Origin of the sequence: Amycolatopsis sp. NBC_01480 (assembly GCF_036227205.1) — a bacterium.
Taxonomy (GTDB): domain Bacteria; phylum Actinomycetota; class Actinomycetes; order Mycobacteriales; family Pseudonocardiaceae; genus Amycolatopsis.
Genome location: NZ_CP109442.1, coordinates 9999423 through 10057093 on the forward strand (window position 1 = coordinate 9999423; position 57671 = coordinate 10057093).

The window sequence follows — 57671 nt, forward strand, 5'->3', positions numbered from 1 at the left end:
CTCGGTGTCCACAATGGTCTGGGCGAAGCCGAGCATCGCCTGGCCCCGCGCGGTGAGGTCGACCGCGTGGGTATCGCGCGCGAACAGCAGCCCGCCCGCTTCGCCCTCCAGGCGCCGGATGTGCTGACTGATGGTGGGCTGGCCCACACCGAGCCGGCGCGCAGCGGCCGTGAAGCTGCGGGTTTCGGCCACCGCGAGGAAGGAGCGGCACAGACGGGGATCCAGCATGCGGTCCATCTTATCGGCGTTCACAATGACAGTCAGTACGGTCATCGGGGTTCCGAATGATCACTGCCGGCCGCACAATAACCTGTGAAGGGAGATCCATGACCACCGTGCTCGCCCCGTTGACCCGCCCCGTCGCCGCCCTCATGGCCAAGCTGCGGATCGACCCGTTCATCGCGGCCATCCTCGCCACCGTCGGCATCGCCTCGCTGCTGCCCGCCTCGGGCGGGACCGCGACCGGCTTCGGGATCGCGTCGAACATCGCCGTGGGACTGCTGTTCTTCCTCTACGGCGCGAGGCTCTCGAGCCAAGAGGCGCTCGACGGCCTCCGCCACTGGCGCCTGCACGTCACCGTCCTGGCCGCGACGTTCGTGCTCTTCCCGCTGCTCGGCCTCGCCACCTCCGTGCTCTCCCCCAGCCTGCTGACCAGCCCGCTCTACACCGGCGTGCTGTTCCTGTGCCTGTTGCCCTCGACCGTGCAGTCCTCGATCGCGTTCACCTCGATCGCGAAGGGCAACGTCGCCGCGGCCATCTGCAGCGCGTCGGTGTCGAACCTGCTCGGCATCGTGGTGACGCCGCTGCTGGTCGCGGTGCTGCTGTCGAGCGACGGCCCCGGGGTCAGCGGCTCGGCGGTGCTGAACATCGTGCTGCAGCTGCTGGTGCCGTTCATCGCCGGGCAGCTGGCGCGGCGCTGGATCGGCGCGTGGATCAAGCAGCACTCGGCGCCGCTGAAGCTGGTGGACCGCGGTTCGATCCTGCTGGTGGTCTACACCGCGTTCAGCGAGGGCATGACCGAGGGCATCTGGCACAAACTGGACATCGGCCCGTTGCTGGTGCTGCTCGGCGTCTGCGTGGTGCTGCTCGCCGTCGTGCTCACCGTGACCGGCACCGGCGCGAAGCTGCTCGGCTTCGACCGCGCCGACCGGATCACCATCCTGTTCTGCGGCTCGAAGAAGAGCCTGGCCAGCGGGCTGCCGATGGCCACCGTGCTGTTCGGGCACGCGCAGGTCGGCCTGATCGTGCTGCCGCTGATGCTGTTCCACCAGATCCAGCTGATCGTCTGCGCCGCGCTGGCCCGCCGGTACGCCCGGGAGGCCCCGGCCGACGAGCCAGGGCAGCTCGTCACGGCCTGACGCGGCGTTCGTCCACATCGGACGGGTCAGCCGCCGAGCGCCCGGTCCACGCGGCCGAGGAGGTCGTTCAGCGTAATGCGTTCCTCCGGTGACAGCAGGCAAAGCGCGTCCTCCTGCAGCTGGCGGCTGACCGCGGGGACCACGCCCTGCAGGCGTTCGCCCTTACGGGTCAACCAAACGCGCACCCGGCGGCCGTCGCGCTCGTCCGGATCACTGCGCACGAGGCCACTTGTCGTCATCCGCTGGACCGCGCGGGTGACCGTCGGTGCCTCCACGCCGATGCGCGTCGCGATTTGGCCTGGGGTCAGGCCGTCTCGCTCCCACAGGCAGCCCAGTACGAACTGCTGGCCGGCGTGCACGCCGTGCGCCCGCAAGCGCCGATCGGTCTCACTTTTGAGCCGGCGCGACACGGTCGCGATCCGGGTGAGGAACGCGTCGTCGGCTCGCATCGCGGCATGTTATCGGTTCTCGCGACCGGCAACGACCCGCCGAATGCCTGAAGCCAGCACATTCTTGTAGAAGGTCCGGTTGTAGAAGGTGCCTCAGCGCCGGGCCAGCGCGGTCGTCACCAGGATGTCCAGCAGCTCCGGGAAATCGACACCCGCGGCCGCCCACATCTGCGGGAACTGCGAGGCGGCGGTGAAGCCGGGGAAGGTGTTGACCTCGTTGACCACCGGCGTGCGGCCGTCGCGCAGGAAGAAGTCCACGCGGAGCAGGCCGCGGCAGCCGAGCGAGCGGAACGCGGCGAGCGCCTGCCGTTCGACGGCCTCGCGCAGCTCGTCGTCCAGCCGGGCGGGGATGTCGAAGATCGTGGTGGTGTCGGCGTACTTGGCTTCGTAGTCGAAAAACGCGTGGCCGCCGTCGATGCGGATCTCCAGCGCCGGGCCGGCTTCGAGGCGGCCGTCCGGGTGCTCCAGCACGGCGACGTCGACCTCGCGGCCGGGCACCGCGGCCTCCACGAGCACCTTGGTGTCGAAGTCCTTGGCCAGCTTGACCGCCTGCGCCAGCTCCTCCTCCGCGTCCACTTTGGAGATTCCGAGGCTGGAGCCGGTGCGGGCCGGCTTGACGAACATCGGGAAGCCGAGCCGCTCGATCTCTTCCGGGGTCAGGGTTTCGTCCCCGGCGCGCAGGACAACACCGTCGGCGACCTCCAGGCCGTCGGCGACGAGCAGCTTCTTGGTGAACTCCTTGTCCATGCCCGCCGCGCCCGCGAGGACGCCGTTGCCGACGTAGGGCACGCCGACCATTTCCAGCAGCGACTGCACCGTGCCGTCTTCGCCGAATTCACCGTGCAGCGCGGGGAAGACCACGTCGACGCCCTCGAACAGCCCGATGGCGTGCGCGAGCCCGCCCGGCTCGCCGTCGCCGCTCGCCCACTGCCCGTCCGGCGTGATCAGGATCGGGACGACGTCGTAGCGCTCGGGGTCGAGGTGGTCGATCACGGACCGGCCCGACTTGAGCGAGACTTCGTGCTCGCCACTGCGGCCGCCGTGCAGCACGGCGACGCGGATCCGGTTTGCGGTCAAGGCAAAGCTCCTTCGCTGCGGTGGTGATGACGCGGCACCCGTGGCCCGATGCCGGTGAGGATCTCGTGCGGGTTGGTGCCGGCCCAGCGCGCCCAGTCGACCGCCGTGGGCTCACCCTCGTCGCCCGGTCCGAAAAGGACGATCTCGTCGCCGACGTGCGCGGGCGTGTCGCCGACGTCCACCACGAACTGGTCCATCGCGATCCGCCCGACGACCGGGTGCCGCGCGCCGCGGAACCACACCTGCGCGCCGTGCGCCCCGGCCAGGCGCGGGACGCCGTCGGCGAACCCGAGCGGCACCAGGACCAGCGTGGTGGCCCGGCTGGTGACATGATCGTGGCCGTAGGAGACGCCGGTGCCGGCCGGCACCCGCTTGACCTGCACCGCGCGCGCCCGCAGGGTCATCGCCGGACGCAGCCCGGGGTGCGCGGGCTCGACGCCGTACAGGGCGATGCCGGCGCGGACCAGGTCGTACCGCGTGGCCGGGATGGTCAGCGCGGCGGCGGAATTGGCCAGGTGCCGCACCGTCGGGCGCAGACCCGCGCGATTCGCCCGTGCCAGCGCCAGTTCGAAGCGGCGCACCTGTTCCGGCACGGTCTCGGGTTCTTCGGCGGTGTGCAGGTGCGACCAGACGCCGCGGACGTGCACCGCGCCCGCGGTCTCGTAACGCCAGGCCTCGTCGACGAGCTCGCCCCACGAATCGGCGACGGCCCCGTTCCGCGAAAGGCCGGTGTCGATCTTGAGGTGCACGCGCGCGGGCGCGTCCCCCGTCGCGGCGACGATCGACCGCAGGTGCTCGACCGTGGAGACGCCCAGGTCGACGCCCTCGCCGATGGCCGTCGCGAAGTCCTCGTCCGGCAGGTGCAGCCAGCTGAGCACCGGCGCCGGCAGCCCGGCGTACCGGAGTTCCAGCGCCTCGTCGAGGGTCGTCACGCCGAGCCAGGCGGCCCCGCCCTCGAGCGCGGCCCGCGCGACCGGCAGCAGCCCGTGCCCGAAGCCGTCCGCCTTGACCACGGCCATCACCGGCGTCCCCGATGTCTCGCGGATCAGCCGCGTGTTGGCGGCCACGGCGTCCAGGTCGACGACCGCCGAGACGCGGTCTGTTCTGGTGAGTGCCCGGGTGCCCGGCATCCCCACCCCCTTCGGCTCGTCACGGAACGCGGTCGATCCTCTCCGCGCCGGGCCCGCGCCTACATCGGCCGAAGAGCTGGGCGAAATCGGCCGAACGGCTGACAACGCGACAGTGAGCAGGTTATCTGGCCACGCGGGGTGACGACGTGCTCCCCTTGCCCGGGAAAAGCGCAGGTCAGAGGCGTACGCGCGGCCGCGTCCCGAGTGTCGCGGTGCTCGATCGTTTCGGCTGCCGGAGGAGTTCCGTGCCCGAATTACCCGGCTGTCGCGATCCCTTCGAGCAGCGCGGCGAACTGCCAGCGCAGCCGTTCGCCGCCGGTGCCGGAGAACAGCTCGTCCCGCAGCAGGCCGATGTTCGGGTAGTCGGCCGCCGGGGCCTCCTCGATCGCCGTGACCAGCAAATAGGTCTCGCCGTCGGCCTCGGCGGATTCGGCGCGGGTGCCGTGCTCGGCCGCGCTCGCGGTGGCGTGCTGGAGCAGGACGTCGACGCCCCAGGCCGTTTGTCGGTGCCCGAAGCCGGCGGTGAGCAGCAGGCCCAGAATGCTGTCGATCAGCCGCAGGTAGTTCGGCCCCGAAGGCCAGAGCGCCAGCACGGACCGCGCGAGGCTGGGGTACTCCATCAGCAGGGTCGTGTAGTCGCAGAGCAGGTCGACCAGGACCGTGCGGGCCTCGGCCGGCCGCGTCTTGCCCGGCAGTTTCAGCCCGTCCAGCAACTCGTCGAGCAACGCGCCGTGCAACTCGGCCATGTTGGCCACGTACACGTACAACGAGGCCGGCCCGGTGTCCAGCTCGGTCGCCAGGCGGCGCATGGTGACCCGTTCCAGCCCGTCCTGCCGCATCACGCGCAAGGCCGCGGCCACCACGCTTTCGCGGCTCAGCAACGCTTTCGCCGGCCGGTCTCGGCGGCTGACGGGAACACGACGGGGACTCACGAGACGGCATCGTAACGAACATGTTCGGGCAATTCCAGGCCGCCGCCTTCCGAACGTGTTTGTGGCGAACATGTTCGTGTACTCTTCCGAGTCTGGGACGTTCTAAGGAGACGGATGAACTCTGTTGCTCGCCGGTGGAGCGCGTCGCCGGCGCTCGGCCCGGTCGAACTCTCGGTCGCCGACCTGGACCGCAGCTCGCGGCACTACCGCGCGTCGCTGGGCATGGAGCTGATCGCCCGCGAGGGCCCGCGCGCCCAGTTCGGCGTCGCCGGCCGGACCATGCTGGTGCTGACCGAAATCCCAGGCGCGAAGCCCGCGCCCGCCTCGAGCCCAGGCTTGAGCCACTTCGCCCTCGATGTGCCGACCCGCGCCGATCTCGCGCGGTTCGCCCGCCACCACACCGACGGCGACCTGCGCGACCACCTCGTCTCCGAGTCCTGCTACGTCCTCGATCCCGACGGCCACCGGATCGAGATCACCTGGGGCCGTCCCCGCGACGAATGGTCCTGGCAGAACGGACTCCCGCTCCTCGCCGCCGGCCCCCTGAGCCTGGACGACTTCACCGGCGACCCGTTCGACGGCCTCGCCCCCGCGACCACGCTCGGCCACGTCCAGCTGAAGGTCACCGACCGCGACCTCGCGGCGACCGAGCCGTTCTACTGCGATCTACTCGGCCTGGACGTGACGGCCCGGGTAGGCGATTCGTTCCTCGGCGTGGGCGTCTCCGATTTCCGCACTCTGCTCGTTTTCACCAGCCGTTTCAGCGTCGATGGGCCGGAGCCCGCACCACCGCGCAGCGCCGGCTTGATCGCGGTCAACCTCACCGTGCCCGACCAGGACGACCTGGATGCGCTCGCGCAACGGCTCGTCGCCGCGGGCCATCCCCACACCGCCACGCCGGGCACACTCACCGTCCAGGACCCGTCCGGCAACCTCCTCCGATTCTCGGCGGATTCCGGACCGACCGTGACTGCTTTCCTTCGCAGCATGGATTTCCTGCAGGACGGCGCGCTCGACCAATGGCTCGCACTGTTCGACGACGACGCTGTACTCGAGTTCCCGTTCGCACCCCCGGGCGCACCGTCGCGAGTGGAGGGAAAGGCGGCGCTCGCCGGCCACGTCAAGGCCCGCGCAGAGCGAATGCCGAGCCCGAAGGTCGAACAGCTGCACATCCACGTCACCGAAGACCCGTCGACGATCGTCGCGGAAATGACCATCCGTGGCGCCACGGACCGGACCCGCCGGGCCATCGCCGTCGTCACCGTCCACAACGGACTGATCACGCTTTACCGGGACTACTGGAATCCGCTGGATCTGGCGGCGCGCTAGTTCCACTAGTCCCGGGTGATGTGGTGATTGCGGCGGCGTACGCAACCAGCCCGATCGGGCTGATCTACGTACCCGCCTGCCATGCCGTCGTCTGGCGGGTCAGTAGCGCGCCGATGTCGCCGTCGGTGAGGTTGAAGTCCAGCGCGTGCAGACCGTCGAAATTGCTCTGCGGGGCGCCGATCAGCTGGTCCCCGCCGGTGATGTCCAGCCAGGAGACGGTGCCGGCGCTGTCCGTGGCGTACTTGCACTGGCCGGTCAGCGCGCCCCGGTAGCGGGCGAACCCGGTCGGGTAGTCCGGCACGGTCAGCGACTGGCCGAGCGAGTTGATGTGCCCGTACGGATTGAGCGCGTTGCCCTCGACCAGCGTGCGGGTGTACAGCACGGTGTCCAGCGGCGTCGGGCCGTTCGCGCCGGCCAGCAGCTCGGCGGGGTTCACACACAGCACCTGGTGGCCGGTGCCGTTCACCCGGACCAGGCCGGCGCTGGTGCCCGGGACCTGTCCGCCCGGCTTGTAGCTGGAGTAGGCCACCACGCAGCCGTACTGGTCGGCGCGCCGGCAGGCCGGTACGTGCTGGAAGGTCGACAGCTGGTCGGTACCGCCGCCGTCCGGCTTGCCGGCCGGGACGGTGATGTGACCGCCGGGCAGGATCGCCGACACGAGCCGGCGCTGTACGTCGGGATGGCCGTCGAAGTGCTTCTGGATCAGCGTGGCCACGTCGGAGGCACCCTGGGAGTGGCCGAACAGGACCACCCCGCGCCGCTGGTGGGTGACCGGGTCGATGTTGTCGTGGTCCCAGTAGTACTGCCACGCCCGGTCGACGTCACCGGCGCCGGTGGAGTAGTCCGGCGGCAGGTCGAGGATCAGGTCCAGGGCCAGTTCGGGCAGCGTGGCCTGGCGGTACTCCGGCACGAACAGCCGGCAGTGCGGCGCCAGCATGCCGATCTGGGCGATGGCCTGCGCGAACTCTTCGTCGGTCGGGGCCGGAGCGAGATTCGGGAGGTTGTCGACCGTCGGGTAGACGTAGAAGCAGTCCACCGGTGGCTGAGTCGCCGGCTCGGCGGCGGACCCGCCCGTGACGTCGGTCGTGGTCAGCGGCACCACATGCCCGTCGACCGGGTATTTCCCCTGCGCACAGGGGTCGGCGGCGGCGGCAGGGTGGCACATCCAGACGGGTGCCGGCAGCGCGTCGACGGGTGCGGCGAGGCCGGCGGTCAACGCGACGGCGGCGGCGAGGATTCCCCAGGACATGATGGAAGTGAATCAGCTGCTCCCCCGGGCGGCCCCCATCCCTCCCCCGAACGGACGGCACGAAACCGCCATTCGCCCGGGCCGCTGAGCGCGACTCGCCGGGTTTACCCGGTGCGACAGCCGCCGATGTCAGCGCCAGGGAGTGTCGCGGTCTCGGCCGGCGACGGATCGGCTGGCGCGGGTCCGGAGGTCTTGCGCCCACCAGAGCGGCGGCTGGTTCGGGCAGCAGCAGCGAGAAGACGGGCGAGGCAAGCAGCTTGGTGCACATCGCGGCCGGCATGCTCGCAAACCGGGAAGCCGGTCACCGGATTCCCCGGCGACCGAGGTGACGAGAATCCTGGGCCTGCTTCGAGTGTCCAAAGCAGACTTCGAGCAGGACGCCCGGCGCTCCCGGGAATGACGGCGTCCGAACTCGCGACGGCGGACCTGTGGGCCACCGGCGTCACCCCCCGGCGTGCATCCCGTCGCGTTTCTCCGCGCCCACGTCGAGCGCCTCGGCGCCCCTCGAGCGCGCTGCCCGCCGTCCCGGACGGCACGCGTATCAAGATCGGCGGCGCCGTGACGCACAAACAGCGCCCGGCCACCGATCACGGGATGGACGCGTTTCGACCGCCGTCCGCTGGGTACCCGGATCTTGCTCCGCTGATGGGGCGATGACGAAGGCAGGAGAACGATTCGATGATGGCGTTGCTGGGGATTCTGCTCGTGGTCTGGCTGGTGTGCGTGGTGGTCGGCATCGCCGTGAAGGGCTTGGTCTGGCTGCTGGTGGTCGGGATCGTGCTGTTCGTGGCGACGGCGGCGGTCGGGTTCGTCAAGCGCAAGGCCCTCGGGCGCCGGTGACGAAGTCGTGGTGATCACGCGAACGTTTCGTGTGCCCGGGAAATCACTGCGGCTTGTGCCGGCGTTCGGCGATGGCCTGTTGGCGTACGTTGTCGCTCTGCTTGCCCACCGCGGCGACCCGGTCGGCCAGATCGGTGTGCCCGATGAGGTAGCGGTGGGTGGCGGCCAGCGGTGCCAGCAGCGCGGCCGCGTCATCCTCGCCGAGGGCCTCGGCCAGATTCGCGGCGGCGCGCCGGCCCGCGGCCGGCATGCCCTCGGCGCCGCTGACGTGGGCGGCGAGCTGGCGTAGAACGGTGGCCTGACGGCGTGCCCACGCCGTGACAGCCCGGTCTCCCGCCCGCCGGTCACGTTGCGCGTCGACCCGGCCCTCCCCGGTGCTCTCCCCGGTTTCCGACGGGCGCAGGCGCAGGTAGCGGCGCTCCGCGGCCTGTCTGCTTGCGACCCCGAGCGCGGGGGCCAGCGCCGCCCAGCTCACCCGCTCGGCCCGTGCGGCCGTGATCAGTTCCGGCTCCCAGCGGTTCAGCTCCTCGCGCAACCCGTGCAGCGCGACCAGCGCGCTCAGGAGCGCACCCCCATCCGCCGTGCCGGCACGGGCGTCGTCGACCGCTTGCCGTAGCTCGTGCAGCTGGTTTTCCAGCTCACTGTCCATCAGGTCAACCTTTCGACGACTACCTGCTTGTCAACCAGTAGATGACATGTTAGAACCGGAGGGCGTGTTGACGAAACCCTTGTCACCGATCCAGGAGGTGGAACCGATGTTGATGCGCACCGGCCCGTTCCCCGATTTCGCGACCGGCCATCATCCCGCCGCCCTGGCGTTGCGCGCCTATCTGGCCGCTGTCACCGGCGAGCTGGGTATCGGGCTTGAATCCTGCACGGTGGACCACGCCAAGCCGCTGAGCGCCTACATCGCCCTGGACGGCCACCCGCACTACCCCGGACGGGACCTCGCGCTGTTGTGGGACGAGGAACGCGGCTGGGCGGCCGCCGTCGAAACCCACTCCGGGGAAGACCTCATCATCCTGCGCTACCTCGACTCCCCGGCGGTGGCCCCCTCGCCGCACAGCGTCGCGCGGTTCGCGCGCGCGGTGCTCGAGGACGACCACGCCTGCGGCCGTCCCGACCCCGTGACCATCCGCACCGCCGGCACCCCCGAGGCGATCGCCGAACTCCTCCGGCGAGAGCTGCCCTGAGCACGGAACCAGGTCGCCCGGTTCTGTCTCGCCGCTCCGCTCAGTGTGACGGTCATCGCCTCGGGAGTAGGTGGAAAGCCAAGGGGTACCCGGGATTGTCGACCAGATTCTCCCAGGAGGCCTCGATGTTGCTGCCCGATCCCCGGGGTGCGGTGAGCGCCGGGCTCATCGATCTGCTGCGCCGTGATCCGTCCACTGTGGAGTACCAGCCGGTTCCGGATACCGACGCCGAGGACCTTCAGCTGTCGTTGTGGGTCTGCTACGAGCTGTGCTACCGCGGGTTCGAGAGAGTCGATCCGGACTGGGACGGCGCTCCCGCACTGATGACGATCCGCCGCGTACTGGAAAACAGGTGGCTGGGCACATTGCGCGGGATCGCGGTCCCGGAGCGGGTCACTGATGTGCCACGAGCGCTGGCGGAGCTGGTGGCGGCCGATGAGGGGCCGCCGCTGGCGAAGTTCCTGCAGACGAAGGCGACCGCGGAGCAGTTCGCGGAATTCGTGGCGCACCGGTCGGTGTATCACCTGAAGGAAGCGGACCCGCACAGCTGGGCCATTCCGCGGCTGAGCGGTCGGGCCAAGGCCGCCCTGGTCGAGATCCAGGCCGACGAGTACGGCCAGGGAAAGCTGGAGCGGATGCACTCCGAACTGTTCCGCGCCACAATGCGTTCACTGGGACTGGACGACGCCTACGGGCACTACGTCGGGCAGGCACCGGCAACGACGCTGGCAGTGAGCAACCTGATGTCACTGTTCGGGCTCAACCGGCGGTGGCTCGGCGCGGCGCTCGGGCACCTGGCCGTGTTCGAGATGACGTCGTCGCTGCCGAACCGGCGTTACGGCAACGGTTTACGCCGGCTCGGCGGGGACGCCACGGCGACGCGGTTCTTCGACGAGCACGTGGAAGCGGACGCGGTGCACGAGCAGATCGCGGCTCACGACCTGTGCGGCAGCTACGCCGCAGACAACCCGGAAGCGGCCGGCGACATCCTGTTCGGCGCGGCGTGCGCCCTGACCGTCGAAGCCCGGTTCGGGACCCACCTGCTGGACCGATGGACGAGCGGGACGCCGAGCCTGCTGCAGGGCGGACTCCCCGGGGCGGCGTAGGTCTCCGGTTCAGCGGTTGCCGCGGCTCGGCGCACGGAAACCCCTGACCTTGTGGGTGCCGTCGCAGAACGGCTTGACGGCCGAGAGCCCGCAGCGGCACAACGCCACTGTGTCCCGGCCGGGATCGATCACCACACCGTCCTGGGAACAGATCTCGAACCGGCCGCGGACCAGCAACGGGCCGTCCTCGTACGGGGTGATTGTCACGCCATCATCGCTCACCCGCGCCGGATACCCGACAGGACCGATGACCAATCCCGGGACGTGCAGCCGATGCCTGGTCGGCCTGTTCGACTCGACCATGTTCGCCGTAATCGCCGCTGCAGCGGACGGCCCCTGGCTTCAGTCACACGCAGGTCCGCCGTCGTGCCGCAAAGCCGGGACGGGAGCCCGCGGCTGCGGGCTCCCGTCCGCGAAGGGGGGTCAGGCGTTGATTTCCTTGCGCTCCGGGCGTGTTCCGGTGATCGCGACGCGCCGGGGCTTCGCCTTCTCGGCGACCGGGATGCGCAAGGTCAGCACGCCGGCCTCGTAGCCGGCGGTGATGTGACCGGTGTCGAGGGAGTCGCCGAGGAACAGCTGGCGGGAGAACACGCCGAGCGATCGTTCGCAGACCTGCATCTGCACGTCCTCACCGGAGGGCAGCGGCCGGCGTTCGGCCTTCACCGTGAGCACGTTGCGCTCGATGTCGACCTCGATCGCATCGGGGTCGACACCCGGCAGATCGAAGGAGACGACGAACTCGTCGCCGGCGCGGTAGGCGTCCATAGGCATCGCGCTCGGCTTGGACCAGGTCCCGGTCGCCTGCTGGGCGACGCGCTCGAGCTCGCGGAACGGGTCGGTGCGCATCAACATCGGGTTCCACCTCCTGGGGTCAACGGTTCTGTTGTCAACACGCACTGAAGTTCTAACATGTCGTCCATAGGATGACAAGTGCAATGTCAGCGAAAGGGCGACAAGGGTCCGGTCGGCCTCCACGGCTTCGCGACGCGGGTGAACCGTGGTGGCCCCGGCGCGAGATGCCGCCATGCGGCCACGGCGACCGGCGCGCGCCCCGGGCCAGGCCGCCCGGGGCGCGCATCCACTCCCCGCGGTACTGGTCTTTGCTCGCGACCAGCCAGGTCGCCGGGATGGCCTGAGGGGCGCCGGGTGGCGCCGACGGTCCGCGGTGCCACCCAGCCGGGTACCCACCCATGCCGTGGTCAGATGCCCAGGCGGCTATAGAGGCGGCTGGCGAGGGTGGCGGCGAGCTGGTTGAGGTGTGCGGTGGGTTCGGATTGGGCGTACTGGCCCAGCAATTCCGCCACGGCGCGCGCCTCGGTCTCCGAGAGCAGCGTGATCCACCGTTCGCGATGTCCCTGCTCGACCAGCCTGGCAAGGATGCGGGCGTAGTCCTGGTGGTCGCGCACACCGTCGAGGCCGAACGGGTCCTGGGGCGCGAACTGGTCCCGTGGCGCGATGGAGTCGGTCATCCCGCATCACCCTTCAGTGTGTCGTCCTCTGCAGGCCGGCCGCGCCGGCCTGCGGATTCTCTGGCTCCGGCGGTCTTCTACGTCGAAGTCAGGAGCAAATCTATGGTGACGGGGGTAGACATTCAACCTCGGGTGTGTGTAGTGTTCTGCTCATACCGAGAGAGACAACGTCGATCAGGCGCGGGAGATGACGAACTACCCGCGAGGTGAGACAGGACGGCCAGGCAGGACGAAGCCAATCTGTGGACAGGTTTCGGCTGGTGGCCGGGAAGTACCGGGATCGGGCAGTGAAGAAGTGCATGGCAAGGCCGGTCCCGGCGCAGTAGTGCAAGTGCAGTAACGCAATGGCAAGACAGGTAGTGGCAGGAACGGCCAGGTGGCCGGAGCCGTTCGTTGATGGGGCTTCGGGCAGTGGCCAGCGGCGTGACGCGTGCTGGGGCCGATCAGTGGAAGGGTTCCAGCCGGTGACGCTCGCAGTAGTCGCAGTTCACGAAGTGATGCAAGGTAAGGGAACACTGGAAGGAAGGGAAAGGGCACATCATTGGATCGCCCGCTGCGGCCGGGTAATTGCGCCGCGCGGGTACCGCAGTCCCATCAGATTGGAAGGTGGTTCTCGGTTACGAGTAAGCGATCTCCGTGTCATCCGTCTCTCGGGCGGACACAGCGGATACAGGAAGTCGGCCTCAGGGCCGGTTGACAATGGTGAAACCCAACCCCTTGGGGACCCCGGATGCCACGCGGCATCCGGGGTCCCTTGTGATGTGGAGGTGGAATGATTCCTGGCCAACGCGAGACCCCCGCTCCCGGTTCGGGCGGGACCGACAAGTTCGACGACGATCAGTACCCCGCCTACACGATGGGCCGGGCCGCCGAGATGATCGGCGCGACGCAAGGGTTCCTGCGCAGCCTCGACGAGGCCGGCTTCCTGGCGCCGCAGCGCTCCGCCGGCGGCCACCGCCGCTACTCCCGCCACCAGCTCCGTCTCGCCGCGCGCGTGCGGGAGCTGGTCGACCACGGCACCGGCCTCGACGCGGCCTGCCGCATCGTCACCCTCGAAGACCAGCTCCACGAAGCCCAGCGTGAGAACACCGAACTCCGCTCCGCCGAGTGATCCTGCGAACCCTGGAGTGCGGCCGGAACCCCGCGGAGGCTGAACGGCGCACCGCGGTCCGGTGACGCGCGATCGACGAGGTGCTCGCCTGCGCCGAAACCGCCTCATTCGTTGAGGTGGAAGAGGTTTGCCGGTCCGGTCATCGTGCGCGGCGCGCCGGCTGGTGGACGTGCGGCGTCGCGGTCTTCGCGGGCATGTACTCAACCGGCGGGCCGGCTCGACCGTGGAGACGGACTGGACCTTCGGTGCGCGGCGGCACCGCCCTGCCGAGTGCGCGGGATGGACGCGAGCTCGTCGACGACGGTCGTCAACGCCCGCAGGCCAAAGCGCAGATTGAAGAGTGGGGCGGGTCGGGCTCGAACCGACGGCCAAGGGATTATGAGTCCTCCTGGGGTTAGCGCTGTGCTGACCTGCGAAAACGCAGGTACCGAGCGAGCGTTCGGCGCAAAATCCCTTGGGTTTGAAAAGTTCACCCGGACGACGTAGCAGACAGGCCTAGCGTAGCGATCTCGGTCGCAAGTCACCGCGCCTTCGGCGAGGTCTGGGTGGGGTTCGCCGAGGTCCTCACAGTCGTCCGCCGGGCCCGAGGAGGCATCCGCGCAGAGAGCGATCCAGCCCACCCTCTATCTCGACCTTGCCGCCACCAGCAGCGCGAGCACACGGTCTCCGCTCCTTCGGGCCAGAAGCGCAGGAACGCCCGAGCCCAGACGACGACCGACTCGAAGTGCAACGCGGGAGCCCACCTCGACAGGGATGCAAGCCAAGCTTGCTTTCATGGCTAAAGCGCAGATCACACCGCACCAACGGCTCGATGAGAAGCGCAAGTGGATCGCGTCCCTCGACTTCGGTGGCATCGCCATCGGCGGCGACGAGACGATGCTTCGCGAACTCGGCAACGCGTATCTCCGGACGTTCGAGGCGGCGGCCGAGACCGAGGCTGACGTCGACGCCACCGTCCAGAAGCTCCGTCGGGTGCGGACACCCCTGGACGCAGATCGCGGCAGTTCTCGGTGTGACCCGGCAGGCGGCGACCGAGAAGTTCGGAGGATGACTCGATGGACGTCGGCAGCATCGCCGCCGCCATCGCCTTCGGGGCGATGTGCGTCGCGGTTTGGCAGGCTGCAGAGGCTCGACGCGCTCGCAAGACCGCGAGCGAGCAAGCCCGGATCGCCGAAGAGGCGTTGGCGGAGACCCGGAAACAAACGGAGCTAGCGCGCGATGCCCGAACGAACGCGGCTCTTAACCTGGACGCGGCAGAGAAAGCGGCGGCCGCGGCACAGGCCAGCGCCGGCGAGGCACGCACGGCGAACGCATTAGCCCGGGAACAGCACGCCCGCGAGAAGGCCGCGAAGACCGGGGCCGCGCTGGCGAGGGCGAGGAAGGTTCACATCGAGATTAGCGGAATGGGCGGATACCGCGTCCATGTTCACAACGGTGCGGAAGAGCATGTTTACCAGGTCGAACTCGAGAATTTCATGAGGGTTGACCGGCCCTCGTGGGGATGGCGGATTTCTCCCACTGTGATGGGCGCGGCATCGATGCACGACCGGATCGATCCTGGTCACGAGGAGTCCAGGTTCTTTGTCGAAATGCTCGACGAAGACGGAGCGCGACAGCCGTTCGATCTCGCGGGCAACCACGTCGAGGTCACCATTGGCTACTCCGACACAGACGGGCAACGCTGGCGGCGTACCGATTCCGGCGATCCGGAACCCGTCGACAATGCCTAGCCTCGATCTTTCATGGGGTTGTGGGGTTCGGTGGATGTTTCTGTGGTGGCCTAAATTTGGTCGGAAGCGGTGGTGTGGGCATGGTTGCGAGCCGGTTGTCGCATCGGCGGGCGGGGTCCGGGGGTCCTTGGTTGTCGGGGTGATGGGTGCGGAGTCAGTCAGGCCAGGGCGCTGCGCGCAGCCGGGTGAAGGCGTCCGCGAGGTGTTCGGCCCAGGGCCAGTCGCGGTCGAGATGCATGCTGTGCTTGCGGGCGGTGCGGGTGAGTTTCGCCGCGACCGCGCAGATCTTGTAGCGGAACGTCGCGGGTTCGCAGCGGGCCAGGTCATCGGTGAAGCACAGCGTCTGGGCCCAGGTGAGCAGGTCCGCGGCGGTCAGGGCCAGTTCCAGCCAGGCTTTGTTCTCGGCGTAGCCGCGGCAGGGCAGGTTGCGCAGGCCGGTGGCTTTGCCGCAGCGGATGCGGTCTTCGACGCGGGCGTGGGATCGGTGGTGGGTTTCGAGGTCGGCGAGTTGCCCGCCGGTGGTGTCGGTGATGAACGCGGTGAACTGAGGTTCCCCCCGAACAGTGGACAGGTCTTCAAGCAGCTTTCGCTGCGCCTGTCAGGGACTGTTCGTAGCACACAGGATTGAGCATCCCGATAGCCGAGTGACGCCTCTCATTGTTGTACCGACCGATCCACTTGTCAACTGCAGCAACAAGTTCTGCCTTGACTGTGAACGTGTGGCGGTAAAAGTACTCGTGCTTGAACGTTGACCAGAACGATTCCGCGGGGCTGTTGTCCCAGCAGATACCGGTCTCACCCATCGACCGTTTCAACCCGTACCGGTCGCAGGCTCGCGCCGTCAACCCGGCCGTGAATTCCCCACCGCGATCGGAATGCAGCACTGTGCCGGCGACACCGCGGCTGCGGCAGGCCACCGCCGCGTCGATGGCCTCACAGACCATGTCAGCACCGATATGGTCGGCGACGATGTGCCCGAGCACGCGGCGGGAATGCCCGTCGCGGATCGCGCACAAGTACAGATCACCCTCACCGCAGGTGAGGTAGGTGATGTCGGTCAGCCAGACCGCGTCGAGCTTGCCCTGGTCGAAGTTGCGTCGCACCAGATCCGGCGGAAACGACGCCGCCGGGTCAACCACCGTGGTGCGGACTTTGAAGGTGCGGGGACTGATGCCCTCGATCCCGATTCCGGCCATGATTGCCGCGACGGTTTTCTCGTTCACTGTTTCACCGCGTGCCCGTAGTTCGGCGGTGATCCGCGGGGACCCGTAGGTACCGTCGGACTCGGTGTGTACGTCGAGGATCTTCACCGCCAGATCAGCGCGGCGCTGCCGCCGGGGCGTCAACATCGTTGCTGCGGAACGTTTCATGTACGCGTAGTAGCCGGACGTCGAGACACCGAGCAGCCGCGCCATGCGCAGGACAGAGAACCGTGTGCCCTCGGGTGGTGTGGAGCCGGCGGGCTCGTCGGGGCCGGCGTACTTCGCCATCAGATCGAACCTCGCGGGTTCTTCTGCATCGCGGCAAAGTACGCCGACGCTTTTACCAAGAACGCGTTGTCCTTCTCCAGCTCGGCCACCTGCCTGCGCAATCGCAGCAGTTCGGCTTGCTCTGCAGCTTCCAGGGGTTTCTCGCCGTGGACCCCGGCGGCGGCGATCCTCCGCCGTTCGTCTTTGACCCAGACACTGAACATCCCCGGATCGATCCCCAGCTCACGGGCAACCTCGGCGATCGTGCGGTCGGAGTCGATCACACGATGCGCAGCCTCAATCTTGTACTCGGCCGTGTACGACCGACGCTTACGAGGAGGCATAACGGACATCCTTCCAGCAGGACCGCAGTCCTGCTAGCTCGGTGTCCACCGCCCAGGGGGAACCTCAAACCGGTGCCCGTCGGTGTCGGTGAACCGTAGCTGAGCACCGGGGTGTGGTCGTTCCCGGCGGATGATGACCCGTGCACCAGTTGGCCATGTCGTCAGGTCGAGCATGTCGGTGATCTCGGCGACCCATGCCCCCTTGCGTGGCCGGCCGTCGAGGTCGTAGGCCGGGACCCACGCGTCGGCGGGAATGACGAGGACCGCGGCCTGGACCTCGGCGGCGATGGAGAACCCGAGGGAGAAGCCGCATCCCGCGGCGCGCACGGCAGCGGCGAAGGCGTGGGTCGCGCCGGCGGCGTCGGTCCGCACCACCACGCGGGGCGTCTCGGGATCATCGGGGATGGGCCGGGCGTGAGCGGGCAGCGCGGCCAGGGCCATGGTGAGGATCTCGATATGGTCAGCGGCGGTGTTCGACCCGGCCCGGCCGGGCCGCAGGATCCCGGCCAGCGCTTCCCCACCGGCAACGTCGGGGCGGTCCAGGTAGGCCAGCAGCGGGTGGAACCCAAACGTCTTCTTCCAGGTTTTCGCCGCGTTCTCTTTCTCGCTGTGCGCGATGGTGATCATCGCGTCGATGTCGATCACCAACCCGTCCTCGATATCGGGACCGGCTCCGGCGGCCCAGGCCCGTTCCCGCGCGCTCGCGCGGACCGCGCGCAGCCGGGTGAGGTGTTCCTCGTCGACCCGGTCCAGGACCCGCCACGCGGTGGCATCGCTGGCCACCGGCCCGAACAATTTGTCCTGGTCCCGCAGCGTCGCCAGATGCGCGAGTGCGTCACCGCCGTCGGCGATCATCACCGACAGATCAGCCAGCACCCGCCCCGGAAGATGGACCGGCATCCCGTCGTAGGTGTCGAGAAGCGCTTCCGACCAGCCGGTTCCCAGACCGGTGTTGATCGTCAGCTCCCGCAGCAGCGCCACCCCGGCCCGAGACACCAGACCCGCACCGTCCGCGGTGACCTCGACCCGCGACTGCTTGCTATCCTGCACCAAGGGAGTGCCTTCCTGCTCGTGGAACCTGATGTCTTCGCAAACACCATTTTCCCTTACAAGACAGGCACTTCCTCCATTTCAAACCCTGATTTACATCACACTGCGCGAAAGACCCAGGCTAGTGTCTCGTAAATCTGAGGGGTTTACTTGGCGTTGTTGTCGACAAGCTTCTTGATGTTGGTCTGTACGAGCCTGACCTTGGCCAAGATCTCTTCGGCCGTGGCGGTCCAGGCGAAGGGCGCGGCGGTGGCGTTCCAGTGCGCGATCTAGTCGCGGATCTGGGCGATGAGGACCTTCACCGAGCTGAACGTGCCTCGCCGGATGGACTGGAGAGTGATGATCCGCCTCCGCCGAGCATCGCGCATCCCAGCGCGAGTGCGCCGACATGCGCCACATCCAGTTTCACCGCCCGTCAGCGTAACGCGAGCAACTCTCGACCCGCACCTAGTGTCTCGTGATTCTGTTGGCTTTACTTAGTGTTGTTGTCGACGAGTTTCTTGATGTTGGCTTGGACGAGGCGGACTTTGGCGAGGATGTCCTCGGTGGTGGCGGTCCAGGTGAACGGTGTGGCGTCGGTGTTCCAGTGGATGATGTAGTCGCGGATCTGCTTGATCAGGACTTTGACGCTGGTGAAGGTGCCGCGGCGGATGGACTGGCGGGTGGCGATGCTGAACCAGGTTTCGATCTGGTTGAGCCAGGAGGAACCTTTGGGGGTGAAGTGGAAGCGCACGTGCGGGTTTTTCTCCAGCCACGCCATGACGTCGGGCGTGGTGTGGGTGGACAGGTTGTCCAGGACGACGTGGATCTCGGTGCCCGCGTGAGGTTTCACCGCCTTCTTGAGGAAGGCGAGGAAGTCGGCACCGTTGCGGGTGGGGGTGCACTCGCCGAACACCTCTCCGGTGCTCACGTTGAGTGCGGCGAACAGGTTCGTGGTGCCGTGCCGGACGTAGTCGTGGGTGCGTTTCTCGCTCGCGTCGAACTCGATCGGCAGCAGCGGCTGAGTGCGGTCCAAGGCCTGGATCTGGGTCTTCTCGTCGATCGAGAGCACCACGGCCCCGCCCGGCGGGTCGAGATACAGCCCGACGATGTCAGCGACCTTCTCGGCGAAGGCCGGGTCCTTGCTGATCTTGAACGTGCCCTGACGATGCGGCTTCAACCCGTTCTCGCGCCACAGCTTCGCCACGTAATGATGCGACACCGACACCCCCTCAGTGCGCGTGATGAACACGGCCATCTCCCGGCTCGACCAGTGCGACAACCCCAACTCACCAGGCGGACTGGTGCGCGTGGCCGCCAGGATCCGGGCCCGGATCGACGCTGGAACCTGCTCCCGGCCAGCCCCACGCGGCCGCTCCAGCAACCCCGCGATCCCTTCGGTGCCATAGCGGGACAACCAGAAATTCACCGTCGGCCGCGACACCCCCGCCAACGCCGCGATCTCCTGCTTCTGCCGCCCCTCCGCCCACCACAACACGATCCGCGCCCGCGTCGCCACCGACGCCGGCACGTCCGAACTGTTCACCAGCGCCCGCAACTCAGCACGCTCGTCCACCGTCAACTCCATCCGACAAGTAGACCACACGTAAACTAAACAGCATCACACGACACTAGCACTATCAACTGAATCCGGCGGCGCGGAGGCCGACCGCCTGCTCTTCGGTTCCGGAGAGCCGCCACGCCGTTCGTGTCGATGCGATGCGCTACCCCGCCACGGTCAGCGTCGCCTGCCCTCCGACCAGTTGCTTTTGTCACCTGCAGCATGGACGGCGAGGTGCACGGCGAGTCGATGGTCGGGTTGGGTGAGGTCGACGGGCAGCAGTCGCTGGATCTTCTCGAGGCGGTTGAGGATGGTGTTGCGGTGCACGTCGAGCGCCGCGCCTGCCGCGGTGGCCGACGACTCGTTGTCGAGGTAAACCCGCAGGGTGCGGATGAGCTCGCCGTCGGGATCGCCTGCCTGCAACGGTTCGAGCAGGGCCGCGACCACCTCGCCGAGCGGACCGCTGGTGTACCAGGCGATGAGCAGCCGTTTGACGCTGCTGGTCTCGACGTGCTCGACCGGGGCTGCGGCCTCGATGGTGTGGGCGAGCATGCAGGCCTGGTCGGCTTCCTGGAGCGAGCGGCCGAGCCCGCCGATGCCTTGATGGGCGCCACCGATGCCTGCGCAGAGGCGCAGTGGGGATTCGGTGCGCTCCACCTCGAGCAGTGCGCGCCGCACCGTTCTGGCCTGCTCGCCCGCGGCGCGCACGGTGGGTTCGGCCTCCGTCGTCATCCAGAACGCCCAGCCAGAAGGGCGCTCGACGAGCCGAGCCTGCACGTCGTGAGCCTTGAGCGCGCCTTCCACCAGCGCTGCGACGCCACCAGGACCCGTGGGGTCGCCGACCGACCGGACGGCGACGTACACAGCCGAGTGCCAGCCCGCCAGCCGCCAGCCGAGACTCGTCGCCTGCTCGACCGCGCGCTGCCGCGGAGTTTCAGGATGTTCGAGCAGTTCGGCGAGCAGCAGGGTGCGGTGCCGGCTCTCGCGTTCGAACACGACGGAGCGCTCTGCGAGGTAGGCGGTGAACGCGATGGCTGCGACGGCGAGGCTCTGCGCGCAGCCGTCACGGACGTGATCGGAGGATTCCGACGGCAGCCGCGCCGCCAGCCAGAGACCGGGCGATGAGGCGGCAGCCACGGTTGCGGACTGCACGAGCAGCAGCTCATCGGTGTCCCACAGGGTACGGGCGGTGTGTCCGCCCGGTGCAGCGGCGAACTCCGCGAAGCCGGCGCGAAGCGCACCGGTCAACGCCGGTAGGTCGCCCGCGATCACCTGCCCGTCGGAGTCGACGAGCCCGACCGGGTGCCGCAGTGCGCCGGCAAGCCGTTCCAGCAGTTCGCCGGAGTCCGCGGGCAGGCTCGACATGGCCGCGATCGTCGCCCTGAGCAGTTTCGCGCCGGCGATCGTGGGTGCGCGGACGTGCGGCTCGAGCGCGGCGACAACGCCGCTGACCTCCACATGGTCGAGCAGCACGATCGGCACCCGGAACTTCGCGGCGAGCCGCTGGGTCGCGAGTGGCATGGGGATCGACGGGTGCTGGGCGACGATGCCGGCGATCTGTGCGCGGAAGGCGATGCGGATCGCCAGGTCGACCTCGACCTCCTCGGCGCGGAGCTGACTGCGGTCGAACACGACCATGGCCCCCGCCGGCAGGGTCGCGATCGCCCGGGCCGTGGTGCCGGGCACGACGACGCTCACCCGCCTGCCGGTCGCCTCGTCACCGCCGAGCACTTCCGTGGCCGGCAAGGCACCGCGCGCGAGCAGCTGCCCCACCGTCACGGACTCTCCATGCTCCGTCGATCCATCTTGTGCGATTCGCATAGAGATCAACTCCGAATTGAGCAGACTGCCTAGTGACAGCCATTGTGTGGTGCGGTTCACTTCCTGGCAACGAGGAGCTGCGCATCGCCCCGAGATCGCAAGTCCGGTTGGAGTGCCCATGAAGCTGTCTGTCGTCCTTCCCATCATCACCGAGACCTTCGTCGAGCCCGTCCGTCAGGAAGTCACTGGACTGGTCGCGCCGGGCACCGACGTCGAGGTCCGCCTCCTCGCGCACGGACCGGCGTCGATCGAGTCGCGTTACGACGAGGTCCTTGCCGGGCCGGCGATCCTCGCCGAGGTCGAAGCTGCCGCTGCCGATGGCGCCGACGCCGTGTTCGTCAACTGTTTCGGTGATCCCGCTGTCCACGCCGCCCGCGAGCTGGTCGACATCCCGGTGGTGGGCGGATACGAGCCCGCGATGCTCACCGCGATGTCGCTCGGCGACCGCATCGGGATCGTCACGGTGCTGCCCAACGTGGTGCCGCTGATCCATCACCTGGCCCGTCAGCACGGCCTTGCGGACCGGTGTGGTCCGGTGCGCGTCGTCGACCTGCCGGTGCTCGCCCTCCACAGCCAGGACGAGCTTCTCCGCCGGCTCGTCGAGCAGGCATCCGATGCCGTGTCCCGGCAGGAAGCGGACGTGATCGTGCTGGGTTGCACAGGGATGCTCGGCGTCGCTGCGGCTGTTCAGGAGGCGCTGGCGCAGGGTGGCACCCACATCCCGGTCATCGACCCCACCGCGGCTGCAGTGGGGTGGCTGGAGCACCTCGTCCGGCTGGGGGCGCGGCCGAGCCGCACGACCTACCAGAAGCCGCCCGCGAAAGCGCGGATCGCCTGACGCTCGACACACAGTTTTCTGATCGAAAGCGAGAGTTCGATGGGTTACACGGTTGCGATCGACGTGGGTGGCACGTTCACCGACTTCGTGGCATCGGATGGGTCCGAGCTGTTCACCGGGAAGGTGTCGTCGCGACCCAACGACGAGGCCGCCGCAGTCCTGGAGGCGGTGGACGCCATTGCCGCACACTTCGGACGGGACGCGGCGGGGCTGTTGAAGGAGACAGATTTCGTCATTCTCGGCACGACGGTCGTCACCAACGCCATGCTGGAGTACGACGGCGTGCCGACCGGGCTGATCACGACCAAGGGGTTCCGTGACACTCTCGAGCTGCGTCGCGGCTACCGCGAGGACCTGTTCGACCTGTCCCTGCCCGCGCCGCACCCGATCGTGCGGCGGAGGTTCCGCAAGGGCGTCACTGAGCGGGTCGACTACGCCGGTCGGGTCGTGACCCCGCTCGACGAAGACGAGGTTCGCACGGCAGTCCGCGAACTCAAGGCAGCCGGTATCGAGTCGATCGCGGTCTGCCTGTTGTTCTCCTTCGTCAACGACGCGCACGAACGGCGCATCGCGGAGATCATCGCCGAGGACTACCCGGAGTGCTTCGTCACGCTCTCCTGCGACGTGCTCCCGCAGGTCCGTGAGTTCGAACGGGTCTCGACGACGGTCGTGAACGCCTACACCAGCCCGCTGCTGAAGAACTACCTGCACAGGCTCGACGTCGGACTGCGCGACGCAGGCTTCTCCGGCTCGTTGCTCGTCGTGCAGTCCAACGGCGGGATCATGGACGTCGGCTACTCGGCGGAGCACGGTGTCGACGCCGTGTTGTCCGGGCCGGCCGGTGGCGTGGTCGCTGCGGTCGCGGTCGGGGAACGCTCCGGCTACCGCAACATCATCACCGCGGACATGGGCGGCACCAGCTACGACGTCTGCCTGATCCACGACGGCAAGCCCCAGGTCGGCGTCGAGAACTGGATCAGCCGCTACCGGGTGGCCGTGCCCTTGGTCGACATCCACACCATCGGTGCAGGTGGCGGCTCCATCGCCTGGGTCGACGATGCAGGTGCGTTGCGGGTCGGCCCGGAGAGCGCGGGGGCCACCCCCGGCCCTGCCTGTTACGGACGTGGCGGCACCCGCCCAACCGTGACCGACGCGAACCTGGTGCTCGGCTACATGGACCCCGACCGGTTCATGGGGGGCAAGATGGCGCTCGATCGAGGGGCCGCGGTAGCGGCGCTGGAGAAGCACGTCGCCCAGCCGATGGGGATCTCGCCGACCGACGCCGCGATCGGCGTCTTCCGGATCGCGAACAGCGGCATGTCCAACGCCCTGCGCTACGTGTCGGTCTCCCGCGGCCGCGACCCCCGCGATTACGCGCTGATGGCGTTCGGCGGCGCCGGCGCGATCCATGCCGGGGTCCAGGCCGCCGACCTGGGGATCAAGACGGTGCTGGTGCCACGCAACGCATCCGTCCTGAGCGCGTTCGGCGGTATGGTCGCGGATTTCAAGGTCTCCCGCGTGCAGACATTCCTGCGGTCGATGGAGGCGGTTGGCGCGGAGGAGCTGTCCGCGACCTTCCTCGCCATGCAGGAAGAGGCGGAACGGCTACTGCCGGCCACCGCCTCGGTGCGGCTGGAGCGCTACCTCGACCTGCGGTACGAGGGGCAGGTGCAAGAGGTCATCGTGGCCCTCAACACCCGCACCCGTCGCATCTCGGCGGTCAACCTGTCGCGGGCGGTCAGGGATTTCCACGACCAGCACGAGACCCTCTTCGGCCACAAGCGGCCCGACCAGCCCGTACAGATCGTGTCGGTGCGGTTGGAGATGACCGGGCTGCGCCACATGGACAACCTCAGCGTGCCCCGCAAGTTCGCCCAGGAGGACCCCGCCGATGCGCTGGTGGGCACGCGGCCGGCCTACTTCGAGGGCCGCGGGTTCATCGAGGCCCCGATCTACGACGGCGCACTGATCGAGCCCGGCTACGTGATCGCAGGGCCCGCGGTCATCCACGAGCCCGGTACGACCATCGTGATCTGCGACGGCCAGGAGGCCATGCTCGACCAGCACGAGACCTACGTCGTCGAGGTCGTGAACTGATGACCACCATCGTCGAGCCGAGCGGCCGAGCCACACCGTCGGCCGTGGAGCTGGAGATCCTGCGGACCACCCTGATCGCACAGGCGGACGAGATCGCGGCCGTCCTGGCCAACGGGGCCCCGATCGCCGAGATCAGCCAGGTCAGGGACTTCTCGGTGGCGATAGCCGACGCATCGGGTGGCATCGCCGCCGTCGACAACCCGCTGGTCGTCGGGTCGTTGGCCCAGAGTGTAGAAGGAATCCTCGACTACTTTGAGTTCGATCTCAAGGACGGCGACATCGTCGTCACCAACAACCCGTACGCAGGCGGGACGCGCGTGCAGGACCTCACGCTGCTGGCGCCGCTTGTCGTGGACAGCGACATGGTCCTGCACATCGTCGTGCGGGTCCCGATCCGGGACCTCGGCGGCCAGGTCGGGGGCAACGTCTACCCGGCGGCGACGGAACTGATGGCCGAGGGGGTGCCGGTCACCCCGATCAAGATCCAGCGGCTCGGCCGGCCGGCCCGGGACGTGCTGACCACCTTTCTCATCAACGGTCGCCGCCCTGCGGAGACCCGGCTCGTCCTGGACGCCGCGACCGCCGCGATCAACCTCGGGCTGCGCAGGCTCACGGAGCTCGTCCGCGCCCGTGGCGCCACGATTGTCAAGGCAGCGCTCGCACACGCCCAGACCTACAGCGAACAGCTGACCCGGTCGATCATCAGCACCTGGCGCGATGGCACCTACCCCGCCACCCGGGCGCTGGCGGCCGACCCGTCGGGGACCGACGCCGTCACGGTGCGACTCACTGCCACGGTGGAGCGGGACACCCTGACGCTGGATTTCTCCGACTCCGACGACCAGCGGCCATCGTTCGTCAACAGTTCATCCGGCACCACGGCCTCCTGCGCGCTCCGCACCATCCTCGCGATCACCGGCGGCAGCGTGCCGGCGAACAGCGGGCTATTGCGCGCCGTTGCGATTCGTACCCGACCGGGCAGCATCACCCATCCGGTCTCGCCCGCGCCGGTCGGATGGGGCCATGCCCACTGCGGCAACGAGATCACCGATGCCGTGGCGATCGCGTTGCGTGCGGCCGTCCCCGGCCCGGTGCCGTCCTTGACCGTCGCCCGGCCGCTCGTGCTGAGCAGATCGGCATCCGACACCAGCGACCAGACCGACCACGGCCGCTGGGGCATCGGCGGCGCAAGCGCCCGGCCAGGGCAGGACGGCTGGGGGCAACCAGCCCTCGCCACTCGCGCCGTGCTGCCATCCGCCGAGCAGTACGAGATCGAACACGGCATCCGGCTCGTCCACCTCGAGTACGCTCCCGACAGCGCAGGAGCAGGGCAATGGGTCGGCGCACCAGGCGTCGAGGCCGTCGTCGAGGTCCTTCCGGATCAGCTCTACACCCTCTGGACCCAGACCGCGGCGACGGTCGTCGACGGCCTCGACGACGCCGTCAGCGGCACGCCGGGTGAGGTCGCGTTCCACACCCACGCCGGCTGGGAACCTGCAGCCGTCGCCGCTGTCGAGCAACCCGTCCCCGCCGACCAGCTCCGGTTGCGATCGGCGGGTGGCGGCGGCTACGGCCCACCCCGCGCGCGCGACCGGGCAGCCGTCCTCTCCGACCTCCACGACGACCTGATCACCGCGTCCACCGCGCGCGAGACGTACGGCATCGACCCGTCCGACACCGAGCAGACCCAGCTGGAAGGCGGTGGCCAGCCGTGACCGACCCGATCACCGCCGAGATCGTCCGCAACTACCTCGACACCACGGCCGACGAGATCTACGAAGGGCTCTGCCGCTCGTCGGAACATCCCACCGTCGCAGAAGGCAAGGACTGCGGCGCCGGCATCTACAGCTACGACGGCGCGAAAGCCAAGCTAGCCGCGCGAGCCGGAATCATCCTGCACTCCTACGCCCAGTTGTCCGCCACCCAAACCTGCCTCGACTACTTCCACGGCGACCTCGACCCGGGCGATGTCCTGCTCGTCGCCGACTCCCACTGGGGTGGCAGCCACATCGGCGACTACACCGTGCTCGTGCCGATCTTCTTCGATGGCCGTCCACGGTTCTTCACCGCCTCCCGGCTCCACGTCGCCGACCAGGGCGGGCCATTCCCCGGCGGCGCCAACCCCGACGCCCGCGAGATCTGGCACGAGGGCTTCCGGCCCGCCCCGCTGAAATTGATGGAGAAGGGCCAGCGCCGCCGCGAGGTATGGGATTGGTTGAAGGCGAACAACCGCCTGCCCGAGCTGCTCGAAGCCGACCTGAACGGCATGCTCGGGAGCTGCCGCAAGGGTGAGGAGCGGGTGCGGGAGCTCTGCGCCCGCTACGGGCTGGACACGGTCGCCGAGGCGCTCGACTGGATCTTCGAGTACTCGGAGCGCAAGTTCCGCGACCAGGTGCGCACCTGGCCCGACGGCACGTCAGTCGCCGAAGTCCTCGTCGACACCGACAACGCAGGCACGGAGGACATCAAGGTCCGGGTCAGCGTCACCGTCGCCGGGGACGACCTGATCATCGACTTCGCCGGGACCGACCCCCAGACCCCGGGGTCGATCAACAGCGTGCCGACGAACACGATCGCCTGGGTCTGCGTGGCGATGTCCGTGCTCTGCCCGGAGATTCCGGTGAACTCCGGCTACTTCAACGCGCTGACCATCCGCATCCCCGAGGGGAGCATCGTGGGGGCGGTGCCCCCTGCTGCCACAGTGAACAGCACGCTGTGTGTCGGCGGTCAGATCGGACAGGCGGTGATGAAGGCTTGCGAGCAGTTCGTGCCCCGGCGCGTGGGCAACGTGTCCGTCCCGCTGCCCGTCCACTACGTCCTCGGCGTTGACACGCGTGGCGAGCAGGGCGGCACCACCTCGTCCGGGAGCGGGAAACCCTTCTTTTTCTTCGATCTCGCCTTCACCGCCACCTCGTGCAGTGGGGCGTACGGAGTGGACGGCTGGGGAGGCTGGGCAGGGCCGTTCAGCGCAGCCCGCCCAGGGAACTGCGAGATGACCGAACTGCAGTACCCAACCCTTTACCAGCGCGACGAGTACGTGACCGATTCGGCTGCGCCAGGGCAGTGGCGAGGCAGCCCGTCGTTCGCGTTCAGTCGCACGATGCCGGGGGCGGCCGGCACGGCTGCGTACTCCGACCCCCGCGGCGTGGTGTACCCCCTGCCCGGGTATGCCGGCGGCTACTCGGGGACGGGCAGCGTGGCGATCTTCGACGAAGGCGGGCCTGCCGAGCTCGTCGTGTCGGAGGCCGCCGTGTTCCGGCCGTTCGACCCCGAGGTGCCGGTGTTCGCGCACAGTGGCGCCGGCGGCGGATGGGGCGACCCTCTCGACCGCGACCCGGCCAAGGTCCTCGACGACGTCCTCGACGAGTACGTGTCGGTGGAAGCGGCACGTGCCGACTACGGCGTCGTCATCGACCAGAAGCACTGGGTCGTGCTGGAGGAGGAGACAGCCCGCGAGCGGGCCACCCGCCGGGCCGACCCGAACAGGGAGCGGGTCGGCACCGGCCGCAAGCAGATGATCGAGCGCGCCCGGATCCAGCATCGCATCGCCCGAACGGAGCAGGAGGCCACCCATGTCTGACACCACGACGTCGAGCCCGGCCGAGGTCGTCCTCGAACTGATCAGGAGGGCGGGCGCCGCGGACTTCGCGGCAGCGTACGAGCTCTGCCACGAAGACATCGTGCTCTCCTTGCCGACCTTCCTCCCGAAGCCGGTCGTGATCGAAGGAAGGGCCAAACAGGTAGCGCTCAACAACGCGAACTCGGGCCCGACCGTCGACCAGAAGGCGCCACGGCTGTACGACGATCTCGAATCCCGCAACGTCCGCGTACACCAGTCGACCGACCCGAACGTCGTGATCGTGGAGTGGGACTTCGTCTCCCACATCGACGGACACGAGGTCGTCCACCCGAACATCCAGGTGACGCAATGCCGCGACGGGAAGATGGTCCGCACGACCGATTACCACACGTTTGTCGCGCGTGCGGTAGCCAACGGGGAGATCCCTGCCTACCTGAACATGATCGAGAACATGATCCTGCCCGAGGACCGGGGCGGATCAGCACCTCCACGACCGGCTGCGCGCAGGCCGGACGAGTCAACCAGGATCGACACTGCGGCGTCGAAGCCGGCCGACGTCGTTCTGGAGGTGCTTAGGCGAGTGAGCACGGGCGACGCAGTGGGAGCGCTCGAGCTCTATGCCGACGACATCGAGCTCGCGTTTCCCTTCATGCTGCCCGAACCGGTCGTGATCAAGGGCAAGGCGGCCCAGATCGCCCTGCTCGAGAAGACGGAGATGCCCGGCGGCGCGCGCCTGCCGCGCTTGTACGACGACCTCGAGGTCCGGGACGTGCGTGTCCACGAGACGACCGATCCCGACATCGTCGTCGTCGAATGGACCTACGTGTCCCGCATCGGCGACAGCACGGTCGTCAACTCGAACATCGTGGTGTCGCAATGCCGCGACGGAAAGATCGTGCGCTCCACCGATTACCACGACCACGTCACTCGCGCAGTTGCCAACGGCACGGTTCCCGCATGTCTGGAGACCATCAAGAACATGACGCTGCCCCTGGACAGAACCTGATCACGGGTTGCGGCCAGGCAGAACTCAGTCAAGGAGTGGATCATGCGCAAGATCACCCTCGATGACATCGAGGATCTCGCCGCCGGTGCGGTCGTGCTCGGCACCGGCGGAGGTGGAGACCCCTATGTCGCGAAACTGATGCTGCAGCAGGCGATCGAGCGGTACGGCCCGGTGCCGGTGGTCGACGCGGCCGACCTCGACCCCGACGGCCTGATCCTTCCCGTGGCGATGGTGGGCGCGCCGACCGTCGCCGTGGAGAAGTTCCTCAACGGCAGCGAGGCGACCCGGGTCCTGGATGCCATGCAGGAACGCGTGGGTAAGCCGGCTGTCGCAGTCATGCCGTTCGAGGTCGGCGGGATGAACACGCTGTACCCGGTGGCGGTGGCGGCCGAGCTCGGCCTGCCGGTCGTCGACGCCGACTCGATGCGCAGGGCGTTCCCCGCCATCGAGATGACGGTCTTCACGCTGGCCGGGATCCCGGCGTCGCCCATGACGCTCAGCGATGTGAAGGGCAACTACGTGCTCTGCGAAACCATCGACAACGACATGGCCGAGAAGCTGATCAGGGCCTGCACCGCGCAGATGGGAATGATCTCGGTGATGGTCGGCTACTCGCTCACGGCCCGGCAGTGCGCCGAGTCGGCGATCAACGGTTCCTTGAGCTACTGCTTGGAGATCGGGCGCAGAGTGCGGGCGATCGGGGCGGGCGATGCGGGCGCGTACGAGGCGTTCCTCGAGTTCTGCGCTGCCCAGATCCTGTTCACCGGCAAGGTAGTCGACATCGAGCGGCGCACCGTCGAGGGCTGGGCGCGCGGCACGGTGACACTCGAACACCTCGACGACCCGACGCGGGTGATGCGGGTGGAGATCCAGAACGAGAACCTGATCGCGTTCGAGGACGGCGAGCCGAAGGTGACGGTTCCGGACCTGATCACGCTCATCGACGTGGAGACCGGGATGGCGATGACCACGGAAGGCCTGGCGTACGGGCAGCGGCTCCACCTGATCGCGATGCCGGCTCACGAACGCTGGCGCACTCCGGAGGGCATTGCGTTGGCCGGGCCACGGAAGTTCGGCTATGACATCGACTACCTGCCGCTGGTGGTTGCGCGATGAACAGCCTGCGCGTCGGGATCGATGTGGGCGGCACGAACACCGATGCAGTGGTCGTCGACCCTGTGGGCGAGGTGCTGGCGTGGCACAAGACCCCCACCACGCCTGAAGTGCTCGACGGGATCAGCGCCGCGCTCGCTATGGTGCTGGCGAAGGTCGACACCGACGCCGTCGGTCAAGTGATGCTCGGTACCACCCACCCGGTCAACGCGATCATCCGCCGCAAGGGCCTCGGCCGGGTCGGGGTGCTGCGCCTCGCCGCCCCGGCCACCTTGTCGATCTCCCCGCTGACCAGCTGGCCGCAGGACCTCGCCACCACGGTGAAGGGACACACCGAGATCATCGGGGGCGGGCACGAGTACGACGGCACCGAAATCAGTCCCCTTGACGAAACTGCGGTCCGGGAGTTCGCCCGCGCCTGCCACGGCCGGGTCGACGCGATCGCGATCACCGGCGTCACCTCACCCGCCAACCCCGACCACGAGCTGCGTGCGGGCACGATCGTCGCCGAGACGCTCGGCGCCACGTTGCCGGTCACGCTCGGCCACCAGGTCGGCGGGCTCGGGCTGCTGGAACGGGAGAACTCGGCCGTTCTCAACGCCGCGCTCACCTTCGTCGGCAACGACATCGTCACCGGGCTGCGCCGCTCGCTCGACAAGTACGAGCTGCAGGCCGACGTCTACCTCACGCAGAACGACGGCACCCTGCTCGACGCGGCAGAAGCGATCCGCCGCCCGATCCTCACCATCGGGTCCGGGCCGACCAACTCCATGCGTGGTGCTGCCTACCTCTCCGGGCTCTCCGACGCCATCGTGATGGACGTCGGGGGCACGTCGACCGACGTCGGCCTGCTTGTCGACGGGTTCCCCCGCGAGTCGGCGCACTCGGTGGAGATCGGCGGAGTCCGCACCAACTACCGCATGCCCGACCTCATCGCCATCGGCATGGGCGGCGGCTCCATCATCCGCACCACACCGCAACTGGGGGTCGGCCCCGATAGCGTCGGCTACCAGCTCACCGAACGCGCCCTGATCTTCGGCGGCGACACCCCCACTCTGAGCGACGCCGCCGCGCTCGCCGGCCGCGCCCACTTCGGCAGCCCCGAACACGCCACCTCGCACCTGCCGCCCGCCACCGTCGCCGCCGTCATGGCCTGGGTCGACGACCGCGTCGCCACCCTCGCCGACCGGATCAAGGCCACTCGAACCAGCCTCCCGCTGATCGTGGTCGGCGGCGGCGCCGTCCTCGTCCCCGACACTGTCCCGGAGGTCAGCAAGGTCATCCGCCACCCCCACGCCGGAGTCGCCAACGCCATCGGCGCCGCAATCGCCGAAGCCTCGGGCACCATCGACCGCACCTACACCTACGCCACGAGCAGCCGCGATGCCTGCATCGCCGACGCCAAAAACCAGGCCACCGACGCCGCCGTCCTCGCGGGCGCTGATCCCGCCCAGATCCGGATCACCACCGTCACCGAGATCCCCATGTCGTACATGCCAGGAAACTGCGCCCGGCTGCACGTCAAAGCTGTCGGACCACTCCTGAACACCTGAGCAGCCGCAAGGGCCAGTGCCTGCGGAAGGAGGAAACCATGTGGTTGACCGGTGCCACGGTCGTGGACGGCACAGGACGCGATCCACGACCCGGCCAGGCAATCCTCGTCGAGGACGGCCGCATCGTGCAGGTGGGCGGCCGCCCACCTGCCGGCGCGGACGTCCTCGACTGCTCCGGGTTGACACTCACGCCCGGTCTCATCGACGCGCACGTTCACCTCGGGCTCTCCAGCCCAATCGAGGCCAGCGTGACGCACGGCGTGTCGGTCGCGGAGCTCGCTGCGGACATGTTCGAGAACTGTCGCCAGACCCTCGACGCCGGCTTCACCACCGTGCGCGACACCGGCGGCATCGACGCCGGACTCGCCGGCGTCGTCGCCTCCGGGAAGGTGCCCGGCCCGCGGATCCTGCACTGCGGCCCACTGCTCTGCCAGACCGGCGGGCACGGCCACCTGGCATCGGAATGGGAACCCACCCCCGGCTGGACCGACCACCACATCCCCGGCCTGCGCTCGCTGTCACTGCTCTGCGACGGCACCGACGAGATGCGCAAGAACGCGCGGGAGGCATTCCGCCGTGGCGCCGACTTCCTCAAGCTGTGCGTCACCGGCGGCGTGGTGTCCCGGCACGACAAGCTCGCCGACACCCAGTTCGACATTGCGGAGATCGCGGCAGCCGTCGTGGAGGCGACCGCGCGCGGCACCTACGTGACCGTGCACGCGCACAACAACGAGGGCATCCGCAACGCCGTCGCCGCCGGCGCCCGCTGCGTGGAGCACGGCTCGCAGATCAACGAGGAGACGGCCGCGCTCATGGCCGCGCACGATGTCGCACACGTGCCCACGTTGGCCGTCGTGCGCGCGCTGATCGAGGACACCGCCGAGGCCGGACTGCCGGCGAGCATCGCCGACCGGGTGGGCGTCGCGCTGCAGGATCAGATCGACGCGATCCACGCGTCCCGGGCGGCGGGCGTGCGCATCGGCTCCGGCTCCGACCTCATCGGGCCCAGACAGGACAACCGCGGCCGCGAACTGCTGCTGCGCTCGGAGATCGAGACACCGATGGCCGCGTTGGTCTCCGCTACGTCGGTCAACGCCGACATCCTCGGCATCGGCGCCGACGTCGGCACGATCGAACCCGGCAAGCGCGCCGACCTCATCGCCCTCCGCGGCAACCCCCTCGACGACCCGAAGCTCTTCGCCGACCGCGCGGCCGTCGCGCTCGTCGTGCAGAACGGCACGGTCGTCAAGGACACCCGATGACGTCAACGAATTCACGCCAACAGGACGAGAGGGTGACTGTCGTGGTCGAACCAAAGAAGCTGGCTTATGGTGCTGGCCGACGGACACGACGTCTTCCGTGACCATCCCTTCTTAGTCGAGGCCCGGGCAGACTACGAAACTCACGTAAATCTCGCCAGGAGTGATCCAGCCGCCTTCAAGGGCTGGCTCGACAGCTTGGTCGCACGGTTCGTCGCCGAGGAACTGAGCCGGGCGAGCCGTACGGACTACCAGCCACTAGCCGGTCAGCGGGATACAGCCGGTCCAAAGGTACTCAGCTTCTCCACGTATCTTCTGGCCGGCTTTTCCCAGCGTTTTTTAGAAGCGAAGAAGAGCTCAGCCGCCCTAATTCCCGGCCAGGCAGGCGGGAGGAGTTCCTCGGGCAGGCCAGGGTCGAGGTAGGGCAGGCGTCGCCAGTCGGTGAGCAGTCGCACGTAGCCGATGAACGCCGTGCGGTCGTCCGGAACCTGGCCGTCACACCACCGTTCGGCGGCTGGCGTGTGCTCGACGAGGAAGCTCGAATAGAGCGTCTCGAGCCCGGCCAGGTCCCACCAGCTCCGAATTTTGGCAGGCAGGTCGCCGGATGCAAGGTGATCACCTCGGAACAGGTCCGCGTAACCGCTCAATCCGAGATCGTGCAGCGCCTTCGCCGTCGCTCCGTGCAGGTGCATCGGTGCGATCCAGACCCCGGGCGCCGCGGTGCCGAAACCCAGCCGAGTCAGCAGCGACCGCAGAAGATGCCGCTTGCTGCGCTCCTCCTCCGGCACCGAGAACACGGCCAGCAACCAGCCGTCGGTCAACCGGGCCCGCTGCTGGCGGAAGATCCGGTGATCACCCTCGTGCAACATCGCCATGCCGTCGTCAGACAGTGAGTAACCGGCGACTCCGCGTCGTTCGGCCTTCAAAACCCCGCGACGCTTGAGGCGCGATATCGACGAACGGGCGGAAGGCTCGTCCACGCCGAGGTCACCGAGCAAACTGACGATGGAGGCGACCGACAGCCAGCCACCTTCGTCTCGCGCGTAGAGCCCGTACAGGGTCACGATGAGCTGCCTGGGCTGAGCGGCCCTGGCCAGTATGTCGACGTCGACAACTTCACTTTGCGCGATCGCCACGGCGCGACTTTACCAAGCCCGGATCGCACGCTGCCCCACTCCGCGGTCAGAGCGGCAGATCAGGCTGTGTCCTGCCGGTCGGCTTGACGCAGCCGATAGCGCTGGATCTTGCCGCTGGCAGTCTTGGGAAGCTCGGTGACGAAGTCGATGATCCTGGGATATTTGTACGGCGCGATCGACTGCTTCACGTGGTCCTGCAGATCAACGGCCTTGTCGACGTTCCCGTTCACGCCGTCACGTAAGACGACGAACGCGCGCACGACAGCGCCTCGGGCCGCATCCGGTGCCCCGACCACCGCGGTCTCGGCGACGTCGGAATGCCGGAGCAACGCTTCCTCGACCTCTGCGCCCGCGATGTTGTAGCCCGAGGAGATGATCATGTCGTCGTTGCGAGCCTGGTACCAGTAGTAGCCGTCGCTGTCTCGCAGGTAGGTGTCACCGGTGATGTTCCAGCCGTCTTGCACATAGGTCGCCTGCCGGGGGTCGGCGAGGTAGCGGCAACCGGTCGGTCCCTTGACCGCCAGCCGTCCCGGCGTGTCGTCGGCTACCTGGTTGCCGTCGTTGTCGAGGAGGGTGACCTGAAAACCCGGGACAGCCTTGCCCGTCGCCCCCGGCCGGATGTCCTCGTCGGCGGCGGACAGGAAGATGTGCAGCAGCTCCGTGCCACCGATGCCGTTGATGATCTTGAGGCCGGTGGCCCGATGGAACTGGTCCCACGTCGAGGCCGGCAGGTGCTCTCCCGCTGAAATGCAGCGCCGCAAGGCCCGCAACGTCGGCGCTTTCCCTGCCGCGAGCATCGCCTTGTACGCGGTGGGCGCGGTGAACAAGACCGTCACCCGGTGACGCTCGACGGCATCAGCGAGTTCTTCCGGCGTCGCGCGCTCGATCAGCAGCGTCGAAGCACCTACACGCAACGGGAAAACGACCAAACCGCCCAGGCCGAAGGTGAACCCCAGCGGCGGCGTGCCGGTGAACACGTCGTCCGCGGTGGGTTTCAGCAGATGCCGGGCGAAGGTGTCGGCAGTGGCCAGCACGTCGCGGTGAAAGTGCATGGTGGCCTTGGACTTACCGGTAGTGCCCGACGTCGGGGCGAGCATGACCACGTCGTCGGCGGCCGTGTCGACGGCGGTGAAGTGGCGGTCCTTGCCCGTGACCAGCTGCGTGAGGTCGGCCGGATCGTCCGTGCCGTAGCCGATCCGGGGCGGCCCGCCGACGAGTTTCGCGAGGTCGGTGTCGAAGCGATGGTCGGTGATGATCAGGCTGGGCCGAGTCAGGTCGATCAGCTCGCCGACCTCCCGCTCTCGCAGCAGAGGCATGGTGGTCACCGCGACGGCACCGGCCTTGACCACGCCGAACCACGCCGCCGTCAGCCAGGGGTTGTTGGGTCCGCGCAGCAGCACCCGGTTGCCGGGCACGATTCCGAGGTCCTCGGTCAGCACGCGCGCGATCTGGTTGCTGCGCTGCGACAGGTCTCCGTATGTCCAGGTGTCGGTGTCGGTCAGCAGGCAGGGTGCTTCGGCGCCGTACTCGCGGATGGTGGTCTCCAGTAGCTCCACCGCGCAGTTGAGCCGCTCGGGATACTGCAGTTCGGGCAGCTCGAAAAGGAACTCGGGCCACTGGTCCTGGGGAGGCAGGTTGTCTCGGCAGAACGTATCGATATGCGCGGACGGTGACAACGGCATCAGCACAGCTCCTCGTTCGGGACGAACATCAGGCGTCGGCGTACCGGCCGGACAGCAGGCTGCCTGCTCCTGGTGCGACAGCGGGCAGTCCGAGTGCTCGCATCATCTGATGCGCGGTCGCGATCGAGGCGGACAGGACAGGTTTGCCGAACGTCTGTTCCGCGATTTCGATCGACTCGAGTGACGGCATCTGCACACAAGCCGACAGCACGATGACGTCGGCGTCGCTGTTGTCGAGTGCGCCCGCGATCGGGATGAGCTTCCGGGGGTCGTGCGCGGCGACCTGCAGGTTGTCCGGGATCTCCAGCGCGGTGTAGTCGCTGACCTCGACCCCTTCATGGCGGATGTAGTCCACGACGGTGTCGGTGAGCGGCCGCAGATAGGGACACACCAGGGTGATCTTCCGCGCGCCCAGCACGTTCAACGCGTTCACCAACGCGCCTGCGCTGGTGACGACCGGCGCCGGGGCGCCGTTGTCCACGGTCACCGCGGACAGCTTCTTCTCCGAGGCGTGGTGGTACCCGTGGCCCAGGCTCATGATGGCCACCAGGCAGGCATAGCCGAGAACGTCGACGTGCGCGTCGGACAGCTCGGCCGCGCACCGCTCGGCGTCGGCGTCCATCGCCGCGAGTTCCTCTTTGCTGACCTGCTTCATCCGCATACGACTGGAATGAAAGGTGAACCGCTCCGGGGCGATCGTTTCCCTGGCCCGGAAGATGGCCGGTATCTCCGTCTCCATCGTGACATTCGAACTCGGCACGATCTGCCCGATCCGGAACGGCCCGCTCATCGCGCGTCCACCACCGGATTGCGCAAGGTGCCGATGGACTCCACCGTCAGCTCCACGACGTCGCCAGGCCGGAGGAATTGCTGGGGAGTGAAGCCGGCGCCCACTCCGGCCGGGGAGCCGGTCGCGATGACGTCGCCCGGCTCCAAAGTCATGCCCGAGGTGATGTCCGCAATGAGCTCCCGAATGGAGAAAAGCATGTACCTTGTATTGGACTTCTGTTTCACCTCACCGTTGACTCGCAGCGACAGATCGAGAGCTTGTGGGTCGGGCACGGCGTCGGCGGTGAGGATCGCGGGCCCGAACGGCGCGTAGGAATCCTGCCCCTTGGAAAAAAACCACTGCCCGGACCGTCGCTGGTCACGCGCACTGATGTCGTTGACGATGCTGTAACCGAAGACGTAGTCGAGCGCCGCGCTTTCGGGCACCCGCTTGGCCGTACGGCCGATGACCACCGCGAGCTCGACCTCCCAGTCGAGCTGCTCGGTCAGGTCGCCGTTGTGCAAAATGGGATCGCCGGGCCCGACCACTGCGGTCGAGGGCTTGCTGAAGAGCACTGGCCGAGCGGGGAGTTCTTGGGCGGTGTCCAGGGTACGAGCGGACTCCGCGACGTGCTCGGTGTAATTCAGCCCGACGCCGACGATCTTTCCCGGGCGTAAGGGCGCGTGGAGTTGCACTTCGCTGTGCGGATAAGTCGTGTTCGCGGCGCCTGCGTCCTGCACGAGCGGGGCGATGGCATCGACAGCGCCGGCTCCTGTACGTACGACGTCGAGCAAGGTGGCAGGCACCGTGACACGCCGTTCTTCGGCGAGCGCGCCGACGTCGATGACACCGGTGTCGGTCTGCACCCCGAGCCGGTTTCGGCCGGCAGTTCCGGAAAAGGTGACCAGCAGCATCAGAGGACTCCGTCTTTTTAGTTGAGGGGCTGGTGGCCGTTGTTGTCGGTGTAGGCCTCTTCGCGGAAGAAACCCAGTGACCGCATGACGGGAAAGTCGTTGAACGAGAACAGGCAGGCGTCGTCCGAGGTGCTGATGTTCTTGTGTTCGTGCCACGCCCAGGACGGCACGCAGAAGATGTCGCCTTCTGTCCAGTCGAAGCGCTGCCCGGCGACGATGGAGTAGCCGCTGCCTTTGGCCGCGGTGTAGATCTTCGAGCCGACCTGGCGATGTGCTTGGGTGGCCTCGCCGGCACGCAGCAATTGCATGTGGGCGCTCATCGTCGGCATCACTGAACCGCCGGTCAGCGGGTTGCTGTACTCCATGATGATCCCGTCGAACGGGGAGCCGTCCGAGGATTTGGCCGCGTTCAGCAGAGCCTCGTAGGTCGATTCCCACGGATACGCGAACAGCGGTGAGTAACGGTTGCTCCAGGTGTCGCCGAACGGACGTAGCTGTCCTGCCCCGTACGTCAAGAGCGAGGAATTGGTGACGCCCTCGCGCTTCTGATACACGTCCGGATGTACCTCATAGAATGGGGCGTCGAGGGCGTTGACCAGGGGGATGTCCAACCCGTCCTGCCAGATGACCGGGCCGTCGCCCCCTTCGTTGCCGTGCTCGTGCCAGGTCCAGTTCGGGGTGATGGCGAAGTCGCGAGGGCCCACCTGTAGCTTCTGGCCATCCACGACGGTCCACGCGCCGGTTCCCTCGAGAACGAAGCGCAACGCGGCCGCTTGGTGGCGGTGCGCCGTCATTGACTCGCCGGGACCCATGACCTGCAGGCCGGTGTACAGCAGTCCGACGGTGGCAGCGATGTCTCGGCGCTGCGGGTTGTACAGAGCCACGACGCGACGGCCAGCGTCGTCGCCGCTGACGAGTTTCAGTGCTTCGAGGACCAGCGGGCGCAGCTCCTGGTAGCTCCACTTCATCGGCCTCGATTGAGGCTGCGGATACCAGGGTTCGATCTTGTTGGCGATCGTCCAGAGCGCGCCGGCTTCGAGCTTCTCCAGCCGCTCGTAGTACGTCCGCAGGTCCGCGCTGTCTTTGACCCTGGCCCGGCCGAGCATGTCATCACTGTTCGTCACGGCGTCCTCCACACACTTCGATATGACGAGATGTTGACGGGAGTCATCATCGCTATATATGTTTTGGATTGTCAAGCGACCCGGAAGGACAGTGATGACACACCCCGAACCTTTGCCCCGCAACAGCATCGGGGCCGCCCCAGCACTGTCCCATCAGGACAGAGCCGACGACTCCCCGCTCGGGGCCGTGGTGGAAAGGCGCGTCGAGTGGTCCGACACCGACGCCTCAGGCCACCACCACAACACGGCGATCATCCGCTGGACGGAGGCCGCCGAGGCGGAGCTCCTGCGCCGACACAACCTGGAACGGCTCTGGGGACGGTCCCCCCGCGTACGACACGAAATCAATTACCTCGGCCGGCTGTGGTTCGGTCAATCCATCACGATCCGGCTGCGCGTCGCGGCGCTGGGCCGGACCTCGCTGACCTACGAGTTCGAACTCGCCGGCCCGACCGGAGTCGCGGCCACAGGTCTGGTCGTCGTCGCGCACGCGGCACCCGGCGACCCCTCTTCGACGCCGTGGCCGGAGGACGTGCGCGCAGCGTTCGCCAAGGTGTCCAGAACCTCAACCCCGGATACAGCTATGGAGACGTCGTGACACGAATCGCCATCATCGGGGGCGGGCCTGGCGGCCTGTATTTCGCCGCGCTCGCCAAACAGCTCGACCCCACACGCGAAGTCACCGTCTGGGAACGCAACGCCGCTGCTGACACGTTCGGCTTCGGCGTGGTCTTCTCCGACGAGACGCTGGACGGCATCGCCCAGGCCGATCCACAGATCTTCACCGCCATGGAAGCCGAGTTCGCTCGATGGAGCGACATCGACATCCGGTACCGCGGCACCACCGAGACCTCCGGCGGGCACGGCTTCGCCGCCATCGAACGCAAACGGCTCCTGGAAATCCTGCAGAGACGTTGCACGGACCTCGGCGTGGACCTCCGTTTCTCCACCGTCGCGCCCACGGCGGCACAACTGTCCCGTGACCACGATCTGGTGGTCGCGGCAGACGGCGTGAACTCGGCGAGCCGCGCGCAGCACGCCGCCGTCTTCAAACCGTCGCTGGACGAGCACAACTGCCGCTACATGTGGCTGGCCACTGATCGGGTTCTCGAGGCCTTCACGTTCGTCATCGAGGAGACCCCACACGGACCGGTGCAGGTGCACGGCTACCCGTTCAGCTCCGAGCAAAGCACTTTCATCGTCGAGATGAACGAAAAGACCTGGCGGGCCGCGGGATTCGCCGACCTAGCCGCGCAGGACCGACCACCGGGTGTCAGCGACGACGAGAGCGTGGCGCGGATAGCCGAGCTGCTCGGCGACTTCCTCGACGGACATTCGCTGCTGACGAACAACTCGAAGTGGTTGCGGTTCACCACTGTCCGCAACGAGTCCTGGCGCCACGGGACTATCGTCCTGTTGGGAGACGCGGCGCATACGGCGCACTTCTCCATCGGCTCCGGCACCAAACTGGCCATGGAGGACAGTCTCGCCCTCGCGGCGGCGATCGAAGCGCAACCGGACGATCTCCTGGCCGCGCTGGCCGCCTACGAAACGGCCCGCCGGCCGGTGGTGGAATCCACCCAGCGCGCGGCCCAAGCCAGCCTGGAATGGTTCGAGACGATCGAACACCCCATCGGCAAGGAACCGGCCCAGTTCGCCTTCAATCTGCTCACCCGCAGCCTCAGGGTCACCTACGACAACCTCCGCCTGCGAGACCCCGGCTACGCCGCGAGTCTCGACCGGTGGTTCCACCTCAACGAAACGCACGACGAGCAGGTCACGACTCCACCGCCCCCCTTGTTCCAGCCGTATCACCTGGCGGGGGTCAGCATGCGCAACAGGATCATCGCGGCGCCCGTGTCGTCGTACCAAGCTCACGACGGCGTGCCCGGCAGCGCCGAACTTCTTCACCTGTCCGGAAAAGCCCTCGGCGGAGCCGGCCTCGTCCTCACCGGCATGACCGCGGTCAGCGCTCAAGGACGAGCCACTCCGGCCTGCCCCGGGCTCTACGACGACAGCCAGGTCGCAGCTTGGCGAGAAGTCACCGACGCAGTCCACGCCCACAGCGGGGCGTTGATCGGTGTGCAGCTCAACCACTCCGGCCCCAAAGGCTCCACCACTGTCCCTCAGCACGGTCCCCTGGGCACCGCCCTCACTGACGGCGCGTGGCCGACAGTCGGACCCTCAGCGATCCCATTCGGGGACCTCCCCGAGCCGGCACAGGCGACGCCGACCGACCTGGGCACGATCGTGGATGACTTCGCCGCCGCCACACGGCGGGCGGACGAAGCAGGTTTCGATGTACTGGAGATCCAGGCAGGCCACGGATTCCTGCTCTCGGCGTTCCTGTCGCCACTGACCAACAAGCGCACCGACGACTACGGCGGTGACCTGGAGAACAGGCTGCGATTTCCCCTCCAGGCCATCGACGCCGTGCGCGCGAACTGGCCGACCGGCAAGCCCCTGCTCGCCAGGATCTCCGCGGTCGACTGGGCGGAAGGCGGCACCACCCTGGACGACGCGGTCCGCATCGCCCAGGCGCTCTCCGAACACGGCGTCGACGCCATAGACGTCTCGAGCGGCGAAGTGGTCGCGACAGAGAAGCCAGCCTACGGACGGTGTTATCAGACACCACTCGCCGAGCACATCCGTTCCGAGACCGGCATCCCCACGATCGCGGTCGGCGGCATCGGCGGGTACGACGACGCCAACTCGATCGTCCTGGCCGGCCGCGCTGACCTGGTTGCGATCGGCAGGGCCTACCTGCACGACCCGTCCTGGGCCCTGCACGCCGCCGCGGACCTCGGCTACACCGGCCCCGGCGCGTACTGGCCACCGTTCCAGACCGCGGGTCAAGCAAAACCAGTCACCGGCGGGCGGGCCAGGCCGCTGCTCTCACTGAGCCTGCCCGCCCCCGAACCCGTGCACCGCAGATGGGCCCAAACCGACGCAATCGTCGCCACGGCCGGAACGAGGTCCGTGTGATGGAACATTTTTCGCGCTTCACCGCCGCTGCCGTACAGGCCGCCCCCGTCTACCTCGACCCCGCGGCCACCGTCGCCAAAGCGGCCTCGCTGATCAGGGAAGCCGCTCAAAACGGAGCCACCCTGATCGCCTTTCCCGAGGTGTTCGTCCCAGGCTATCCATATTGGAACTGGACTATGAGCCCCGTACAGGGCTCGCCCCTGTTCGAGCGGCTCTACCGAGCGTCCATCGACATCCCCGGCCCCCACCTCGACACACTGCGCGCGGCCGCCGCCGCGACCGGCACGACGGTGGTGATCGGCGTCAGCGAGCGCAGCCGACGCAGCCACGGCCTGATGTACAACAGCGTCGTCACGATCGGGACCGACGGCACCGTGCTCAACGTCCACCGCAAACTGGTGCCGACCTGGGCGGAAAAACTGACCTGGGGACAAGGTGACGGCAGCACGGTCCGAGTTGTCGACTCAGCCGTCGGCCCGCTCGGTGTCCTCGCCTGCGGGGAGAACACCAACACCCTGGCACGATTCTCCCTGCTCGCACAGGGCGAACTGGTCCACGTGGCGAACTACATCTCACTACCCGTCGCACCGGCCGACTACGACATGGCACACGCCATCGCCATCCGCAGTGCCGCACACGCCTTCGAGGGAAAGATCTTCTCCGTGGTCGCCTGCTCGACGATCAACGACGAGATGATCGGCATCGCGTCAGAACACGACGGCAAGATCGCCGAACTGATGCGCCGCCCCCGAAGCGCCCTGTCCGGCATCTTCGGCCCCGACGGCAACCCGGTCGGTGACACCCTGATCGACACCGAGGGCATCGTCTACGCCGACATCGACCTGGCCCGCTGCATCCAGCCCAAGCAAATGCACGACATCGTCGGTAACTACAACCGCTTCGACGTCTTCCAGCTGCACCACGACACCGCTCCCCGGCAACCAGTTGTGTTCACCATGCCCGCTTCAGGCCAGGACCACACAGGGATCCGCACCTGCCTTCGGGCCGTGGCAGGCCGAAGCGGACCAGGCTGGGGCGGTCAGGAGCCGGTTGTCCCGCCCCGGGTTTGATGGAGACATCGAATACCCGGCGGATTCACAGTCATGCGGCACCACGGAAGTACCAGGACGAGTTGCGGGAGCGGGCGACGCGGCCGGCGGTTGAGGCCAGGTGGGGGGCCCCGTGTCGGCCGGAGGGGCGATCAAACGGTTCGCCGACCAGCTCGGTGTGCGCCCGGAGGCGTTGCGGACGTGGGTGAAGCAGGCCGAAACCGACGAGGGAACACGACCGGGAACGACCTCGACAGAAGCGGCCAGGTCGCCGAGCTGGAACGCAAGGTGCGTGAGCTGCGCCGGGCGAACCCGATCCTGAAGTCAGCGGCGTCTTTTTTTCGCAGCGGAGCCGGACCGTTCGTCGCGATGAAGGTCGAATTCGTTGACTCTCAACGGGAGCAGCACGGTGTCCAGCCGGTCCTGCGGGCGTTTGAGGGCACGCCCGCCGATATCGCACCGTCGACCTACTACGCCGCCAAGACCCGTCCCGAGTCGCCCGCGCGGCATCCGACCGGGTGCTGGCCGACAAGATCGAGCAGGTGCACTAGTAACCGTGACGAGTACCGGTGTCCCGGGCGGCCCGCAGGGTGTTGGCCAGCAGCATGGCGATCGTCATCGGTCCCACCCCGCCGGGTACCGGTGTGAGCAGACCGGCGATCGCACGCACCTCGGAGAAACGCACATCACCGCGCAGCCCTGCCTCGTCCCGATGGATGCCGACGTCGATCACCGTCGCGCCAGGGCGGACAGCCTCCGGGCCGACCAGCCCGGGCACACCGGCGGCGACAATGAGCACATCCGCCTCGCGGGCGTGCGCGGCCAGGTCCTTCGTCCGGGAGTGACAGAGTGTGACTGTGGCGTCCCGGGCGAGCAGGAGCTGCGCCATCGGCCGCCCGACCAGCACCGACCGCCCGACCACCACTGCCTTCGCTCCGGCGAGGCCGACCCCGTACTCGTCGAGCAATCGCTCGATCCCGGCCGGTGTGCACGGGCGCAGACCGGGACGGCTCAGGGCGAGGCGCCCCACGTTGCCCGTGGTCAGCCCGTCCACGTCCTTGTCCGGCGGGATCCGGTCGACGAGGGTGCCCGCATCGAGGTGGCCCGGCAGCGGGAGCTGCAACAGGATGCCGCTCACCTCCGGATCCTCGGCGAGCTGGTCCAGCACGTCCTCGACCTGCTGTTGCGTCACGTCCGCCGGCAGCCGCTGGTGGAAGTCCACCATGCCCGCGGCCACACACGCCCGGCGCTTGTTGCGCACGTAGACCTCGGAGGCCGGATCGTCGCCGACGAGAACGGTGGCCAGGCCGGGCGCACGGCCACCGTGTGCGACCAATGCGGCGACCCCTTCCGACACCTCCTGCCGGACCCGTGCGGCGACCGCCTTCCCGTCGATCAACTCTGCGCTCACCGTCAGGCCTTCGCGCCCAGATCGGCCCGTCGCATTCGCTGGACCGCGCCCGCGAAGGGGGCCGGGGCGACCACCACGCGGATTTCGGTCTGCTGGTGTTTCTCGACCTGTGGCTTACGCGAGCCGCCCCACGCCTCACCCCAGGTCAGGACGAGCTCCGTGCCGATCTCGGCGTGCTCCGGGTCGAGCATCGCCAGTGAGAGCAGCTCACCGTCGTTGTATCCCGCATGGCACGAAACTCCGGCAGGCCTGCCCGCAGCATCCTGCACAGCGTCGAACTGGTTCCAGCCGTAGTAGCTGACGGGCAGGTCGATCGCCTTGTACCGGGGTCCCTCGCCGAGCTGCGAGGCGAATACGCGCAGCACGTCGTCGCGATTCCACACCAGCGTGCGCTTGGTCCTGCGATCCTCCGGCCGGATCTCCTCGAGCGCCGAACGTCCGATGAAGTCGTGGTCGAACTTCACGATGCGTTCGTAGCCAAGGTCGTAGGGCGTCGCGTAGTAGTCCTCGATGTTCGGTGAGCGGAAGCTCCCGGTGAGCTGAATGTGGGCCTCCCACGACGTCGAGGACAACCACTCACGGAAACCCCTCGTCTCCTCACCGGTGAAGATTCCCGGTACCGGGTAAGGCATCCATCCGCTCGACATCGGCGTGCTGTAGTACGCCTGGGTCCCGCAGGGCACGAGCCCGTACTGGTCACCCGTGGCGAGTAGTGCGTCGCGCACCGCGTCGTGGTCGGCGAAGGCGCCGGAAAGCTCCACACCCTGGTACCCGGCCATGCCATGACGCAGGACGAGGACCTCCTTCCCGGCGATCGAGACCTTGGCGGTGCGGAAGAACGGAATCGTCGGCGCCTCGCCGTCCACCGCTGACGCGAAGATCTTGCCGGCGTTGGGGCCGTCGAGCTGGAACCGGAACTTCGTCCGCCGGCCGGTCGGGTTGTCCGTCGTCTGGTTGTCGCGGACGACAGTCACGTCGTAGCCGCCGGTTTCGGCGTGATACTGCACCCAGTCGAGGACGGGCATACCGCTCACCAGCTCGAAGCTCTGCTCACCGTGGCGGTAGAGGATGCAGTCGCCGATAGCGTGCCCGCTCGGAGCGCAGGCAACGAACTGCTTGGCCCGGTCGGAGGCGAAGTTGGCGAACGTGTTGACGCCGAGCCGTTCGAGTAGCCCCGGTGAGCCGGGGCCGTTCAGGAAGAGCTCGGGCATGTTGTGGGTCTGCTGGAACAGCACCGCGGTCTCGCTCCAGGCGCGCTGCTCGTCCCGCCAGTTGGAGTAGGCAGGCGGAGTGAGCGCCGCCGCGGCCGCACCGCCCGCGTTGAAAGCCGGTGAGCGGGTGTCGTTGGAGAAATAGTCGACGAGGTCCGGCAGACCGTCGACGAGGTCCTGCAGCGACGGCTCTGTCGATGCTCGAGACATGGGGGTCCTTCCATCAATACGGCTGGAACTGGTGTGGCGTTCGATCGTGGGTGGACGCTAGAAGACGATGGTGCGATTCTCCCAGCGGACGACCCGGTCCTGGCAATGCCAGAGCACGGCCCGGGCCAGGACCTCGCGCTCCACGTTGGCGCCGCGGCGGACCATCTCCTCCAGGCTGTCCTCATGTGAGATCCGCACGACGTCCTGTTCGATGATCGGGCCCTCGTCGAGGTCCTCGGTGACGTAGTGTGCCGTCGAACCGATCAGCTTGACGCCGCGCTCCCGCGCCCGCTTGTACGGGGCGGCACCGATGAACGCGGGCAGGAACGAGTGGTGGATGTTGATCACCGGCACGTCGATCTCCTTCAGGAAGGTGCCCGAGAGGATCTGCATGTAGCGCGCGAGCACGACCAGATCGACGTTGTCCGCCAGCAGCTTGGCGATCTGGTTCTCCGACTCCGTCTTGTCCTGCCCCGGTGCACCGGGCACGTGGAAGAATGGGATACCGAAGAATCGCACGTCCTCGGCGACGTCGGAATGGTTGGAGATCACCATGGGCACGGTGATCGGCAGCTCACCGCGACGCTGGCGCCACAGCAGGTCGAGCAGGCAGTGATCGGACTTCGACGCCAGAATCGCCACCCGCAACGGCGCCGAGAGGTCCCGAAACCGCCACGCGAGACCGAGTTCGGCCCCTGCGGAGGTGCTGAGACCCTCCTCCAGCGCGGGCAGCGCGGCTTGCAGGTCAGGAACGTGGATCACGGTGCGCTGGAAGAACGCACCGCCCTCGGGGTCGTCGCTGTACTGGTCGAGAGCGACGATGTTCGCTCCGTGCTTGCTCAGCACCGCGGCGACCGCCGCTACGATCCCTTGCCTGTCATCACCGTGGACCACGAGGCTCGCGTGGTCACGCAACAGTCCGGTATGCCTCATCAGGGTCTCCTCAGTTCGGCTGCGCGGTCTGGATCCAGTCCGCGGTCGCTCGAACTCCGCCGAAGGTGTAGAAGTGCAGCAGGACCGCGCCGTGCGAAGCCGGGTCGATCGCCGCTTCGAGGTCGGCCACGAACCGGGTCGGTCCGGCCGTGCCGAGTAGTCCGGTCAACGAGAAGCCGTACTTCTGCACGACTGTCGCTGACGAGCTGACGCCGAACCGCTTGGCGTACCGGAGCAGCCGGCGCGCGCCGGCGGGGCCGGGCACTCCGATGCGGACGGGAGCGTCGATCCCCTGTTTGCGCAATCGCTCGAGCCAGGTGATCGGCGCGGCCGCGTCGAACACGAACTGCGTCGCCACCGAGTAACCCAGGCCCTGTTCCCGTAACGCGACCGACTTGTCCTTGACCGCCTGCCACAGCACCTCGTCTTCGATCTTCGGGTGTCCTTCCGGATACCCGGCGATGTCGACGTGACGGACGCCGTGCTCGACGAGGGCTCCGCTGGAGATCACCGCGAGCGCGTCCGGGAACGGACCGGCGGGCTCGGCCGGATCGCCGCCGATGACCACCACATCCTCGACAGCACCGATCCGGGCGAGAGCGGCAAGGTACGTGTCGAGCTCCCCGCGAGAACGCAGGCGGCGCGCGGAAATGTGCGGGACCGGCCGGAATCCGAGATCCTTGATCACCTCAGCGGCACGCACCCGCATCGAGGCATCCTCGTTGGCCAGGAAGGTGATGTTGACGCGGGTTCCTGGCGGAATCTTCGCCGACGCGGCCCACAAGTCGTCGACGTCTTTACCGGTGATCTCCAGCGAGAAGCCCCGCAGGAGACCAGACTCGCGGTTCCCCGCGAGATCGGTTGAGGTGTTCACGTGACTCCTTCACTGACGATCACGTTCTTTCGCGGCGTGTTCAGGTGCAGCTGTGGCTCAGCTCCGGATTTTCAGGGCGCTTCCGGCCCAGGCTGCTTCGCGCAGCTCGTTCTTGCGGACTTTTCCGGTTGAGGTTCTGGGGAGTTCGGTGACGAACTCGACCTCGCGCGGTGCCTTGTAATGCGCTATCCGGCTGCGTACGTGCGTGATGAGCGCGTCCGCATTCGGCTCTGCTCCCGGGACGAGGACGGCGAAAGCCTTCGGGCGTTCGCCCCACCTGTCATCCGGCACGCCGATCACGGCGACGTCGGAAACGTCGGGATGGCTGAGGAGGGCCTGCTCGACCTCCACCGTCGAGATGTTCTCGCCGCCGGAAATGACGATGTCCTTGGCCCGATCGAGGAGTTGCACGTAACCATCGGGATGCATGACGCCCAGGTCGCCCGAATGAAACCAGCCGGCCGCGAAGGCTTCCGCAGTGGCTGCGGCGTCGCGGTGGTATCCCTTCATGACGGAATTGCCGCGCATGACGATCTCACCCATTTCGACGCCGTCGGCAACAACGTCGAGAAGGCAGCCCGCCGGATCCGGCGCCGGGCGGACGACCCTGAGCCGTTCCGAGGTGAGCATCCCGACGCCCTGACGTGCGAGCAGGCGGCTCTGCTGGTCGGCCGGCCGGGCTGCCCAGTCGTCCCCGACCTCGCAGACGGCGTACGGACCGTACGTCTCGGTCAACCCGTAGACGTGGACGACCTCGGCGCCCAGTTCTCGCATGCGGGTGATGATCGTCGGGCTCGGCGGGGCGCCCGCGGTGGTCGCCGTGAGCGGGCGGTCGAGGCGGTGTGCTTGGGGAGCCGACGCGAGCGTGGTGAGTACGACGGGTGCTCCCGCGAGATGGGTGATGGCTTCTGTGTCGATCAGCGACCACATTTCGGCGCCACGGACCCCTCGCACGCAGATGTGGGTGCCGGCCGCGGCAGTCAGGGCCCAGGTCGTGCACCAGCCGTTGCAGTGGAACATCGGCAGGGTCCAGAGGTATCGGCTGCCGTCGCCGAAACCTTGGTGGTGGACCTCCCCGAGTGCGTTGAGGTAGGCACCCCGATGGCTGTACTCGACGCCCTTGGGCCTCCCGGTGGTTCCCGAGGTGTAGTTGATGGCGATGGTGCGCGTCTCGTCGTCCACCTCCCACGGAATCGGCTGGTCCGTGCCGTGCGCCAGGAAGTCCGCATAGCGGATCGCGCCGGGCGGCGAACGGTAGCCGCCATCCTGGCCGGGAATCTCGACGATCACGCTGACGGGCGCGTGGTCCGGCGATGCGCGCAACGCGCTGAGCAGATCACCGTCGCCCAGGAGCAACGTGGCACCGGAGTGCTCGCAGATATAGGCGATCTCCGCCGGGCTCAATCGTGTGTTGAGTGCGACCAGAACGGCGCCGGCCAGTGGAACGGCGAAGTGGGCGGCGAGCAGTTCCGCGGAGTTGGTACCGAGGAACACGACCCGGTCACCGGGCCGGATGCCGTTGCGCCGCAACGCCTGCGCCAGCACGGTCACCGTGCCCGCGAAGTCCGCCCAGGTCCATCGACGGGCGCCGTCGATCACCGCTGTGCGCGCGGGATGCACCTCGGCGGCGCGGGCGAGGAACCGCAGCGGGGTGAGGGCGGTGTCCAATCCGGGCATGCGGTCCTCCTTCACTCGCGCGGACGCAGCGGGATGACGTCGATTCCCGGCTGCACGGTCTGTGTGGTCTCGCCCAATCCCTCGCCACGCAGGCTGACCACGTCGCCCGGCCGCAGCCAGCGCTTGAAGTCCGCCAGGTCCTCGGTGTCGACGTGCTCCAGCAGGCAGCCTCCGGGCACCGTGCCGGATCCGATCACCGAGCCCGGTGGCAGATCGGTGCCCCGGGACAGATAGGAGATGAGCTCACCGAAGGTCCAGTCCATCTGATCGAGGGTGCCGCTGGTCAGCTCTTCGCCGTTGATCGTCGCGGAGAGGCCGAAGGCGAGGCGGCCATCCCGGCGATACGGTTCGAGCTCGTCGGCGGTGACCAGTGCCGGGCCAAGCGTGATCGCGCTGTCCTTGCTCTTCCCCATGCCGATGCCCTGGGCCATGTCCCGCAACTGGTGATCCCGTGCGGTCCAATCGTTGTAGAGCGTGTAACCGACGATGTGCTGCTCGGCGTCGTCCGGATGCAGATCACGGCCGCCACGGCCGATCACCGCCCCGACCTCCAACTCGAGATCGAACATGGTGCTGCCGGGAGAAATCGGGACATCGTCGTAGGGTCCGACGATCGCGTCCGCGTTGGCGAAGTAGAAGGCCGGGCCCGCCGACCACGCGGGATGCAGGGTTTCGTCACGGCCGAGCGCGCGGTAACAGCCGCGGAGATGGTCGAGGAAGCACAGTCCGTCCCGGACCGACGGCGGACGACGAAGCGGGGCGAGCAAACGAACGTCGTCGAGTGCACAGACCTGGGCAGGCGAGCGGCGAGCATCTTCCCCTGCCTCGGCAAGGCTGCCCGCGGCCAGTAACCCTTCCAAGGTCGTACCCGCGGCCAGGCCACGGACCGAGTCACCGTCGACGATGCCCGTGCGAACGCCTTTGCCCGCCTCAAAAGTCACCCATTTCACGGCGTTTTTCCTTCCTGAGCCAGGACTTCGCCCGTGGTATCGCTGGCTGCCTGCTCCACACCGCGGCCGAGATACAGCGGGATCTTCGAGACGAGGGCCGCCGCCAGAACTGTGATCACGCAGGCGAGGAAGCCGACGTACATCGGTGCTCCCGAACCGAGAGCCGACAGCAGCCCGACCATCGCGAGAGTCAGGAGGCCGCCGAGTATCGCGATGACCAGGTTGTACGACAAGGAATAGCCGGTCTGCCGGACCTCGGCCGGGAAAACCGAGGAAACGAGGCCTGGAACGACGGAGATGATCGCTCCCGCACCCACTGCCGCCGGCAACCCGATCCAGAGGGCAATGCTGGATCCTCGCGGAAGGCCAGGCAGAACGGCCAAAAGAAGCACCGTGCCCGTCGCTGTCACACCTGCCGCCCAGAGCAACACGAAGCGCCAGCCGTGGCGATCGGCGACGCGGCCCCAGAAGGGCATCATCACCAGTGCTCCCACGACGGAAATCAGGCTCGCCGCCAACGCCTCGGTTGCCGAAAGGTGCACTGATACCTGGAGGTAAGTGGGCCAGAAAGTGATGTAAGCGATGTTCGCGACAGCCAGCCCAGACACGACCAGGGCGCCGAAAAGCACTGCGCCACCATGGTTTTTCAGCACGTCACGCACCGGGCGCGGCTGCGTACGCCGGGGTTGCCTGCTCTGCTGCTGAAAGGCTGGGCTCTCGTCCAGGTTGCGGCGCAGGTACACGGAGACGATGCCCAGCACGCCGCCGATGATGAAGGGCAAGCGCCAGGCAAGTGACGGAGTGCCCGGTGTCAGATGAGTGGCGAGGAGGCTGCTGCCGAACGCCGCGCTCGCACCGAACAGCAACCCGACAAACGTCATCGCTTGCTGGAACGCGCCTGCTTTGGCCACGCCGCCGCGGTGTGCGTGTTCACTGACGAAAACGGCGGCGGCCGGTAGCTCCCCACCGACGGCACAGCCCTGAGCCACCCTCATGATCATCAGCAGGATCGGGGCGGGCCAGCCGACCTGTGCGTAGGTGGGCAGGAGGCCGGTGACCAGAGTGGCCGCCGACATCACCATGACGTTGATGACAAACAGTCGTTTACGTCCCACCCGGTCGGCCACCCGCGCGATGAGAACGCCGGCGACGGGCCGGATCAGGAAGCCGATCGCGTAGATGGCGAGCGTCTGGGCGAGTCTGAGAGTGTCGGTCCCGGAGGGAAAGAAGGCCGCTCCGATCAGTGTCGCGACGTAGAGATAGACGACGAAGTCGTAATTCTCGAGCGCGGCCCCGAGGGACCCGAGGCGGATATTGCGTCTGACTCGACGGTTTTCGTCCATGAGCGGCGAGAGCACCATTGCTACACAGCCTTAAATTGATTGGTCAACTCGGAGTCGGCCGGGTCAGTACGAGTCGCCTGCCAGCACGACCTCCATGGCCTCGGCGAACGAGGGGGACGGGCGCTGCGGGTCGAGTTCGCGGTACACGGCGTTGATTGCTTGATAGACGCGCGAACTGTGCGCCCAGAGCCGGTATTCGCCGAGGTCGATGTTGTGGAATGCCTCGAGCGGTGAGTCGCCGGCCGCGAAGCGCTTCGAGGCGTACTCCAGGACCATGGTCAGGTAATCGCGTAGGTCACGGACCCCGGAGGCCCCGGCCGCCGACCCGTGTCCGGAGAGCACAACCGTGGGCTCCAGCGCGAGAATCCTGTCGCAGGCGGCGATGTAGTTGGCCATCGGCCCGGTCCACACCATGGGAGTCGAGCGATGGAAAACGATGTCGCCCGCGAACACGACACCGAACTCGGGCACGTGCACGATGGCGTCGCCGCGCGTGTGGGCCGGCCCGACCGGGATGAGGTCCACCTGGGTCTCGCCCACCTTGACCGACTTCGTCGTAGCGAAGGTCTCAGTGGGCCAGACCGGGTGCCAGTCGGCGTAGTCGTAGAAATTCGCGCGCCAGTTGAGAAACTCGCGCAAAGCCGGGCCGCTGGAGGCTTCGGCCGCCTCACGGATGAGCCGGGGGTCGTGTTTCAATTCCCGCATCTCGGCGGCTGTCTCGGGTGTCGCGAGGATGCGGGCCCCTTCGAAGACCACATTCCCGAACCAGTGGTCGCCATCGGCATGGGTGTTGACCACAGTCCCGACGTCGTGGCCTCCGGACACCTCGCGCACGGCGTCTCGCAGTCCACGCGCCCGCGGCATGTCGTTCTGGGTGTCCACGATGAGCACTTCGTCGCCGGACACCACGAACCCGGAGTTGGCGAGGCCCCAGCTTCCCGGCGGCTCGAACCACGCGTAACAGCCGTGAGCGAGTCGGTTCAACCCTGTGGTGTAAGGCGTTGCTGCCAATGCCCTGCCTCCTTCATCCAAACCTGTGCTGACCAACATAGAACATGCTGAACGACACAGCAACGGTCGGCCTGTAAAGTAGTGATAACGCATCCGGACGGGACGAGGGGTACCAATGACGGGGTTGCGCGACGAGCGCACACGACAGAGTCGCGAGCTGATCTTGACCGCCGCGGCGGAGCTGATCGCCGAACGCGGCTACCAGCAGACCTCCCTGGCCGACGTGGCCAAGCGCTCCGGTGTCAGCCGCGGCTCCATCCCCTGGCACTTCGGCGACAAGCACGGTCTCCTGGTGGCGGTGGTCGAGAGACTCCAGGAAGATTGGGCCGCCGAACTGGCGGCGTCCCCCCTGCGGCCGGGACCGGAAGGCGCGCTCGATGTCGGGCGACTGGCCACCACGGCGATCCGCAGTGACAGCACCCGGCTGATGCTGGCTCTGCTGCTCGAGGCGGGCGAGCCTGACTCGCCGATTCACGAGTCCTTCATCAAGGTGCACGACCTTTTCCGCGACTACATCTGCGGATGGGCCGGGCAACCCGGGGTGGCCGAGCGGCTCCCGGCCGATCTGAAGCCCGATGCCTTGGCGGTAATGGTGCTCGGCACCGTGATGGGCGTAAACCAGCAATGGAGCCTCAGCCCACATCGAGTGGACTTGACCGCGACGTACGACATCCTGACCCGGATGCTGCAGAGCCTCGTCGGCGAGCGGTGAATTCCCCTTCCCGTGCCGCCTGCGATCACCGTGGGATGCGAAAACGGCGGACCTTTCCGACGCTCGTGCGCGGGAGCTCGTCGATGAGATACCACGCCCGGGGCCGCGCCGCGGCTGCCAGGTGGTGGGCTGCCCATTCCTCCAGCTCCTGCACCGTCGGCGGGGCGGACTTGTCCCTCGCCACGACGTAGGCCACCGGAACGTGGTCGCGTACGGGATCGGCCTGGGCCACCACCGCGACCTCCAGTACTCCGGGGGCCTGGGCCGCTGCCGCTTCGATCTCGGTGAGGCTGACATTCTCGCCGGACACCTTGATGACGTCATCGACCCGGCCGACGAAGCGCAACGCGCCGTCCTCGTGCCGGACCGCGAGATCTCCGGTGTGGAACCACGATCGGTCGCCGTCCGAGGTGAACGCTCTCGCGTTGATCTCGGGGGCGTCGAGGTAGCCGGCGAACAGGTCCCTGCCCCGCACACCGCGGACCCAGATTTCCCCCGGGACACCGTCCGCGACATCCTGGCCGTCGGTCACCAGTCGCACCTGGCGGTCCGCGATCGGTGGGCCGATGACGTCGTGCACCGGCGGCTCGTTCGTGTCCGCCGTGACGATCGCAACGGTCTCGGTCATGCCGTACAGCTGGCGCGGCGCAGTACCGGCGAGCTCGCCGAACGCCCTGTGGTGCTCGGCGCCGAGGCTCTGCGCGAACCAGACATGCTCCAGGGTGAGCGGTGGCTCGTCCTCGGGGCAGCGCGCGAGGATCATCCGGATGGGCGCCGCGAACAGGCTGGCGTGGGTCACCTCGAGCAGGCGGGCGGTGGGTACCCAGCCTGACGCCGAGAACGACGCCGTCAAAGCCACGCTCGCACCCATCAGGATTGCCGGGGAAAAGCAGTAGTACTGCGCGTTGGCGTGGAACAGCGGCAGTGTGACGAACCAGCGATGCCGCGCCTTGAGGCCGGCGGCCGCCGCCATCGCGGTGGCGACCGAAACATAGTTGGCGTGGGTGAGTTCGACGCCCTTCGGCTCGGACGTGGTGCCCGACGTGAACATCACGGCAAGCCCGTCGTCGGGGCCGACCGTGGCGAACCTGGTGACCGGGACGCCCCGCAACAGTGGTGCGCCGAGTTTGACGTCAGACGCGTCCTCGGTGAGGTCGAGGACCGTCGGCACGACATCGCCGGCACCTTGGCGGAAGGCCCCGAGCCGGGCCGTCGCCACTACCGAAACGACAGGCCGCACGCGGCGGACCTGGCTTCGGATGTCGCGGGGCGCCGAAGCCGGGTCGACCGGGACGATCCGGGCCCCGAGCCGGGCGGCCGCCAGCCAGAGCGCCACGAACGCCGGGGAGTTGCGAAGCACGAGGTGGACCGCGGCCCCCGCCCGCACACCCGAGCCCGCGAGCGTCCCGGACACCCTGGAAACCACCTCGTCGAACTCGGCATAGGTCCAGGTCGTTGTCTCGTCGGAGGCCGCGCGGAACAGCAGGAACGGCGACCCGCCATGCCGGTCGACGGCTCGCCGCCACAGGTCGTTGAAGGTGTCGGTGGTAGCGCTCACGACCACAGAGTCACTTTCGAAACCCGCACCCGCAATGCCGTTCTTCGCACGTTCCGTGTGCGTCAACGAACAGGGTCGCCACGCTCGAGGGGCGTGCGTTCACGCACATGCGGGGTGCACGATCTGCTGTTGCCCAGGCGAAGGCAGGCACCGACGATGAGCTCGAATCGTGGAAGGAGCACACCAACGTGAAGTCGATCAAGGCCATGGTCGTCGTCGAGGCAGCTTCAGGGCCGGTGATCCGGCAGCGCGACATCGACGCACCGGTCCGAGACATCGGTCAGCTGCTCATCGAGGTGCGGGCGGCATCGGTCAACCGGGCGGATCTCGCCGTGCTCGCGGGCACTCATGTCAGTGCCGGCGCCTCCACCGGACCCACCGTGGTCGGCCTGGACTGCGCCGGCGTTGTGCTCGAGGCCGACACGGACTCCGGCTTCGCCCCTGGCGACCGCGTGATGACGATGGTGGGCGGCGGACTGGCCGAGCAGGTCGTCGTCGATGCCCGGATGCCGATCCGGCTCCCGGACGCCTGGTCCTTCGAGATGGGCGCCGGCGCGGTGCTCGCCCTGATGACCGGGCACAACGCGCTGCACACCGCGGGCCGGCTTGCCGCGGGTGAATCCGTACTGGTCAACGCGGCCCGCTCGGCTGTCGGCCAAGCGACCATCCAGATCGCCTGCGAACTGGGTGCCGGCCGCGTCCTCGCTGCCGCGCGGTCGCTCCGCGACGAAACATTCCTCAAGGGACTGGGCGCCGATGCCGTTGTGGCGACCGGACCCGGCGGTTTCGCCGAGGCCGTACTGGCCGTCACCGACGGCCAGGGCGTGGACGTCATCGTCGATCACGTCGGCGGGCCTTACCTGGGCGACCATGTCGCGGCAGCCGCGCTCAAGGGCCGGATCGTCGGGGTCGGCAGACTCGGTGGCGCCGAGGGCGCTCTCGACATGGAAACCCTCGCGGTCAAGAGACTGGACATCGTGGGTGTCACCTTCCGCACCCGGGATGCCGGCGAAAAGGCGGCCATCGCGGCCGGAGTACGGGCAGACCTCGCCGGAGCGCTGGACGAAGGCAGGCTGACGCCACGGATCGATCGCGTCCTGCCGTGGACGGAGGTACTTGACGCACAGGACATCGTGGCGGCCGACGCGCACCTGGGCAAGATCGTACTGACGGTCTCGGCGGGCGCGTGAGGACAACCGGAGAAGACCGTGCGCAGCGGGCCGCGGCCATACTCTGGCACCGCTGGCAGGACCGGTCTCCCGGCGGCGCGCTGCCGAAGGAGATCCGTCCGGCGACGGTCTCGGACGCGTGGGCGGTTCAATCGGCGCTGACCGAGTTGGCCGGGCCGCGGATCGGCTGGAAGGTCGCGGCCAGCAGCGCGGCGGGCCAGCTCCACATCGGTGTCGCGGGACCGCTCGCTGGGCCGCTGGTCGCCGGCGGACTCCGCGGCCCGGGTGGCAGCGTGCCGCTCACCTCGATGGCATCGGCCGAGCCGGAGATCGCCTTCCGGCTCGGTGCCGACCTGCCGGCGAGCGGGCGGCCGTACGAGCGGGCGACGATCCTGGCGGCGGTGGCGGAGGCCATCCCTGCGATCGAGGTCCCCGACTCCCGGTACATCGACGTGCCCACCGCCGGAGCGGCACAACTGGTGGCCGATCTGGCCTGCGCGGCCTATGTCGTTCTCGGCGAGCCGATCCCGAGGTGGTCGCTCGGGGAGCTGAAAGACCGGCAGGTCGTCATGCGCATCAACGGAAAGATCGCCTCCGAGGGCTTCGGAGCCGACGCCCTCGGTGATCCCTGTGACGCACTGGTGTGGCTTGTCGATGCCGTTACCCGGCACGGCTCCGGCCTGCTCGCGGGCGAGGTGGTGATCACGGGGGCGGCGGCACCGCCGAGGTCCGTCCGTTCTGGTGACGTGGTGACAGCCGAGATCGAGGGCGCCGCTCCGGTGACGGCGACGATCAGCTGATTCAGTGTGCCGCCGTGCCGGGAAATCGAGCAGCCGCGGCGTCTTTGAGCTGGGCCACGGTGGCTGCCACTGCCGGCCGGCGCAACGCTTCGGTCCGGGTCACCAGCCAGTAGTCCACGGTCGCGGTCACCTCCGCGGGCAGCACCCGGACGAGGTCGTCGTGGCGTTCCGCAAGGAAGGTGGGCAGCAATCCCAGTCCGGCGCCCGCTCGTGTCGCGGCGACGTGTGCGAACACGTTCGTCGACGTCACCGCATCTCGCATCTCGGGAACGATCCGGCGCCCGACGTCGAGGTCGTCGATCTGCAACATCGACGGAATGAAGTAGACCAGGCCATGCGCGGTGAGTTCCGGGACCGAGCCCGGAGCACCGTGGGCGGCCAGGTACTCGTGCGAGCCGAACAGCCCGAGCGTGTAGGACGCCAGCTTGACCGCGTCGGCACGCAGCACCCGAGGTTCTCCGATCACCACCTCGATGTCGAGCCCAGAGCGGTGAGCGGCCGCGGGACGGGTCGCGGAGACGATTTCGATCCTCAGCCGTGGATGCCGGCTGTTCAGCCGGGCCGCGGCCGGCGCGGCGACGAGCACACTGAACGCATCCGGCGTAGAGAGGCGTACGACGTCGTCGAGCTGGGCATCGCCGTCCCCGGCGTCCAGCTCGTGCATCGCCTGGTCGACTCGCTCAGCGGTTCGCAGCGCTTGCTGTCCGAGCGGCGTGAGGTCCCAGCCGGTCGTCGTGCGGATCAGCACCTTGCCACCAAGCGCCCGCTCAAGCGACTCGATGCGGCGTGCGACCGTCGTGTGACTGAACCCGAGGACCTCGGCGGCCCGGGTGAGCCGTCCCGAACGTGCGACCTCGAGCAGGATGAGCAGGTCGTCGGCGCTCACCCGCCGCGTGCCAATGCGCATACCCCAACCTAACGTCGTCTTGGGACTTGGCCATGCCGGTGCGAGGCCCATCGTGATCTGTGAGTCTCCCGCTCGGTCCCGGAGGGCCGCGGCGCAGAGGCATTCCGTGCGGTCCCGGTGGCGGCCCCTGAGCCGGCCGTCGCTGCTGCTGAATCGCGGGGCAGCACAGCGCGGCGAGCGGTTGCGGCCCGGGCGCAGCAGCGCGGTGAGGTCGTGACTGTGATACCGGGCCTCGGTGCCCATCGACCGGACCGGTGGAAACCACTTGTCAGCGTTGTACGACTCGAAGTGCTCGTTGATGTGCACAACTTTCCCATCGCTATTGATGTACCAAACCAATGCCGCCGGGAACCTGACCTCGGTCCCATCCGGAGCCGTGAAGGAATAGATGCACTGGAACACGAAGCCGCCCGGGAAAGGCTGGAATGTCACATCCTCATGGTGGATATCGGTGTAGACCTGGTGTAGCGGCCGCAAGCCCTCTTCGTGCACTGGCCGAGTCACCTCTTGGGCCTGGCCGGGGACGTTGTAGCTGCGCCACACACGTGCCGTATCGCTCGGAACCAGCTTTTCCATCGTCGCGACCCCGTCTTCGAGCGTGCC

General features: G+C 67.9%; 51 protein-coding genes and 2 pseudogenes (2 of these 53 cut by a window edge). 22 read left to right on the forward strand and 31 right to left on the reverse strand.

Annotated elements, in window-relative coordinates; translation table 11 throughout:
* A protein-coding gene (locus OG371_RS46685) for a LysR family transcriptional regulator (protein ID WP_329064066.1) crosses the window boundary here: on the reverse strand, positions 1-228 show its 5' end (the start). 621 nt of this gene lie to the left of the window's left edge; only the first 228 of its 849 coding nucleotides appear in the window; it begins with the start codon at positions 226-228; the stop codon falls past the left edge of the window.
* Positions 229-371: 143 nt separating this feature from the next.
* On the opposite strand from OG371_RS46685, the gene OG371_RS46690 reads away from it, so the two are divergent.
* Entirely contained in the window at positions 372-1358 is a 987-nt protein-coding gene (locus OG371_RS46690; RefSeq protein WP_442876217.1) for a bile acid:sodium symporter family protein, read from the forward strand.
* Positions 1359-1384: 26 nt separating this feature from the next.
* Here the strand turns inward: OG371_RS46690 and OG371_RS46695 are convergent, their stop codons facing one another.
* From OG371_RS46695 to OG371_RS46710, 4 genes are all read right to left on the reverse strand, one after another.
* Positions 1385-1807: a MarR family winged helix-turn-helix transcriptional regulator gene (locus OG371_RS46695; protein WP_329064070.1), complete on the reverse strand. Its 423-nt coding sequence runs from the start codon at positions 1805-1807 to the stop codon at positions 1385-1387.
* 93 nt (positions 1808-1900) lie between these two features.
* The gene (locus tag OG371_RS46700; protein WP_329064073.1) at positions 1901-2884 is read right to left on the reverse strand and encodes a D-alanine--D-alanine ligase family protein; all 984 of its coding nucleotides are present in this window, start codon (positions 2882-2884) and stop codon (positions 1901-1903) included.
* Complete coding sequence (gene alr, locus OG371_RS46705) at positions 2881-4014, reverse strand: alanine racemase (protein ID WP_329064075.1); 1134 nt, start codon at positions 4012-4014, stop codon at positions 2881-2883. The genes OG371_RS46700 and alr overlap by 4 nt, the downstream gene beginning before the upstream one ends.
* Positions 4015-4268: 254 nt before the next feature.
* Entirely contained in the window at positions 4269-4946 is a 678-nt protein-coding gene (locus OG371_RS46710) for a TetR/AcrR family transcriptional regulator (protein WP_329064077.1), read from the reverse strand.
* A gap of 114 nt (positions 4947-5060) precedes the next feature.
* Here OG371_RS46710 and OG371_RS46715 point away from each other — a divergent pair, with 114 nt between their 5' ends.
* Positions 5061-6275, forward strand: coding sequence for a VOC family protein (locus tag OG371_RS46715; RefSeq protein WP_329064078.1), 1215 nt, complete (start codon positions 5061-5063; stop codon positions 6273-6275).
* A gap of 64 nt (positions 6276-6339) precedes the next feature.
* Here OG371_RS46715 and OG371_RS46720 read toward each other — a convergent pair whose 3' ends face one another.
* Entirely contained in the window at positions 6340-7524 is a 1185-nt protein-coding gene (locus OG371_RS46720; protein WP_329064081.1) for a DUF3089 domain-containing protein, read from the reverse strand.
* A gap of 678 nt (positions 7525-8202) precedes the next feature.
* Between OG371_RS46720 and OG371_RS46725 the strand changes: the two genes are divergently transcribed.
* Complete coding sequence (locus OG371_RS46725; protein WP_329073469.1) at positions 8203-8364, forward strand: hypothetical protein; 162 nt, start codon at positions 8203-8205, stop codon at positions 8362-8364.
* 43 nt (positions 8365-8407) lie between these two features.
* Here the strand turns inward: OG371_RS46725 and OG371_RS46730 are convergent, their stop codons facing one another.
* Positions 8408-9013 (reverse strand): HSP18 transcriptional regulator, encoded by a 606-nt coding sequence (locus OG371_RS46730; protein ID WP_329064083.1) that lies wholly within the window; start codon positions 9011-9013, stop codon positions 8408-8410.
* Between the two features lie 106 nt (positions 9014-9119).
* Here OG371_RS46730 and OG371_RS46735 point away from each other — a divergent pair, with 106 nt between their 5' ends.
* Together OG371_RS46735 and OG371_RS46740 are read left to right on the forward strand one after the other, a co-directional pair.
* Positions 9120-9557 (forward strand): DUF6292 family protein, encoded by a 438-nt coding sequence (locus OG371_RS46735; protein ID WP_442876062.1) that lies wholly within the window; start codon positions 9120-9122, stop codon positions 9555-9557.
* Between the two features lie 125 nt (positions 9558-9682).
* Positions 9683-10663 carry an iron-containing redox enzyme family protein gene (locus OG371_RS46740; RefSeq protein WP_329064085.1) on the forward strand — a complete coding sequence of 327 codons (981 nt, stop codon included), beginning with the start codon at positions 9683-9685 and terminating at the stop codon, positions 10661-10663.
* Between the two features lie 9 nt (positions 10664-10672).
* On the opposite strand, the gene OG371_RS46745 is transcribed toward OG371_RS46740, so the two are convergent.
* The 3 genes from OG371_RS46745 to OG371_RS46755 form a co-directional block, all read right to left on the reverse strand.
* Positions 10673-10870, reverse strand: coding sequence for a CDGSH iron-sulfur domain-containing protein (locus tag OG371_RS46745; RefSeq protein WP_329064086.1), 198 nt, complete (start codon positions 10868-10870; stop codon positions 10673-10675).
* A gap of 216 nt (positions 10871-11086) precedes the next feature.
* Entirely contained in the window at positions 11087-11515 is a 429-nt protein-coding gene (locus OG371_RS46750; protein WP_329064088.1) for an Hsp20/alpha crystallin family protein, read from the reverse strand.
* Between the two features lie 347 nt (positions 11516-11862).
* Complete coding sequence (locus tag OG371_RS46755; RefSeq protein WP_329064089.1) at positions 11863-12132, reverse strand: hypothetical protein; 270 nt, start codon at positions 12130-12132, stop codon at positions 11863-11865.
* 772 nt (positions 12133-12904) lie between these two features.
* Here OG371_RS46755 and OG371_RS46760 point away from each other — a divergent pair.
* Together OG371_RS46760 and OG371_RS46765 are read left to right on the forward strand one after the other, a co-directional pair.
* Positions 12905-13243 (forward strand): MerR family transcriptional regulator, encoded by a 339-nt coding sequence (locus OG371_RS46760; RefSeq protein ID WP_329064090.1) that lies wholly within the window; start codon positions 12905-12907, stop codon positions 13241-13243.
* A gap of 1055 nt (positions 13244-14298) precedes the next feature.
* A complete protein-coding gene (locus OG371_RS46765) occupies positions 14299-14973 on the forward strand; it encodes a hypothetical protein (RefSeq protein ID WP_329064092.1) in 675 nt (224 codons plus the stop codon).
* A gap of 154 nt (positions 14974-15127) precedes the next feature.
* Here OG371_RS46765 and OG371_RS46770 read toward each other — a convergent pair.
* From OG371_RS46770 to OG371_RS46795, 6 genes and pseudogenes are all read right to left on the reverse strand, one after another.
* Positions 15128-15520, reverse strand: a pseudogene (locus tag OG371_RS46770) (transposase); the annotation flags it as partial.
* Positions 15521-15548: 28 nt separating this feature from the next.
* A complete protein-coding gene (locus OG371_RS46775; RefSeq protein ID WP_329057475.1) occupies positions 15549-16463 on the reverse strand; it encodes an IS3 family transposase in 915 nt (304 codons plus the stop codon).
* Complete coding sequence (locus OG371_RS46780; RefSeq protein WP_329057902.1) at positions 16463-16795, reverse strand: transposase; 333 nt, start codon at positions 16793-16795, stop codon at positions 16463-16465. Before OG371_RS46780 ends, OG371_RS46775 begins: the two co-directional genes overlap by 1 nt.
* Positions 16796-16855: 60 nt before the next feature.
* Positions 16856-17839, reverse strand: a pseudogene (locus OG371_RS46785) (IS1380 family transposase); the annotation flags it as partial.
* 469 nt (positions 17840-18308) lie between these two features.
* A complete protein-coding gene (locus OG371_RS46790; RefSeq protein ID WP_329059341.1) occupies positions 18309-19391 on the reverse strand; it encodes an IS630 family transposase in 1083 nt (360 codons plus the stop codon).
* 162 nt (positions 19392-19553) lie between these two features.
* Positions 19554-21257, reverse strand: coding sequence for a PucR family transcriptional regulator (locus tag OG371_RS46795; RefSeq protein WP_329064094.1), 1704 nt, complete (start codon positions 21255-21257; stop codon positions 19554-19556).
* Between the two features lie 58 nt (positions 21258-21315).
* On the opposite strand from OG371_RS46795, the gene OG371_RS46800 reads away from it, so the two are divergent.
* The 8 genes from OG371_RS46800 to OG371_RS46835 are packed head-to-tail and all read left to right on the forward strand — an operon-like array spanning position 21316 to position 32646.
* Positions 21316-22035, forward strand: coding sequence for an aspartate/glutamate racemase family protein (locus OG371_RS46800; RefSeq protein ID WP_329064096.1), 720 nt, complete (start codon positions 21316-21318; stop codon positions 22033-22035).
* A gap of 39 nt (positions 22036-22074) precedes the next feature.
* Positions 22075-24132, forward strand: a complete 2058-nt coding sequence (locus tag OG371_RS46805; protein ID WP_329064098.1) for a hydantoinase/oxoprolinase family protein — start codon at positions 22075-22077, stop codon at positions 24130-24132.
* On the forward strand, positions 24132-25847 hold the full coding sequence (locus tag OG371_RS46810) for a hydantoinase B/oxoprolinase family protein (RefSeq protein ID WP_329064099.1): 1716 nt from the start codon (positions 24132-24134) through the stop codon (positions 25845-25847). Before OG371_RS46805 ends, OG371_RS46810 begins: the two co-directional genes overlap by 1 nt.
* The gene (locus OG371_RS46815; protein ID WP_329064101.1) at positions 25844-27712 is read left to right on the forward strand and encodes a hydantoinase B/oxoprolinase family protein; all 1869 of its coding nucleotides are present in this window, start codon (positions 25844-25846) and stop codon (positions 27710-27712) included. The genes OG371_RS46810 and OG371_RS46815 overlap by 4 nt, the downstream gene beginning before the upstream one ends.
* Positions 27705-28718, forward strand: a complete 1014-nt coding sequence (locus OG371_RS46820; protein ID WP_329064103.1) for a nuclear transport factor 2 family protein — start codon at positions 27705-27707, stop codon at positions 28716-28718. Before OG371_RS46815 ends, OG371_RS46820 begins: the two co-directional genes overlap by 8 nt.
* A gap of 42 nt (positions 28719-28760) precedes the next feature.
* Positions 28761-29834 (forward strand): DUF917 domain-containing protein, encoded by a 1074-nt coding sequence (locus tag OG371_RS46825; RefSeq protein WP_329064105.1) that lies wholly within the window; start codon positions 28761-28763, stop codon positions 29832-29834.
* The gene (locus tag OG371_RS46830) at positions 29831-31384 is read left to right on the forward strand and encodes a hydantoinase/oxoprolinase family protein (protein WP_329064107.1); all 1554 of its coding nucleotides are present in this window, start codon (positions 29831-29833) and stop codon (positions 31382-31384) included. Before OG371_RS46825 ends, OG371_RS46830 begins: the two co-directional genes overlap by 4 nt.
* Before the next feature lie 38 nt (positions 31385-31422).
* A complete protein-coding gene (locus tag OG371_RS46835; protein ID WP_329064109.1) occupies positions 31423-32646 on the forward strand; it encodes a metal-dependent hydrolase family protein in 1224 nt (407 codons plus the stop codon).
* 263 nt (positions 32647-32909) lie between these two features.
* Here OG371_RS46835 and OG371_RS46840 read toward each other — a convergent pair whose 3' ends face one another.
* From OG371_RS46840 to OG371_RS46860, 5 genes are read right to left on the reverse strand one after another with little or no spacing between them, the layout of a single operon-like run.
* On the reverse strand, positions 32910-33779 hold the full coding sequence (locus OG371_RS46840) for a PaaX family transcriptional regulator (protein ID WP_329064111.1): 870 nt from the start codon (positions 33777-33779) through the stop codon (positions 32910-32912).
* Positions 33780-33838: 59 nt separating this feature from the next.
* Positions 33839-35461 (reverse strand): AMP-binding protein, encoded by a 1623-nt coding sequence (locus OG371_RS46845; protein ID WP_329064113.1) that lies wholly within the window; start codon positions 35459-35461, stop codon positions 33839-33841.
* Between the two features lie 28 nt (positions 35462-35489).
* Positions 35490-36251: a maleate cis-trans isomerase family protein gene (locus OG371_RS46850; RefSeq protein WP_329064115.1), complete on the reverse strand. Its 762-nt coding sequence runs from the start codon at positions 36249-36251 to the stop codon at positions 35490-35492.
* Positions 36248-37144 (reverse strand): fumarylacetoacetate hydrolase family protein, encoded by an 897-nt coding sequence (locus tag OG371_RS46855; RefSeq protein WP_329064117.1) that lies wholly within the window; start codon positions 37142-37144, stop codon positions 36248-36250. Before OG371_RS46855 ends, OG371_RS46850 begins: the two co-directional genes overlap by 4 nt.
* 17 nt (positions 37145-37161) lie before the next feature.
* Positions 37162-38268: a cupin domain-containing protein gene (locus OG371_RS46860; protein WP_329064119.1), complete on the reverse strand. Its 1107-nt coding sequence runs from the start codon at positions 38266-38268 to the stop codon at positions 37162-37164.
* 94 nt (positions 38269-38362) lie between these two features.
* Here OG371_RS46860 and OG371_RS46865 point away from each other — a divergent pair, with 94 nt between their 5' ends.
* From OG371_RS46865 to OG371_RS47585, 4 genes are all read left to right on the forward strand, one after another.
* Complete coding sequence (locus OG371_RS46865; protein ID WP_329064121.1) at positions 38363-38866, forward strand: acyl-CoA thioesterase; 504 nt, start codon at positions 38363-38365, stop codon at positions 38864-38866.
* The gene (locus tag OG371_RS46870; protein ID WP_329064122.1) at positions 38863-41253 is read left to right on the forward strand and encodes an oxidoreductase; all 2391 of its coding nucleotides are present in this window, start codon (positions 38863-38865) and stop codon (positions 41251-41253) included. The genes OG371_RS46865 and OG371_RS46870 overlap by 4 nt, the downstream gene beginning before the upstream one ends.
* On the forward strand, positions 41253-42323 hold the full coding sequence (locus OG371_RS46875) for a carbon-nitrogen hydrolase family protein (protein WP_329064124.1): 1071 nt from the start codon (positions 41253-41255) through the stop codon (positions 42321-42323). Before OG371_RS46870 ends, OG371_RS46875 begins: the two co-directional genes overlap by 1 nt.
* 112 nt (positions 42324-42435) lie before the next feature.
* Positions 42436-42624, forward strand: a complete 189-nt coding sequence (locus OG371_RS47585; RefSeq protein WP_442876063.1) for a transposase — start codon at positions 42436-42438, stop codon at positions 42622-42624.
* A gap of 225 nt (positions 42625-42849) precedes the next feature.
* Here OG371_RS47585 and folD read toward each other — a convergent pair whose 3' ends face one another.
* Genes folD through OG371_RS46915 form a run of 8 tightly spaced genes read right to left on the reverse strand, consistent with a single transcriptional unit; the run spans position 42850 to position 52015 of the window.
* Positions 42850-43713, reverse strand: coding sequence for a bifunctional methylenetetrahydrofolate dehydrogenase/methenyltetrahydrofolate cyclohydrolase FolD (gene folD, locus OG371_RS46880; protein WP_329064126.1), 864 nt, complete (start codon positions 43711-43713; stop codon positions 42850-42852).
* A 2-nt stretch (positions 43714-43715) separates the two neighbouring features.
* A complete protein-coding gene (locus tag OG371_RS46885; protein WP_329064128.1) occupies positions 43716-45134 on the reverse strand; it encodes an aminomethyl transferase family protein in 1419 nt (472 codons plus the stop codon).
* Between the two features lie 57 nt (positions 45135-45191).
* Positions 45192-46067: a formyltetrahydrofolate deformylase gene (purU, locus tag OG371_RS46890; RefSeq protein WP_329064130.1), complete on the reverse strand. Its 876-nt coding sequence runs from the start codon at positions 46065-46067 to the stop codon at positions 45192-45194.
* Between the two features lie 10 nt (positions 46068-46077).
* Positions 46078-46941, reverse strand: coding sequence for a methylenetetrahydrofolate reductase (locus OG371_RS46895; protein ID WP_329064133.1), 864 nt, complete (start codon positions 46939-46941; stop codon positions 46078-46080).
* A gap of 57 nt (positions 46942-46998) precedes the next feature.
* On the reverse strand, positions 46999-48618 hold the full coding sequence (locus OG371_RS46900) for an AMP-binding protein (RefSeq protein ID WP_329064136.1): 1620 nt from the start codon (positions 48616-48618) through the stop codon (positions 46999-47001).
* 11 nt (positions 48619-48629) lie between these two features.
* A complete protein-coding gene (locus OG371_RS46905) occupies positions 48630-49568 on the reverse strand; it encodes a fumarylacetoacetate hydrolase family protein (RefSeq protein ID WP_329064138.1) in 939 nt (312 codons plus the stop codon).
* Positions 49565-50929, reverse strand: a complete 1365-nt coding sequence (locus OG371_RS46910) for an MFS transporter (protein ID WP_329064140.1) — start codon at positions 50927-50929, stop codon at positions 49565-49567. Before OG371_RS46910 ends, OG371_RS46905 begins: the two co-directional genes overlap by 4 nt.
* Positions 50930-50974: 45 nt before the next feature.
* Complete coding sequence (locus tag OG371_RS46915; protein WP_329064142.1) at positions 50975-52015, reverse strand: MBL fold metallo-hydrolase; 1041 nt, start codon at positions 52013-52015, stop codon at positions 50975-50977.
* A gap of 22 nt (positions 52016-52037) precedes the next feature.
* Here OG371_RS46915 and OG371_RS46920 point away from each other — a divergent pair, with 22 nt between their 5' ends.
* Positions 52038-52634, forward strand: coding sequence for a TetR/AcrR family transcriptional regulator (locus tag OG371_RS46920; RefSeq protein ID WP_329064145.1), 597 nt, complete (start codon positions 52038-52040; stop codon positions 52632-52634).
* A 25-nt stretch (positions 52635-52659) separates the two neighbouring features.
* Here OG371_RS46920 and OG371_RS46925 read toward each other — a convergent pair whose 3' ends face one another.
* A complete protein-coding gene (locus tag OG371_RS46925; RefSeq protein WP_329064147.1) occupies positions 52660-54192 on the reverse strand; it encodes a class I adenylate-forming enzyme family protein in 1533 nt (510 codons plus the stop codon).
* Between the two features lie 188 nt (positions 54193-54380).
* Between OG371_RS46925 and OG371_RS46930 the strand changes: the two genes are divergently transcribed.
* A complete protein-coding gene (locus OG371_RS46930; RefSeq protein ID WP_329064149.1) occupies positions 54381-55382 on the forward strand; it encodes a zinc-binding dehydrogenase in 1002 nt (333 codons plus the stop codon).
* The gene (locus OG371_RS46935) at positions 55379-56161 is read left to right on the forward strand and encodes a 2-keto-4-pentenoate hydratase (RefSeq protein ID WP_329064151.1); all 783 of its coding nucleotides are present in this window, start codon (positions 55379-55381) and stop codon (positions 56159-56161) included. Before OG371_RS46930 ends, OG371_RS46935 begins: the two co-directional genes overlap by 4 nt.
* A 1-nt stretch (position 56162) precedes the next feature.
* On the opposite strand, the gene OG371_RS46940 is transcribed toward OG371_RS46935, so the two are convergent.
* A protein-coding gene (locus OG371_RS46940) for a LysR family transcriptional regulator (protein ID WP_329064153.1) crosses the window boundary here: on the reverse strand, positions 56163-57671 show its 3' portion. 87 nt of this gene lie beyond the right edge of the window; the window shows 1509 of its 1596 coding nt (coding positions 88-1596); its start codon lies beyond the right edge, outside the window — the gene reads right to left on this strand; it ends in the stop codon at positions 56163-56165.

What these genes read in the sequence shown, in the direction of transcription:
- OG371_RS46690 (WP_442876217.1), top strand. Translation starts at nt 372, where the DNA reads ATGGCCAAGCTGCGGATCGACCCGTTCATCGCGGCCATCCTCGCCACC.
- OG371_RS46695 (WP_329064070.1), bottom strand. Translation starts at nt 1,807, where the DNA reads ATGCGAGCCGACGACGCGTTCCTCACCCGGATCGCGACCGTGTCGCGC.
- alr (WP_329064075.1), bottom strand. Translation starts at nt 4,014, where the DNA reads ATGCCGGGCACCCGGGCACTCACCAGAACAGACCGCGTCTCGGCGGTC.
- OG371_RS46715 (WP_329064078.1), top strand. Translation starts at nt 5,061, where the DNA reads ATGAACTCTGTTGCTCGCCGGTGGAGCGCGTCGCCGGCGCTCGGCCCG.
- OG371_RS46720 (WP_329064081.1), bottom strand. Translation starts at nt 7,524, where the DNA reads ATGTCCTGGGGAATCCTCGCCGCCGCCGTCGCGTTGACCGCCGGCCTC.
- OG371_RS46725 (WP_329073469.1), top strand. Translation starts at nt 8,203, where the DNA reads ATGATGGCGTTGCTGGGGATTCTGCTCGTGGTCTGGCTGGTGTGCGTG.
- OG371_RS46730 (WP_329064083.1), bottom strand. Translation starts at nt 9,013, where the DNA reads ATGGACAGTGAGCTGGAAAACCAGCTGCACGAGCTACGGCAAGCGGTC.
- OG371_RS46735 (WP_442876062.1), top strand. Translation starts at nt 9,120, where the DNA reads ATGTTGATGCGCACCGGCCCGTTCCCCGATTTCGCGACCGGCCATCAT.
- OG371_RS46740 (WP_329064085.1), top strand. Translation starts at nt 9,683, where the DNA reads ATGTTGCTGCCCGATCCCCGGGGTGCGGTGAGCGCCGGGCTCATCGAT.
- OG371_RS46750 (WP_329064088.1), bottom strand. Translation starts at nt 11,515, where the DNA reads ATGTTGATGCGCACCGACCCGTTCCGCGAGCTCGAGCGCGTCGCCCAG.
- OG371_RS46755 (WP_329064089.1), bottom strand. Translation starts at nt 12,132, where the DNA reads ATGACCGACTCCATCGCGCCACGGGACCAGTTCGCGCCCCAGGACCCG.
- OG371_RS46760 (WP_329064090.1), top strand. Translation starts at nt 12,905, where the DNA reads ATGATTCCTGGCCAACGCGAGACCCCCGCTCCCGGTTCGGGCGGGACC.
- OG371_RS46765 (WP_329064092.1), top strand. Translation starts at nt 14,299, where the DNA reads ATGGACGTCGGCAGCATCGCCGCCGCCATCGCCTTCGGGGCGATGTGC.
- OG371_RS46775 (WP_329057475.1), bottom strand. Translation starts at nt 16,463, where the DNA reads ATGGCGAAGTACGCCGGCCCCGACGAGCCCGCCGGCTCCACACCACCC.
- OG371_RS46780 (WP_329057902.1), bottom strand. Translation starts at nt 16,795, where the DNA reads ATGTCCGTTATGCCTCCTCGTAAGCGTCGGTCGTACACGGCCGAGTAC.
- OG371_RS46800 (WP_329064096.1), top strand. Translation starts at nt 21,316, where the DNA reads ATGAAGCTGTCTGTCGTCCTTCCCATCATCACCGAGACCTTCGTCGAG.
- OG371_RS46805 (WP_329064098.1), top strand. Translation starts at nt 22,075, where the DNA reads ATGGGTTACACGGTTGCGATCGACGTGGGTGGCACGTTCACCGACTTC.
- OG371_RS46810 (WP_329064099.1), top strand. Translation starts at nt 24,132, where the DNA reads ATGACCACCATCGTCGAGCCGAGCGGCCGAGCCACACCGTCGGCCGTG.
- OG371_RS46820 (WP_329064103.1), top strand. Translation starts at nt 27,705, where the DNA reads ATGTCTGACACCACGACGTCGAGCCCGGCCGAGGTCGTCCTCGAACTG.
- OG371_RS46825 (WP_329064105.1), top strand. Translation starts at nt 28,761, where the DNA reads ATGCGCAAGATCACCCTCGATGACATCGAGGATCTCGCCGCCGGTGCG.
- OG371_RS46830 (WP_329064107.1), top strand. Translation starts at nt 29,831, where the DNA reads ATGAACAGCCTGCGCGTCGGGATCGATGTGGGCGGCACGAACACCGAT.
- OG371_RS46835 (WP_329064109.1), top strand. Translation starts at nt 31,423, where the DNA reads ATGTGGTTGACCGGTGCCACGGTCGTGGACGGCACAGGACGCGATCCA.
- OG371_RS46845 (WP_329064113.1), bottom strand. Translation starts at nt 35,461, where the DNA reads ATGCCGTTGTCACCGTCCGCGCATATCGATACGTTCTGCCGAGACAAC.
- OG371_RS46850 (WP_329064115.1), bottom strand. Translation starts at nt 36,251, where the DNA reads ATGAGCGGGCCGTTCCGGATCGGGCAGATCGTGCCGAGTTCGAATGTC.
- OG371_RS46855 (WP_329064117.1), bottom strand. Translation starts at nt 37,144, where the DNA reads ATGCTGCTGGTCACCTTTTCCGGAACTGCCGGCCGAAACCGGCTCGGG.
- OG371_RS46865 (WP_329064121.1), top strand. Translation starts at nt 38,363, where the DNA reads ATGACACACCCCGAACCTTTGCCCCGCAACAGCATCGGGGCCGCCCCA.
- OG371_RS46875 (WP_329064124.1), top strand. Translation starts at nt 41,253, where the DNA reads ATGGAACATTTTTCGCGCTTCACCGCCGCTGCCGTACAGGCCGCCCCC.
- OG371_RS46885 (WP_329064128.1), bottom strand. Translation starts at nt 45,134, where the DNA reads ATGTCTCGAGCATCGACAGAGCCGTCGCTGCAGGACCTCGTCGACGGT.
- purU (WP_329064130.1), bottom strand. Translation starts at nt 46,067, where the DNA reads ATGAGGCATACCGGACTGTTGCGTGACCACGCGAGCCTCGTGGTCCAC.
- OG371_RS46900 (WP_329064136.1), bottom strand. Translation starts at nt 48,618, where the DNA reads ATGCCCGGATTGGACACCGCCCTCACCCCGCTGCGGTTCCTCGCCCGC.
- OG371_RS46910 (WP_329064140.1), bottom strand. Translation starts at nt 50,929, where the DNA reads ATGGTGCTCTCGCCGCTCATGGACGAAAACCGTCGAGTCAGACGCAAT.
- OG371_RS46915 (WP_329064142.1), bottom strand. Translation starts at nt 52,015, where the DNA reads ATGCGTTATCACTACTTTACAGGCCGACCGTTGCTGTGTCGTTCAGCA.
- OG371_RS46920 (WP_329064145.1), top strand. Translation starts at nt 52,038, where the DNA reads ATGACGGGGTTGCGCGACGAGCGCACACGACAGAGTCGCGAGCTGATC.